This is a genomic window from Bacillus sp. ABR (assembly GCF_056172715.1).
The window spans coordinates 115,344-173,014 of record NZ_JAOYSL010000001.1 but is presented as its reverse complement, the minus strand read 5'-3'; the positions used below and the strand labels follow the sequence as shown (position 1 = coordinate 173,014).

At 41.4% G+C, this 57,671-nt stretch carries 50 protein-coding genes and 1 riboswitch (1 of these 51 only partly in view); of the genes, 26 read left to right on the top strand and 24 right to left on the bottom strand.

What is annotated here, in order from left to right:
- The first annotated feature begins 119 nt into the window (after positions 1-119).
- Positions 120-1,127 carry a helix-turn-helix transcriptional regulator gene (locus OIT90_RS00785; protein ID WP_144468139.1) on the top strand — a complete coding sequence of 336 codons (1,008 nt, stop codon included), beginning with the start codon at positions 120-122 and terminating at the stop codon, positions 1,125-1,127.
- 37 nt (positions 1,128-1,164) lie between these two features.
- On the opposite strand, the gene yidA is transcribed toward OIT90_RS00785, so the two are convergent.
- On the bottom strand, positions 1,165-1,977 hold the full coding sequence (gene yidA, locus OIT90_RS00780; protein WP_039182661.1) for a sugar-phosphatase: 813 nt from the start codon (positions 1,975-1,977) through the stop codon (positions 1,165-1,167).
- A gap of 301 nt (positions 1,978-2,278) precedes the next feature.
- Between yidA and OIT90_RS00775 the strand changes: the two genes are divergently transcribed.
- Both OIT90_RS00775 and OIT90_RS00770 read left to right on the top strand, forming a co-directional pair.
- Entirely contained in the window at positions 2,279-2,638 is a 360-nt protein-coding gene (locus OIT90_RS00775; RefSeq protein ID WP_039182663.1) for a MerR family transcriptional regulator, read from the top strand.
- A gap of 130 nt (positions 2,639-2,768) precedes the next feature.
- On the top strand, positions 2,769-3,752 hold the full coding sequence (locus OIT90_RS00770; protein WP_144493844.1) for a Gfo/Idh/MocA family protein: 984 nt from the start codon (positions 2,769-2,771) through the stop codon (positions 3,750-3,752).
- Positions 3,753-3,791: 39 nt separating this feature from the next.
- On the opposite strand, the gene OIT90_RS00765 is transcribed toward OIT90_RS00770, so the two are convergent.
- Positions 3,792-5,306 (bottom strand): methyl-accepting chemotaxis protein, encoded by a 1,515-nt coding sequence (locus OIT90_RS00765; protein ID WP_126682522.1) that lies wholly within the window; start codon positions 5,304-5,306, stop codon positions 3,792-3,794.
- 317 nt (positions 5,307-5,623) lie between these two features.
- Between OIT90_RS00765 and OIT90_RS00760 the strand changes: the two genes are divergently transcribed.
- Positions 5,624-6,961 (top strand): amino acid permease, encoded by a 1,338-nt coding sequence (locus OIT90_RS00760; RefSeq protein ID WP_024423951.1) that lies wholly within the window; start codon positions 5,624-5,626, stop codon positions 6,959-6,961.
- A 31-nt stretch (positions 6,962-6,992) separates the two neighbouring features.
- Here OIT90_RS00760 and OIT90_RS00755 read toward each other — a convergent pair whose 3' ends face one another.
- From OIT90_RS00755 to OIT90_RS00730, 6 genes are all read right to left on the bottom strand, one after another.
- Positions 6,993-8,081 carry a DNA alkylation repair protein gene (locus OIT90_RS00755; RefSeq protein ID WP_185847173.1) on the bottom strand — a complete coding sequence of 363 codons (1,089 nt, stop codon included), beginning with the start codon at positions 8,079-8,081 and terminating at the stop codon, positions 6,993-6,995.
- 110 nt (positions 8,082-8,191) lie between these two features.
- A complete protein-coding gene (locus tag OIT90_RS00750; protein WP_039182672.1) occupies positions 8,192-9,520 on the bottom strand; it encodes a GntP family permease in 1,329 nt (442 codons plus the stop codon).
- Positions 9,521-9,544: 24 nt separating this feature from the next.
- Positions 9,545-11,089 (bottom strand): gluconokinase, encoded by a 1,545-nt coding sequence (gntK, locus tag OIT90_RS00745; protein WP_251180903.1) that lies wholly within the window; start codon positions 11,087-11,089, stop codon positions 9,545-9,547.
- A 184-nt stretch (positions 11,090-11,273) separates the two neighbouring features.
- A complete protein-coding gene (locus OIT90_RS00740) occupies positions 11,274-12,131 on the bottom strand; it encodes a MurR/RpiR family transcriptional regulator (protein ID WP_039182677.1) in 858 nt (285 codons plus the stop codon).
- Positions 12,132-12,222: 91 nt separating this feature from the next.
- Positions 12,223-13,158, bottom strand: coding sequence for a nucleoside hydrolase (locus OIT90_RS00735; RefSeq protein WP_106025416.1), 936 nt, complete (start codon positions 13,156-13,158; stop codon positions 12,223-12,225).
- Positions 13,159-13,252: 94 nt separating this feature from the next.
- Complete coding sequence (locus OIT90_RS00730; protein WP_126682526.1) at positions 13,253-13,759, bottom strand: DUF1433 domain-containing protein; 507 nt, start codon at positions 13,757-13,759, stop codon at positions 13,253-13,255.
- 130 nt (positions 13,760-13,889) lie between these two features.
- On the opposite strand from OIT90_RS00730, the gene OIT90_RS00725 reads away from it, so the two are divergent.
- From OIT90_RS00725 to OIT90_RS00715, 3 genes are all read left to right on the top strand, one after another.
- Positions 13,890-15,374, top strand: a complete 1,485-nt coding sequence (locus OIT90_RS00725; RefSeq protein ID WP_144491647.1) for a lipase family protein — start codon at positions 13,890-13,892, stop codon at positions 15,372-15,374.
- A 12-nt stretch (positions 15,375-15,386) separates the two neighbouring features.
- Positions 15,387-15,797: a hypothetical protein gene (locus tag OIT90_RS00720; RefSeq protein WP_268465033.1), complete on the top strand. Its 411-nt coding sequence runs from the start codon at positions 15,387-15,389 to the stop codon at positions 15,795-15,797.
- Positions 15,798-15,879: 82 nt separating this feature from the next.
- Entirely contained in the window at positions 15,880-17,556 is a 1,677-nt protein-coding gene (locus tag OIT90_RS00715) for a hypothetical protein (RefSeq protein ID WP_039182688.1), read from the top strand.
- A 15-nt stretch (positions 17,557-17,571) separates the two neighbouring features.
- Here the strand turns inward: OIT90_RS00715 and OIT90_RS00710 are convergent, their stop codons facing one another.
- On the bottom strand, positions 17,572-18,471 hold the full coding sequence (locus OIT90_RS00710; protein ID WP_041087486.1) for a LysR family transcriptional regulator: 900 nt from the start codon (positions 18,469-18,471) through the stop codon (positions 17,572-17,574).
- A 172-nt stretch (positions 18,472-18,643) separates the two neighbouring features.
- Between OIT90_RS00710 and OIT90_RS00705 the strand changes: the two genes are divergently transcribed.
- The 7 genes from OIT90_RS00705 (at position 18,644) to OIT90_RS00675 (ending at position 28,229) form a co-directional block, all read left to right on the top strand.
- Positions 18,644-19,639, top strand: coding sequence for a LacI family DNA-binding transcriptional regulator (locus OIT90_RS00705; protein ID WP_039182692.1), 996 nt, complete (start codon positions 18,644-18,646; stop codon positions 19,637-19,639).
- Between the two features lie 172 nt (positions 19,640-19,811).
- Positions 19,812-21,077, top strand: a complete 1,266-nt coding sequence (locus OIT90_RS00700) for an extracellular solute-binding protein (protein WP_474892156.1) — start codon at positions 19,812-19,814, stop codon at positions 21,075-21,077.
- A 146-nt stretch (positions 21,078-21,223) separates the two neighbouring features.
- Positions 21,224-22,462 (top strand): carbohydrate ABC transporter permease, encoded by a 1,239-nt coding sequence (locus OIT90_RS00695; RefSeq protein ID WP_047203725.1) that lies wholly within the window; start codon positions 21,224-21,226, stop codon positions 22,460-22,462.
- Between the two features lies 1 nt (position 22,463).
- Positions 22,464-23,306, top strand: coding sequence for a sugar ABC transporter permease (locus OIT90_RS00690; RefSeq protein ID WP_039182698.1), 843 nt, complete (start codon positions 22,464-22,466; stop codon positions 23,304-23,306).
- An 11-nt stretch (positions 23,307-23,317) separates the two neighbouring features.
- Positions 23,318-24,526: a glycoside hydrolase family 53 protein gene (locus OIT90_RS00685; protein ID WP_144493831.1), complete on the top strand. Its 1,209-nt coding sequence runs from the start codon at positions 23,318-23,320 to the stop codon at positions 24,524-24,526.
- 23 nt (positions 24,527-24,549) lie between these two features.
- On the top strand, positions 24,550-26,616 hold the full coding sequence (locus OIT90_RS00680) for a beta-galactosidase (RefSeq protein ID WP_474892155.1): 2,067 nt from the start codon (positions 24,550-24,552) through the stop codon (positions 26,614-26,616).
- 284 nt (positions 26,617-26,900) lie between these two features.
- Positions 26,901-28,229 (top strand): CitMHS family transporter, encoded by a 1,329-nt coding sequence (locus tag OIT90_RS00675; RefSeq protein WP_058838401.1) that lies wholly within the window; start codon positions 26,901-26,903, stop codon positions 28,227-28,229.
- A gap of 41 nt (positions 28,230-28,270) precedes the next feature.
- Here OIT90_RS00675 and OIT90_RS00670 read toward each other — a convergent pair whose 3' ends face one another.
- The 7 genes from OIT90_RS00670 to OIT90_RS00640 form a co-directional block, all read right to left on the bottom strand.
- Positions 28,271-28,699 (bottom strand): DUF4064 domain-containing protein, encoded by a 429-nt coding sequence (locus OIT90_RS00670; RefSeq protein ID WP_039182706.1) that lies wholly within the window; start codon positions 28,697-28,699, stop codon positions 28,271-28,273.
- Positions 28,700-28,723: 24 nt separating this feature from the next.
- The gene (locus OIT90_RS00665) at positions 28,724-29,674 is read right to left on the bottom strand and encodes an ABC transporter permease (protein ID WP_268473450.1); all 951 of its coding nucleotides are present in this window, start codon (positions 29,672-29,674) and stop codon (positions 28,724-28,726) included.
- The gene (locus OIT90_RS00660) at positions 29,671-30,600 is read right to left on the bottom strand and encodes an ABC transporter ATP-binding protein (RefSeq protein ID WP_474892154.1); all 930 of its coding nucleotides are present in this window, start codon (positions 30,598-30,600) and stop codon (positions 29,671-29,673) included. The genes OIT90_RS00665 and OIT90_RS00660 overlap by 4 nt, the downstream gene beginning before the upstream one ends.
- A 319-nt stretch (positions 30,601-30,919) precedes the next feature.
- Positions 30,920-31,258: a zinc ribbon domain-containing protein YjdM gene (locus OIT90_RS00655; protein ID WP_024423969.1), complete on the bottom strand. Its 339-nt coding sequence runs from the start codon at positions 31,256-31,258 to the stop codon at positions 30,920-30,922.
- Positions 31,259-31,350: 92 nt separating this feature from the next.
- A complete protein-coding gene (locus tag OIT90_RS00650) occupies positions 31,351-32,490 on the bottom strand; it encodes a glycerate kinase (protein WP_106025409.1) in 1,140 nt (379 codons plus the stop codon).
- 31 nt (positions 32,491-32,521) lie between these two features.
- Positions 32,522-33,793: a GntP family permease gene (locus OIT90_RS00645; protein ID WP_144489755.1), complete on the bottom strand. Its 1,272-nt coding sequence runs from the start codon at positions 33,791-33,793 to the stop codon at positions 32,522-32,524.
- Between the two features lie 118 nt (positions 33,794-33,911).
- The gene (locus tag OIT90_RS00640) at positions 33,912-35,024 is read right to left on the bottom strand and encodes a CdaR family transcriptional regulator (protein ID WP_039182716.1); all 1,113 of its coding nucleotides are present in this window, start codon (positions 35,022-35,024) and stop codon (positions 33,912-33,914) included.
- A 160-nt stretch (positions 35,025-35,184) separates the two neighbouring features.
- Between OIT90_RS00640 and OIT90_RS00635 the strand changes: the two genes are divergently transcribed.
- The 5 genes from OIT90_RS00635 (at position 35,185) to OIT90_RS00615 (ending at position 42,091) form a co-directional block, all read left to right on the top strand.
- Positions 35,185-35,835 (top strand): TetR/AcrR family transcriptional regulator, encoded by a 651-nt coding sequence (locus OIT90_RS00635; protein WP_474892153.1) that lies wholly within the window; start codon positions 35,185-35,187, stop codon positions 35,833-35,835.
- Positions 35,836-35,904: 69 nt separating this feature from the next.
- Positions 35,905-37,158: an MFS transporter gene (locus OIT90_RS00630; protein ID WP_474892152.1), complete on the top strand. Its 1,254-nt coding sequence runs from the start codon at positions 35,905-35,907 to the stop codon at positions 37,156-37,158.
- Complete coding sequence (locus OIT90_RS00625) at positions 37,155-39,479, top strand: ABC transporter permease (RefSeq protein ID WP_366206498.1); 2,325 nt, start codon at positions 37,155-37,157, stop codon at positions 39,477-39,479. The genes OIT90_RS00630 and OIT90_RS00625 overlap by 4 nt, the downstream gene beginning before the upstream one ends.
- 16 nt (positions 39,480-39,495) lie before the next feature.
- Positions 39,496-40,257, top strand: coding sequence for an ABC transporter ATP-binding protein (locus tag OIT90_RS00620; protein ID WP_039182724.1), 762 nt, complete (start codon positions 39,496-39,498; stop codon positions 40,255-40,257).
- A gap of 655 nt (positions 40,258-40,912) precedes the next feature.
- Positions 40,913-42,091 carry a Rap family tetratricopeptide repeat protein gene (locus tag OIT90_RS00615; protein ID WP_144516173.1) on the top strand — a complete coding sequence of 393 codons (1,179 nt, stop codon included), beginning with the start codon at positions 40,913-40,915 and terminating at the stop codon, positions 42,089-42,091.
- 92 nt (positions 42,092-42,183) lie between these two features.
- Here OIT90_RS00615 and OIT90_RS00610 read toward each other — a convergent pair whose 3' ends face one another.
- From OIT90_RS00610 to OIT90_RS00590, 5 genes are all read right to left on the bottom strand, one after another.
- Positions 42,184-43,032: a PRD domain-containing protein gene (locus OIT90_RS00610; protein ID WP_039182729.1), complete on the bottom strand. Its 849-nt coding sequence runs from the start codon at positions 43,030-43,032 to the stop codon at positions 42,184-42,186.
- 30 nt (positions 43,033-43,062) lie between these two features.
- A complete protein-coding gene (locus tag OIT90_RS00605; protein ID WP_059377333.1) occupies positions 43,063-44,529 on the bottom strand; it encodes a glycoside hydrolase family 1 protein in 1,467 nt (488 codons plus the stop codon).
- A gap of 4 nt (positions 44,530-44,533) precedes the next feature.
- Positions 44,534-46,393: a beta-glucoside-specific PTS transporter subunit IIABC gene (locus tag OIT90_RS00600; RefSeq protein ID WP_039182734.1), complete on the bottom strand. Its 1,860-nt coding sequence runs from the start codon at positions 46,391-46,393 to the stop codon at positions 44,534-44,536.
- 341 nt (positions 46,394-46,734) lie between these two features.
- A complete protein-coding gene (locus OIT90_RS00595) occupies positions 46,735-47,688 on the bottom strand; it encodes a hypothetical protein (RefSeq protein WP_474892151.1) in 954 nt (317 codons plus the stop codon).
- Between the two features lie 210 nt (positions 47,689-47,898).
- A complete protein-coding gene (locus OIT90_RS00590; RefSeq protein WP_474892150.1) occupies positions 47,899-48,792 on the bottom strand; it encodes a hypothetical protein in 894 nt (297 codons plus the stop codon).
- Positions 48,793-48,946: 154 nt separating this feature from the next.
- On the opposite strand from OIT90_RS00590, the gene OIT90_RS00585 reads away from it, so the two are divergent.
- Together OIT90_RS00585 and OIT90_RS00580 are read left to right on the top strand one after the other, a co-directional pair.
- The gene (locus OIT90_RS00585; protein WP_047203745.1) at positions 48,947-49,498 is read left to right on the top strand and encodes a PadR family transcriptional regulator; all 552 of its coding nucleotides are present in this window, start codon (positions 48,947-48,949) and stop codon (positions 49,496-49,498) included.
- 4 nt (positions 49,499-49,502) lie between these two features.
- On the top strand, positions 49,503-49,985 hold the full coding sequence (locus OIT90_RS00580) for a DUF4188 domain-containing protein (RefSeq protein WP_039182747.1): 483 nt from the start codon (positions 49,503-49,505) through the stop codon (positions 49,983-49,985).
- 11 nt (positions 49,986-49,996) lie between these two features.
- Here the strand turns inward: OIT90_RS00580 and OIT90_RS00575 are convergent, their stop codons facing one another.
- Complete coding sequence (locus OIT90_RS00575) at positions 49,997-50,620, bottom strand: NUDIX hydrolase (RefSeq protein ID WP_144491657.1); 624 nt, start codon at positions 50,618-50,620, stop codon at positions 49,997-49,999.
- A 171-nt stretch (positions 50,621-50,791) separates the two neighbouring features.
- On the opposite strand from OIT90_RS00575, the gene OIT90_RS00570 reads away from it, so the two are divergent.
- On the top strand, positions 50,792-50,998 hold the full coding sequence (locus OIT90_RS00570) for a helix-turn-helix transcriptional regulator (RefSeq protein ID WP_003215336.1): 207 nt from the start codon (positions 50,792-50,794) through the stop codon (positions 50,996-50,998).
- Positions 50,995-51,675, top strand: coding sequence for a DUF3169 family protein (locus tag OIT90_RS00565; protein ID WP_126682546.1), 681 nt, complete (start codon positions 50,995-50,997; stop codon positions 51,673-51,675). Before OIT90_RS00570 ends, OIT90_RS00565 begins: the two co-directional genes overlap by 4 nt.
- 47 nt (positions 51,676-51,722) lie before the next feature.
- Here OIT90_RS00565 and OIT90_RS00560 read toward each other — a convergent pair whose 3' ends face one another.
- Positions 51,723-53,069: an amino acid permease gene (locus tag OIT90_RS00560; RefSeq protein WP_144491658.1), complete on the bottom strand. Its 1,347-nt coding sequence runs from the start codon at positions 53,067-53,069 to the stop codon at positions 51,723-51,725.
- Between the two features lie 163 nt (positions 53,070-53,232).
- Positions 53,233-53,312, bottom strand: a riboswitch (glycine riboswitch).
- A gap of 264 nt (positions 53,313-53,576) precedes the next feature.
- Here OIT90_RS00560 and OIT90_RS00555 point away from each other — a divergent pair.
- The 3 genes from OIT90_RS00555 to OIT90_RS00545 all read left to right on the top strand — a co-directional run bounded on the left by OIT90_RS00555 (position 53,577) and on the right by OIT90_RS00545 (position 57,138).
- On the top strand, positions 53,577-54,596 hold the full coding sequence (locus tag OIT90_RS00555) for a LacI family DNA-binding transcriptional regulator (RefSeq protein WP_151284959.1): 1,020 nt from the start codon (positions 53,577-53,579) through the stop codon (positions 54,594-54,596).
- A 439-nt stretch (positions 54,597-55,035) separates the two neighbouring features.
- Positions 55,036-56,217: an MFS transporter gene (locus tag OIT90_RS00550; RefSeq protein WP_039182759.1), complete on the top strand. Its 1,182-nt coding sequence runs from the start codon at positions 55,036-55,038 to the stop codon at positions 56,215-56,217.
- Positions 56,218-56,235: 18 nt separating this feature from the next.
- Entirely contained in the window at positions 56,236-57,138 is a 903-nt protein-coding gene (locus tag OIT90_RS00545; protein WP_024423990.1) for a shikimate dehydrogenase, read from the top strand.
- 41 nt (positions 57,139-57,179) lie between these two features.
- Here the strand turns inward: OIT90_RS00545 and OIT90_RS00540 are convergent, their stop codons facing one another.
- A protein-coding gene (locus OIT90_RS00540) for an MFS transporter (protein WP_106025397.1) crosses the window boundary here: on the bottom strand, positions 57,180-57,671 show its end. 702 nt of this gene lie beyond the right edge of the window; the window shows 492 of its 1,194 coding nt (coding positions 703-1,194); its start codon lies off the right edge, out of view; it ends in the stop codon at positions 57,180-57,182.

The following is a 57,671-nucleotide window of genomic DNA, read 5'->3' as shown; positions in this document are numbered from 1 at the left end:
TCCAGTTCCTTTCCGCTTTCCATCGTTTCCTGTACACTAATGATATAACATCTTTATTGTAAAAAGAGACACCAGAAAACACGATCCCTAAAAGTGGGGATTTTTGAGGAGGAGATCATGTGACCAATCCAGCCACTCATTTTCAGCAGCTGAGACAACACATTCGGGATGAACTTGCTGCCGTCCTTGATTTTGATGCCGCCTGTATCACGACCATTGATCCAGCCACTCTCCTCTCGACAGGTTCCTTCACAGATGAATCGATTGAAGAAATTCATGACCAGCTGTTTCAAAATGAGTTTTTAAAAAGGGACGTACATCAGCATGAGTTTCTAGCCAAAGGCCCTATTCATGCTGCGAGCCTAGTCCAAAGCGGAGAATATCTTAGCAGTGAGCGCTACCAAAATATTTTGTTACCTAAAGGATGGTCTGATGAATTGCGGGCAGCTCTTGTGATTCAGGGGGAATGCTGGGGGATTGCCAGCCTCTATCGTCTAAAGGACAAGGAACCTTTTCAAGAAAAAGATATCCAAGCGGTCATCGAACAAACGCCCAGACTCGCAGCCAAGCTAAGAGATGAACTTTTCAAGAAAAGAGATACTGAAGAAGACGCGGCGGCGGAGCAACAAGGCTTCCTTATTCTTTCGCACGATTACAACCTTCTTTATGGAAATGAGACAGGTCTTCATTGGCTTCAGACGTTTCAAGCCTTTGAACAAATCCATGACAGGGCGATCATGCCACGCCCGTTTAGAGCATTAGGGGCAAAACTTTTATACGGCGGTATTGAGCAAACACCGGCAAGCATGACGAGATTGCCTACGGGGTTGTTCCTCTCTCTTCAAGCCTTTCGATTAGCGCAGGCTGACAGGCAGGAGGAGGCTGTCATGATTCACATCAAACGAGCTCAAACAAATGATATCCTTCCTTATGCGGCGAAAACGTACAGACTGACAGAAAGAGAAATGAACGTCCTCGACTGCTTATTAAAGGGCCAGTCGACAAAGGAAATTGCGAGCACGTTATTTATTTCACCCCATACCGTTCATGATCATGTGAAAGCGATGCTGCAAAAGACGAATTTAAGTAGCAGACGTATGCTTGTTTACTTTTTCTCCAATATATAAAAAAGCGGCTACCGCACTGGTAGACCGCTCTCTCTTTTTATTTTCCTAAAACCAGCTCATGCAGCACATGTGCTACTCCGGCTTCATTATTAGATTTTGTTACAACATCTGCTACAGCTTTGACATCATCAATGGCATTTCCCATAGCGACGCCGCAGCCTGCAAACTCTACCATTGATATGTCGTTCCCGTTGTCACCAATGGCCATGACTTCTTCACGAGGAATTCCCAGCTCCTTCGCTAGAAGCTTCACAGCATTTCCCTTACTCACATCAGGATGCAAGATTTCAAGGAAGAAATCTGTACTTTTCACCATCATATACTTTTCCTTCACTTCAGACGGGATGGCTTGTATCGTTTTTTCCAAACGTTCTGGCTGATCAATATACATCATTTTCGGAAGTCTCATCGATGAATCTGCCTCTTCAACAGGCATATATTTCAGCGGCAGCTTTGTTAAATAGGCTTCATGCACTGTGTATTCACTAATATCGCGATTCGGTGTGTATAAATTGGCCGAATCGAAATAATGCATCGGTGTATCCAGCTGACGGCTCAATTCATATAAAGAAGTTAAGTCATCATAGGATAATGTCAGCTCTGACACCACTTCATTTGTATGGCTGTTTTGAACAAGCGCTCCATTATAGGCGATCACATAATCTCCCTCTTGATCAAGCTGAAGATCAGTTAAATAGCGATTTACCCCGCCAATTGGCCGGCCTGTACATAAAACAATTTTAATTCCTTCTGCCTTTGCCTGTTGAATGGCTTCAAACACTTCATCCGGCACCATATGTTGATCATTTAATAACGTACCATCCATATCAATTGCGACTAATTTATACATTCACTGGTCCCCTTTTCTCAGCAAAAACGTGCTGTCACTATTTTGAGCCACCACTCCCATGATGACAGGTTATTTCATTACTATTTACCTATTTTAGCCTATCGTTTTTTCTTCACGCTGTCTACTTGTTCATATCTGTAACAAATATCACATGAGTCTACTCTATTATAACGTATTCTTTTCATCGTGCTGATCCCCCATTTACAACAAGTAAAATAGACCAATTGTTCACCACTATAGAATGTTTTGAAACTAGCAAATCTAATTGTATGATGGATAGCAAAGAAAGGAGGTGCAGGGAATGATTACGTTTACGAGAGGTAAATTGTCAAAGATGTCTGGAGTACATATTGAAACCATTCGTTTTTACGAAAATGAAGGGGTGCTCCCAGAGCCCAAAAGAGCGCATAACGGCTATCGTCTATATGATAAAAAATATGTACTCATGCTATCATTTATCACCGAAGCGAGAAAGCTAGATTTCTCCCTTAAAGAAATTCGTGAAATTATCAAATCACTTTTCGAAAAACAGTCAAAAACAGAAGCTGAACAGCTGCTCGAGCAAAAAGTCGAAGATATTCAACACTCTATTCAAGAGTTAAAAAAAAGGAAGGCAGCTATTCAATTGTTAACAAAGCAAACATTAGCAAACATCAGCTGATTGTAAGGGCTACCAAAGGTGTGCCGGTCTTGGTCACTGGCACACCTTCGCTCAGGTATCTCATTACACGTCCAATGAGAACATCGGTTATACTAGAGACAGCTTAAACGAGTGGAAGGAGTTTTGGAGAATGAACATCGCAACCATTGGATCAGGTATCATTGTGGAAGGCTTCCTGCAAGCCATTGACCAGCTCGAAGGTGCTTCTTGCCACGCTGTCTATTCAAGAAAGGAAGAAACGGCAAAGAAGCTCGCAGACAAATTTGGGGTGCAGACAACTTATACGGATCTTACCGCTATGCTAGAAGATCCTCACGTAGAAGCCGTTTACATCGCATCACCAAATCGTTTACATAGCGAGCATGCAACGGCTGCATTGAAACACGGAAAACATGTGATATGCGAAAAGCCTTTCACCTCAAATGTTAAAGAGCTGGAAGCCTTAATCGCTCTCGCAAAGGAAAAGCAGCTTCTCCTATTTGAAGCCATTACGACCGTTCATATGCCAAACTATCATTTAATCAAAAAGCATCTTCATCAATTAGGTAAAATCAAACTGGTTCAATGCAACTATAGTCAATATTCAAGCAAATATAATCAGCTGCTAGCCGGCGAAACGCCAAATGTCTTTAACCCTGCGTTCTCTGGAGGAGCGCTGATGGATATTAATATCTATAATGTCCATTTCATCATGAACCTATTTGGATCACCAGAGCAGGTCCGATATCAGGCAAACCGCCATCCAAACGGTATTGACACATCTGGTGTTTTGACATTCACTTACAATGATTTTATTGCGACAAGTGTGGGCAGTAAGGATACAAGCAGCATGAACTTTGCATTGATTCAAGGAGAAAAAGGCTTCATTCATGTGAAAAATGGGGCGAATGGGTGCGAGGAAGTGCTGCTGCATGTTGATGATAGGGTCGTCTCACTCAATGCACAAACGAATCCAAACCGTCTGTTTTATGAGGCTGAAGCTTTCCAGCATATCATTGAAACAGAAAATCACGAACAGTGCTATGCATGGCTTGATGAAAGTCTCTCCGTGATGAAAGTCCTTGACGCTGCAAGAAAAGATGCAGGTATTGTTTTCCCAGCAGATCAATTTTAATGAAAAAACCGCCTTCGACGAGAGGGCGGTTTTTGACGATTAAATACTCTTTGAATACGCCACAAGACGCTGAGACATGTGATTCACTTCATCGACTGCAGCGTTCACCTGCTCTGTTAAAGCAGCCTGAGTTTGCGTAAGAGCTGTCATATTCGAGATATTTTCAAGAATTTCATCAATTTGTGTTTTCATATCCGTTAAACTAGATTCGATATTTTCCGTTGCATTGGCACTATGCAGCGCCAGCTTTCGCACTTCATCTGCAACGACAGAGAATCCACGTCCTTGTTCACCAGCTCTAGCTGCTTCAATCGCAGCATTTAGACCAAGCAGGTTCGTTTGGTTCGCCACTTCTTTGATTAAGTCAGAAATATTTTTCGTCTCATCTGCACTATTTTTTGCTAAGTGGGCGGCAGACGTTGACTGCTCTTGAGCAACAGCAAGCTCCTGTGCTTGATTTGTCACAGAGCTAATGCCCGATACCATCTCGCTAATAGAACTTGAAAGCTGTTCTACTTGTGAAGCCATTTCATCCGCTGTTTTCTCTTTGTTTTTTTCTAACGTGATGTCACGAATAGTTCCTGCCACACGAAGAGGAACACCTTTTTCATCACGAATGGTTTCACCACCCGCATGATACCAGCGGTACTCACCATTTTTACTCTGTAATCTGTAATCAATGTCGAATGGTGTGCGGCCTGAGTGGTCATTTAAATGATCTGCAAAAGCTTGGAGAGCCATTTCTTGATCCTCAGGATGCAGACGATCGCTCCAGCTGCTCAGAACATTCGGGAAATCTTTTTCATCCGTAAAGCCAAGAGTTGATCTGAACTGCGGAGACCACCAGAATTCGTTATTTGGATTGACTGGATCGCCGGCCTCTACCACCATGTCCCAAGGAGCTTCGACAAGCGCACGGTTGATTAAGTCATATCTTGTGACAAATGCTTGCAGCTCTTCTTCTTTCAATTTCTGATCATGAATATCAAAAAGTGCTCCCGCCACACGAAGAGGGACACCATTTCGATCACGAACGGTCGTTCCAGTTGCTTTGAACCAGCGATAATCTCCGTTTTTTAACTTTAAGCGATATTCGATATCATACGGCGTACGCCCCGAATGGTCCAATAAATGCGAAGCAAATGCATCTAATGTATATTCTTGTTCATCCGGATGTATTCGAGATGCCCAGCTGTCTAATAGATTTGGAAAATCGTGCTCATTTTGAAAGCCGAGCATTTTGCGGAAATCATCCGTCCATGTGAATTCATTCTTTGGATTAACTGGATCTCCAGCGATAACGACCATATCCCATAAGCCAACTTGAATGGCTTTTGTCACTAAATCCATCCGCATTTGAATATTTTCATTGGCATCCTGCATCTTTTGCAAAGCTTCATTAATTTGCGCTACCGCTTCTATCGTTTGGCTAGAAGAAAATGCAGCAGTATCTAATCTTGCTGAAAGGTCTCCTTTTTCGATTCTTTCTATTAATTGGCTGCTTTCACTCAGAAGGATTCCAGCCGATGAATCATTTGCTTTTCTCTTAAACATCTTTCATAACTCCTTTCAACTCTAACGTTATTGAAATATTTTACAGTTATAAACAATTCTTTATTAGGACTTTAGTAATACAAATGATATATCGACAAAAACTGAAAATTGTTTATGTCAGAATGAAGGCAAATGTTTATTTTTTTCATGGGATTTCATATGTTGGATTTGGATGAAGGAAGTGTTTTATGGAGTTATGTGGGTAAAATGATAGAATCAACCTCTGTTTTTGTCTGAAAAATCTCTTTTTTTATATTGACACTGGCGTCTTGAAAAAAGAAAATGGAACATAAGCATTTTTAAAAAAGGAGAACGTCATGAGCGCGAATCAGGAGCAACAAGAATTAAAAAAGCTTTTATCACCGCGTCACATTCGCATGATTGCGATGGGCGGGGTCATTGGTACAGGAATCTTTAAAGGAAGTGCCGATACAATTGGTTTAGCAGGTCCTGGGGTGATCTTTTCGTATGTATTTGCCGGATTGCTGCTCCTCATTGTGATGGCAGCATTAGCCGAAATGGCCATTGTGTACCCGGGAAATAATCTACGCGACCTTATACAAATTGCGCTTGGTCAACGTTTTTCATTTGTTGTCGGCTGGGTTTACTGTTTTATGTGGCTCACTGTATGTGTCATTGAGATTATTGCAGCTGGCAGTCTGCTTCAATACTGGCTGCCGAACGTACCGCTATGGTCACTATGTTTACTTTGCTCTCTCTTAGTCATCGGAATTAACTTAAATAATGTAAAATACTTTGGTGAAATTGAATTTTGGTTCGCTGGAATGAAGATTTTCGTTATTATTGTCTTTATTATTCTCGGTGCAGCATTATTATTTGGGATCATTCCAAACGAACAAAGTACACCAGCGCTTACCAACTATCAAAACTTCGTCCCGAACGGATGGGGTGCGATCTTTGCATCACTTTTAGTGGTTATTTTCTCTTATGGAGGCTCTGAATTGATCGGGCTGACCATTACTGAAACAAAGGATGCGGAGAAGGTCTTGCCTGGAGTAGTCAAAAGTATGATGTGGCGGATTATCTTATTTTACACATTGCCGATTTTGATCATCTGCGGACTCATTCCTTGGAATCAAATTGACCCAAATAACAGTCCTTTTGTCCAAGTCTTCTCTGCTGCTGGTATGCAAGGCGCCTCTCACTTCATTAATTTCGTCTTGATTACAGCCGTTCTATCTGCGGCCAATTCTGGAATTTATGGAACGACGAGAATGATTCATTCTCTTTCTAAATCAGATGGCGGTCCGAAAAAGCTGGCACAAGTCAACAAAAGAGGCGTACCCATTTTGAGTTTATGGGTCACCGTTCTATTTCTTCTCATTGGAACATTCTTTGCTTACTTATATCCGGACCAAATTTTCAGCTATATGCTGGCTATTCCTGGTTTTGCGGTTTCACTCATTTGGATCAGCATTTGTATGGCACATCTAAAGCTGCGGCCAAAATATCCACAGGAGCCGTATTTCAAAGTGTGGCTGTTTCCGTATTTGACTTTATTTGCAGGTCTTGTACTCAGCTTGAGCTTTGTTTTGTTCCTATTCAGACAAGAAAACCTGCCTAGCTCCATTATCAGCATCGGCTTCTTAGTCGCTGCCATCATCGCTTCATTCTTAATGAAAAAGAAGGCTTAAACGCCAAAACCCGCCGAAATGGCGGGTTTTTTCATGAGCTTCTATCTTCTGTTACTTCAAAATCAACCGATGCTTTTGGAATGCCGTTGATGATAATCGTTAAAGTATGGATTCCCTCATAGTGCTTTCTCGTCGTCATATTTTGAAAGGACTGTGACCTGACGAATTCTCTATGTAACGCTGCACTTGTTTCAAACTCTGTGATTTTAAATACCTTTTGGTTGCGGGTACCCCGAGCTTTGACATAGTCTATGGCATACTCTACACGCAGCTTTAGGGGCTTAGCGGCCTGAAGTGTAAATTGAAAGGTCATTTTCTCTCCAATACGAATGGGATTTTGCACTACCTTCAAATCCGTTACTTGAACAGATGGATCGTCCCCATAACCAAACAAAGCCATGATATCTGGATCGCCTTTTTTTAGTAAGGTACGGGATGCATGTTTGATGATCCAGTTCGTATGTTCATTCGTTCCATACCAGCTTTTAACCGTCTTCTTCATCAGATCAGGCTGAATTGCAGAAATATCATTTAAGTGGTTCGCTACACTTTTTTGCACATACCGCGCTGGGTCCGACTTCAACTTTTCCAAAATAGGCAGCGTAACCGAAGGGTCCTTTTTAAGTGCAGGAACAGTTAATCCCCATGGCAAACGTGGTCTGCATCCTTCACTAGCAAGCCGCCGAATATGCTCATTTTGATTCTGTGACCATACGAGCATTTGCGCCAGCATTTTGTCTTGATCCTGAATCAGAAAAGGCCGAACGGCAAATTCAGAAGTGGAAAAAGGTGTAAAGAATTCGAGCGCCTTGATCGAGATATCCCAATGTGCTAGACCGTACGTCTCGACGTAGTCTGGAAATACAAGCGCACTAAGTCCTGAAAAATGCGGGGCTGTCTGACGCAACACCTCAATTGCCTGCTCATAATCCTTAGGTAGACAGGCATGCATTGATTCAGTGACTCTTCTCATTCTGCCTTTTAACTCCAGCTGCTCCCAATCCTTTTGGAGCACAAGCCGTTGGAATTCTTCAGCATCAAATCCAGTCGACGCTTGTGCAAGTTTCTCGGCTAATTCTGCAATAAATAATTCATGATAAACGTGTTTTAATGGTTCGATCTTGTCCGCCTCCCACTTCTCAATATCTTCATTTTACCCCAATCTGAAAAAGGTGGTATGGCTAAAAGCAAAAACAGCCCCATTCCGAAGAATCAGGCTGTTGCGTTTCGCTATATAAACATATTAATGATCATAATAAATGCAATAGCACTAACAGAAATGATCGTCTCCATAGCCGTCCATGTCAAAAACGTTTCTTTAATGGTCATACCAAAATACTCTTTAATCAGCCAAAAACCAGAATCATTGACGTGAGACAAAATCAACGAACCCGCCCCTGTAGCTAACACTAGAAGCTCTCTGCTCACATCCGGCATAGATGCAGCAATCGGTGCGACAATCCCAGCTGCGGTCATCATGGAGACCGTAGCAGATCCTGTTGCCACACGAATAACCGCAGCAATCAGCCAGCTAAGTAAAATTGGCGAGATCGGCGAGTGTTTGGCTAAATCTGCAATATAATCACCGACACCTGAATCGATAAGCACATTATTGAAAGCCCCGCCTGCTCCAATGACAAGCAGAATGGAAGCGATCGGACCTAAACACTCATTACTAAAGGAAAGCACCCGGTCACGGCTCATCCCTTGCACAAAGCCAAGACTGAAGAAAGAATACACGGTTGCAATCAACAGTGCTGTAATTGGATCTCCAATGTACTTGAATATCTGAAACCATAAACTGTCCTCTGGTAAAATAATATCTGCCAGTGTGGCAAGAAGCATTAGAATCACTGGCACCAAAATCGTAAACATCGTATTTGCAAAGCCGGGAAGTTTTCGATCTTCATTGCGTTCAGTAAATTGCTTTCTCAGCAGCTCCGGAACTGGTTTATGAATCCGTTTTCCAATCCACTTTCCATACAGCGGCCCAGCAATAATAGCTGTCGGTAAACCGACAATAATGGAAAAGAAAATGGTTTTCCCCACGTTGGCATGATAGATGCCGACAGCCGCCATGGCAGCTGGATGAGGCGGTACAAGACCATGAACGACAGACAAGCCAGCAATGAGCGAAATCCCAATTGTCACGAGCGAGATGCCCGTTTCAATCGCAATCGTAAACAATAAAGGAATGAGAAGAACGAATCCGACCTGGAAAAAGACAGGTATCCCCACAATAAAGGCAACAAACATCATTGCCCAATGCACATTTTTTGTCCCAAACCGGCCGATTAATGTGTGAGCGATCCGCTCAGCTCCACCTGATTCAGCCATCATTTTCCCAAGCATGGTGCCAAGCGCTAGAACTATGGCCAATAATGATAACGTATTGCCTAACCCCGTTTTAATGGATTGAATGATTTCCTGCAGGTCCATCCCTGTGGCAAAGCCGACTAACATAGAAGTAATAATTAAACTCACAAACGGATTCAACTTAGCAACTGTTATGAGGATGAGTAAAAGGACAATTGCTGCAATCACGATGAATAAAAGCATGCTCTCCCACCTTTTCCCTGATGTTTAATGATTTTGTTTTAATTGCAGCGCACTGATGACATCAAATTCATCCTTCAGTTTGTCATAGAGGCGCTCATATAAGTAAAACAATTCTATGTATGTTTCATTGTTCTCCATATTTGGTTCATGACGGGCAGAGATTCGAATCCAATCTTGAACCTCTTCTATCTCTTTCATATAACCTAAACTATGAAGTGCGAGGACAGCCGCCCCAAGTGCTGATGCCTCGTAGCTTTCTGGAACAAGTACTTCCCTGCCCATCGTATCCGCTAAAATTTGCCGCCACAGCGGAGATCGCGCAAAACCGCCCGATGCCCTGACATCCTTTGCTGAACCGGTTAAATCCCTTAAGGCAACACCGATTGAGAAAACACTCATAATGACGCCTTCTAACACAGCTCTTATAAAATGCTCCCGCTTATGCTGAAGACCGATCCCAAAGAAAGTACCTCTCGCATTTGGATTCCAATAAGGTGCACGCTCACCCGTTAAAAATGGCAGAAACAGCAGCCCCTCTGAGCCGGCTGGAACTTTTTTCGCGATATCAATCATCAGATCGTAAGGATCCACTCCAAGGCGCTTTGCTACCTCCACCTCCGAGGATCCAAATTCATCCTTCAGCCATCTCAGCATGATTCCGCCATTATTCGTCGGTCCTCCAACCACCCAATGCTTATCAGTCAGCGCATAGCAGAACGTTCTTGATTGTTCATCTGTGATTGGTTTGTCCACGACCGTACGGACTGCACCGCTTGTCCCAATCGTGACAGCCACCTCACCTTTTCCAATCGCTCCCACACCTAAATTCGCTAGAACCCCATCATTCGCACCAACCACAAATGGTGTATCTTCCGCAATACCCATTCGCAGGGCGATCTCTGGCTGAAGACCTCTCAGCTGATGCGTCGTCGGAACAAGTTCAGACAATTGATTGGCTTTAATTCCAGTAATACGAAGCGCCTCTTCATCCCATTGAAGCGTTTCCAATCGGAACAGCCCTGTTGCTGAAGCAATTGAATAATCGACCACATACTGGCCAAAGAAATGATAAAGAATATATTCTTTGATGGAAATAAATTTCGCTGCCTTCTTGAAGACATCAGGTGCCATTTCCTTGAACCACCTTATTTTTGAAAGCGGTGACATTGGATGGATCGGTGTACCGGTTCTTTTATACACTTGGAAGCCATCCATGTCCGAAATGATTTGCTTCGCTTGTTCTGCACTTCTGTTATCTGCCCAAATGATACTGTTCGTTAACGCCTTGCCATCTTTATCCATCACAATCAAGGAATGCATCGCTGTACTAATTCCGATGCCTATGAGACGTTTTGCATCAAATGCTGCTTTCGTCAACACACCTCTTACACTTGCAATGACAGCTTCTAATATATGTTCAGGGTCCTGTTCAACCCATGCTGGTTGGGGCTGAATGAGATCATAAGGAACCGAATGCTTTGCTATCACTTTCCCCTGTTGTCCAAACAGAACCGCCTTTGTACTTGTTGTTCCAATATCCAAACCAATTACCGCCTGGTTTCCCTTCATCTGTATCACGCCCAATCATTGATTTGAAATCATATTTACTGTTTTCATATACCTGTTAAATCCCATTATAGGAATAATTTTTTCGACATTCAACGACTGAAAAGAAAATTTTTTTCACTTAAAAGCTCACAATCGTTACCACAACAGCATTTTTCATTAATAGAAAAATTTATTTTTGAAACCATTACACCCTTTTTTGTGAAATGGTTTCTCTCATTTGTTTTAAATTCGATAAAGTTTCCTGCTGCCTTAAGTGAGCAAGTGCAAAGTATAGTACGTCAATGACAGTGAGCTGAGCAAGTCTTGCAGACATCGCCTCTGTTCGAAAGGCCGTTTCCTGCGTCGATGTATACAATGTAACATCAGCAAGCTGGCTTAATGGAGAGCGCTGATAGCTTGTAATACCGATGGTTTTCGCGCCTTTTTCCTTTGCTGTTTTCATCGCATCGAGTAAATCTTTATTCCGGCCAGAATGAGATATACCGATCACTGTACTGTGCTGGTCGAGAAGACCGGCAGACATCGCTTGAAAATGAGAATCGGTGTGAACAATACAGTTGATGCCTGTCCTCATAAATTTATGAAAAGCGTCTGTTGCAATGAGGCCAGACCCGCCACTCCCATAAAACTCTAAGCGCTTTGCTTCATGAATGAGTTGTATGGCTTTTTCTACATCTTCTGGATTCAACAATTGAAAGCTATCCTTTAATGCGGATATATTCGCCTGAAAAACCTTTTGCATAAAAACGGCCGTATCATCATCAAGACTCATTTCTTCGTCTACATAATCAGGCTTTGTTTGATCTATTTCCTGGGCAATTGCAATCTTCAAATCTTGAAAGCCCTCAAATCCAAGCCTTTTACAAAGACGAAAAATCGTTGCCTCTGAGCTCGCTGTCTTTTTGGCAAGCTCGACAATAGATAAATGAATAATGTCGCCAGGTTCACTCGTAATATGTTCTGCTATTCCTTTCAGCTTTGGCGGCAACCCTCTGCTTGCTGCTCGTATTTTTTCAATACTACTTAAACTGACAGAAGCCAATTGACTTCACTCCTTCCTTTTCATGTGAGCGCATACATTTCCTCATGTTCCCATCTTATAAAAAAGAAGCCTGTTTGCACAGACTTCTTTTTTATGAATTCATCGTTTTGATCAATAAATCAAAAAAAGCTTCAGCATCTACATCCATACACACTTGGACATTGCGCTCCTTCTGCCATTGGTGCTGAAAATCACAGATCATTTGACCGTCACAAAACTCACTCTTCGTCTCCACTTCTACATGAAAAGCCTGTGTGCTTACAAGCTCCTTGTTAATGGCAAGACTTACAGCAAGCGGATCATGCATGGCACACGCCCACACACCATTGCGCTCAAAATAGCGCTGGCGGTAAATGCTTGTACTCTCTCTGATGTAAGCTGCCAACGTTTCATTTTGAATGGCATCGATTCTCCCATCTGTTAACAAGACCTGTCTCGTGACATCCAACCCTACTTGAGTCAATGAAGGGAACCCAGCCTCCAGCACCAATTTTGCCGCTTCTGGATCTGCATATGTATTAAATTCCGCAACCGGTGTGACATTCCCCTGTCCCTGCACGACTCCCCCCATAAAAATGACCTCTTTCACGTGATGAATCAGCTCAGGGCATTTTTTTACCGCAAGGGCTAAATTCGTTAAGGGCCCTGTCAACACAATCGTGACCTGCTTCGAATACTGCAGCACTTGTTCAATGATAAAATCAGGCGCAAAACCAGCATCTGCGGTCTTCTTAGGCCAGGCATCCTTTAAAGCGCCGCCAATTCCATCCTCACCGTGTACCCGATGTTCATAATGAGGTGCTCTTAAAAGAGGGGTTGCTGAACCTTTGATGACAGGAATGTTATCTGCCTCAACCAGCTCAAGCACTTTACACGTATTCAAAGTAGCGGTATCGACAGACACATTCCCGCACACCGTTGTAATCCCCAACATATCAAACTGCTTACTTTTCACTGCCAGCAAAATCCCAATCGCATCATCGATTCCAGTATCTACATCCAAGATCAATTTCTTTGTATTTACCATGGGTGAAATCTCTCCCTTGTTTGTAAGTGTTGTTAGGTGAATGATAGCATATGCCTGTTTCAACTATTTAGGGAATATTAGCAGGTTGATCTTATTACTCTTTTTCTCCAATGTCTTTGAGATATTGCTCTCGTTCTTTTTCAGAGAGTCGTTTAAGATAGTTTTCCTTTAATTCTGGTTCATCTTTAAATTTATCCCAATCTTTAAAACGATATGACAACTCAGGATCATAACTCATTGAACCTATTTTTTTAGCTCTATATTGTAAAGAAGCTGAAAATCCGTACTTCTCCGGTTTATTATTTATATAGCCATCGATTGTAATGTCCCCCATTGGATTGATGGTCACATCTTTTTCAAACGTTATGGTTTTGATAAAGTTATGAATATCTCTTTTGTGCAAGTGCTCTTCAACCTTAGGTTTCATCTTCTCTGCAAAATCTTCTGCTATTTCTTGATCACTCTTTTCTCTTTCTTCCACGATATTTTTTCCTCCTGCATCGTTAGATTCTTTTTTCTTATCAAGTTGTAGAATAAGTAACATCACCGAGATAAATAGGACGAGAACTAGAACACATATAATTTTAATTGTGTTTTTCATTTATACAATATCCACCTTTTATTGATATAATACTTGCTCTTTTTTGTATAATAAGCCATGTATTTATAATAGATATTTATACCAATCTATAATATAATTAACATAGATAAATATAACAGGAGTGTTATTATTGACCATTAAATCAAATCAATTTAAGCTTACTGACGAAGATTATAAGGAAATATCATCAAAATCTTATGCAATTAAAAATTATAAACACTCTCAAGAGATAGAAATTAGTAATGGTCAAATAATGTATGTTATTGACTATCAAGAAACAAAAAAAGGTCTTAATTCACTAACCCTTGTATCCGAGATTGATTTCGAGCGCTCTGATGGCGGCAAAGACCTCACCAAAATCAAAAACGCCGTCATCGCCTACCGTGGCTCAGAACCGATTGGTGCAGACCAATATAAAGATACCATTAAAAAACATGGAAAAAAAGAGTCAGATGATCTTCTTTCTACCATTTTGACGAAGCTGCCTCCTTTTAGTCGGTCGAAGGGTTCACAGGAAGTGACGACTAAGTTGACAACAGGCACAACCGCCTATACAAATGAAATCGTTCAAGATTGGATGGTTTCGGATACAAAGTATCTGATTAAAAATATCCCATTTGAGCATGGTGCAGAGAATCAAATGGTCCAAGCGGATCGGTATGCGAAAGAAATCCATAAGAAAATGCCGAATGCGAAGATGTATGTGACAGGGCATTCGCTTGGCGGGTCAAATGCTTCCTATGTTCTTGTCAAAAATGATTTTATTCAAGGCGGGGTCACCTTTGAGAATCCGAATATTTACCCAAATCTATCGGATGGTCTACAAGCTAAAGCATTAAAAGGCGATTACCGCAGTAGATTAACAGAATATATCAATCTCAATGACGGGCTTTCTCTTTTAAATCGGCATACGACAGAAATCGGTCGAGTGAAAGTGATGTATGATGCCGCTCTCCCTGAAGGCGTCGATTACTCCGAGGACTCCTCAAAAGCCGTCCAATTCATAAAAGACCTCCTCAATCGGGCAATGAGTGTGAATCCTTCACTGGATGCGAATTTATTTCTTGAAGCCCTCGCTGGCAGCCATGGATTAGATCGTTATACCTTTTCGCCAGATGGCTCCGTTCAAACCATTGATGATATGTTGAAAAAAAATCCTTCTCTTACTACGGCCATGTTACAACAGTTGGGTCAATCTAATGTTGATCCGCATAGTGTAGTGGCGATTTTAATTAAGTCCCACGTTCTCATGAACACAGGGCGTAAATTCTCGACATATGCTGATCACCATATGCAGCAAATCATTCGCAAAATTGAGAAACTCGATGACAAAGTAGATCAATCGGTAGAACGAGTTCGTTCGAGATACAAACAAATTGTCGGTTTCGGTTCGTATGATCAGCTGACGGCTTCAGATGTAGATGCCGTGATTCGCCACTTAAAAACAGAAGGTCTTGAAAATGAGTTCTATTCGGTCAAAAAGTATGATACAGCGATAGATAGCGCTATGAATATGAAAAGGTGGATGGACTCAATATCAGATGATATGAGCGATCTTGGAAAACAATACCACAATGCAGATACAGCCCTGGCAAAGAACATGGGTATTTCTTAAGGAGTACGATAAATGGAATTTTCAAAGAAACAACCAACTGATGCAGATCGTTTTTTGCAAAGAATGACAGATACGCATACATCAAGCTCCATCTTCTCAAACGCAAACTTTGACACGGAAGACATGACACCAGCAGAGCTGGCAGCTTTGAAAGCAAAGATTAAAGAAGAACAGAAAACAGCACTTATCAGAGCCATCCGGTATCAGCTTCAAAATGAGTTTGCAGATGACCGTCAAGAAGCGGAAAAAATTTTAGATCTAATCGATGAACTTCAGATCAAAGTGTATACACATCAAAATCGCATCCAAACACATATGTCAGGTCAAGCCATTGATGCCTTAATAGAAAAAATTGAACAAAGACTCAAGTTCTACGAAATGAAAGAAGATGTTCGTTCCGCCATCAACTCGATTGGCATTTAGATGAACCTTCCATCCGATGAATCTTTTCCCCGCCTCACTCGTATATACTAAAAGAGTGATTGATTTGAAAGGAGATCTGTTTGTGGGATATATTCTGTTATTTTCGGTTGTGATCGGTCTTGTCCTGACCCTTTTGCTCACACCAATTAGGTTGATTATAAGAAAGAAAGGAACAGAACAGCAGGTGCCGTTCATGTGGATTGCTGGCCTTGCTTTACTGTTTATGATCGGTATTTTTGTTTTCTATTACATCACCAATTTAGATCGGAACCCTTCCTCCCTATGGCTGATTGGTCTTGTTGTGACAGCAGCAGGCGCCTTTTTGTCAGTTGGATTGGAGCGTAAAATCAAAGGCGTGCTGTTCCTTATTCTATTACTGCTCGGTGTTTACATGGCGACAGCTTTTCTATTCAATGCGAATGAGAAATTCGATGTCTCCAAAATGGAGCAAAAAGTAGAAATCAAAGCGTTTGAAGAGACAGAAACACCTGCGAGTGTACCGCCTCAATTTGCTCGTAATAAAATGAAGAAATCGTTCGGACAGGTTCCAAATACAAGCTACTATGAGCTTGGCAGCTTGCAAATTCAGAAGGTCAACGGTGAGTATGTTTACATCGCTCCGGTGGAATTCTCGGACTTCTTTAAATGGATTCGTGCAGGCAGCACGCCGGGTTACTTTACATTAAGCGCGACTGACTCATCTGCTAATCCAAAGTTCGTGAAGACGGAGATGGTTTATACGCCTTCCTCCTATTTCAACAAAGAAATTGAGCGGCATATCCGTCTCCAGTACCCAGATTTGATTTTCTACGGCGATACACAGCTGGAAATCAATGATGACGGCAAGCCTTATTACATTCAAACGTATGGCGATTTCATCTCTGCACGAAACGGCTTTAAAGCTTCCGGTGTGGTCGTTGTTGATGCCAAAACGGGTGCCACGAAGAAATATGCTCTAGATCAAGTACCTGCCTTTATCGACGGTGCTGTTTCACCAGAGGCGGTCAGCCTGCAAAACAGCTATTTCGGAAACTATATTCACGGGTTCTGGAACAGTATGTTTGGGAAGTCAGATGTAAAGCTGCCTTCCGATGAAGGAACGGAAGCCAATGTGAGCCCAGTGTTTGATTCAAAAGGAGATATGTATTACTTCACAGATTTCACAAGTCCGAAAGAGGGCGTTGATTCCATGCTCGGATATGCCCTCACAAATGCCCGGACAGGAAAAGCGACTTATTATACCGGAAATCTTGAAGAATCCTATATGGATTCTCAGGGCGCTCTGCAAATTATTGAGAAACGATTCATCGAGAAGAAATGGAAAGGGCGCATGCCGATTCTCTATAATTTCTATGGTGAAGCCAGCTGGCTCACACCGGTTCTCGATTCAAATGGATTCCTGCAAAACTACTTTATCGTTTCTGCAGCCAATCCAGAAATCGCTGCGTACGCTTCTACACCAAACGAAGCACTGAGAGCCTATAAAACAGCTCTGCAAAAAGGCGGCGGTACCGTTAACAGTTCCTCTAAGCAAGAAAAGAAAGAAGCAGCAGGGAAGGTCAAACGAGTCTACAAAGAAAAGACCGGTGATTATACAACCGTCACCTTCCTGCTAGACGATGGAAAAAGCTACACTATGTCATCTGAAAAAGAACCTCTCGTCATCTATTTAAAAGAGGGCGATCAGGTCACCATGAAATATACAGATACAGGTGAAATCTTCCTTCCAGTCGATGAAATTAAAATCAAAGGGTTATAAAAAAAGAAGCTTCTCCTATTGTGGAGAAGCTCCTTTTTTCTCTTTCCTTAACAATTCAACGAGCAATTCCTTATTTTTATTTCCCCCAGTCATCGGTGACTCGACATAGGAGAATTTTCGTTTGAAATCCATGCCTCTCACAGAAATAACAGCCAATTCACCGCCAATGCTGCCTCGCTGGAGGACATATTTAGATAAAACAGAAAGACCCATTCCGTGGATCACAGCTTCTTTAATGGCTTGATTGCTGCTAAAGGTCACAAAGGTTCGTGCTTTCAGTCCATTTGATTTCAGGACATGCTGTAAATATTCTCCTGTCCCTGATCCCTCTTCTCTCGTGATCCATGTTTCGTTTTGTAATTGATCAATGGTGACATCTTTCTTCTTGGCAAAAGGATGATCTAATGGCGCCACAATATACAGCTCGTCCTCTAGAAAAGTTTCTACAGAAAGCTCTTTGTCATTGGTTTGTCCTTCGATCAAACCGATATCGACATGGAATAAACGGACGTGTCCGGCGATCGCCTCTGTATTATCAATGACCACCTCAATATCAACATGCGGATAGAGCTGATGAAACTCCGCCAATATTTGCGGCAGCACATACTCACCAATTGTGAAGCTCGCCCCGATGGTCAGCTTTCCTCTTGCCAAATGATGATGCTCATAAATGTCCTGCTTCGCCTGTTCATAGAGACGAATGATTTGTTTTGATCGATGGTACAGCATATCCCCAGTTGGTGTAACGGTTAATTGCTTTGGCGAACGATTCAGCAGAACGGTCTGGAATTCCTGCTCCAAGTTCTTAATATGAAGACTGACACTCGGCTGAGAAATCCGCAGCTTTTGGGCTGCTTTTGTAAAGTTCTTCTCCTCCACCACTGTTACAAATGTCTTCAGTGCATCGTAATACATCGGTCCCTCTCCTATCAGAAATCTTAATCCAACACCTTACATATATATATCTTACTAATTCCTTTCCAGCACGTAAAGAACCGCCTAAACGAAAACAATTTAATAAAAATATTTACTAATTTTTTTAAAGACTCTATACTAAGAGGAGATATTTTCTATAGGAGGTGCTGATTTGGCAGCTAAAATAAAGGACATTGCAGAAAAAGCAGGTTTATCCATTGCAACGGTATCTCGCGTACTGAACCAAGATCCCAACCTATCTGTCACCGATCAAACACGCGAAAAAGTATATGCCGCCGCAGAAGCTTTGTCCTACCAAAAGAAGACATTCAAACATTCATTAAAAAAAATCGCCTTTCTCTATTGGATGACCGAAAAGGAAGAGCTTGAAGATATTTATTTTAAATCCATTCGACTCGGCATTGAGGAACTCACCAATACTCGGAGCTTAAATGTCACCGCTTACAATCCTTCTGATGGGCTTCATTCCATTGATCCTGCTACAGAAGGGATCATCGCCATCGGCCGATTTAAAACGTCAGAGCTTGACCAATTATATGCGGTCACTCCGCACATTGTCTTTATTGATACGACACCGGATGAAGATCGTTTTGATTCTGTAAAGCCGAACCTGAAACGAATTGTTGAAAAGATCGTCGATTCTTTTATCGAAAAAGAACACTCATCCATTGGATTCATTGGCGGCACAGATCTTGATCTCAATACGAATGTGCACATTCCAGATATTCGTGAAACGACTTTCCGTGAATACATGCTTGCCCGCCATATGCTTGATGAGCGATTGGTCTATATCGGCCACCATTTCTCAGTCGATGAAGGCTATGCGCTCATGATGAAGGCGATTGATGAGCTTGGTGATGATCTGCCCACCGCTTTTTGTGTCGCTAGTGACCCTCTTGCCATTGGCTGCTTACAAGCATTAAATGAGCGCGGATTTTCTCTGCCGAATCGCGTCAGCGTTTTTAGTATCAACGATATTCATGTATCTCAATATGTGTCGCCGCCGCTCACCACGTATCATATCCATACGTCATTACTTTGTGAGACAGCGATCGATTTACTTTTAGAAAGACTTGTGGACGGCAGAACATTGCCTAAAACTGTTCTGATTGCCTCAGAGCCTGTTTTTCGAAAAAGCACCATATAATCAACTGGAAGCCCCTCCTAATATGGAGGGCTTCTTTTCTCTCTATATGAGTAAAAAATTTTACTTAATAAATTTAATAAAATATGTTTACTTTTTTTACTTAAGTTGATATTCTCACATTAAGAAAGCGTTTTCTTATCATCTGTGAAAAAAGAACGAGAGGGGATTACCAATGAAAAAGGGAAAATGGGCGACATTATCAGCAGTCGTTGGTACTGCTGTGCTTCTGCTTTCAGCATGCGGGCCAGGAGATGACAATTCAAGCGGGAGTCAGCCAGCATCTACAGGTACAAAGACCTTGCTAGTATGGGAGGATGTCAAAAAGTCTGATGGGATTCAAGACGCTGTAAAAGAATTCGAAAAACAAAACGATGTGAAAATCAAAGTGGTCGAAAAAGCGTATGCTGACCAAATCGAAGCTCTCCGCCTTGATGGAGCAGCCGGGACAGGCCCAGACGTCATCACAATGCCTCACGATCAAATTGGATCAGCTGTCACTGAGGGGATATTACAGGAAATCAAGCCTGATCAAAAAGTAATCGATTCCTTTACAGACGAATCCATTCAATCACAAACGGTAGACGGCAAGCTGTATGGCCTTCCGAAATCCGTTGAAACGACTGTGCTTTTCTATAACAAAGACCTTGTCAAAAAGGCACCAACTACACTTGATGACTGGTATGACCTTTCGAAAAAGCTGACAAAAGACGGGAAATACGGTTTTGTTGCGAAATGGGATGAAATTTACTATGCACAAAGTGTGTTAGGCGGATCAGGGGGCTATATTTTCAAACAGAAAAGCGATGGCTCCTATGATGTGAATGATATTGGCCTGAACAACAATGGCGCCATCGAAGGCGGAAAATACATTCAAAAATTCTTTAGCGAAGGACTTTTCCCGAAAGGTATCATCGGTGAACAAGGAATCAATGTCCTCAACTCCTTATTCACAGAGAAAAAGGCGGCAGCTGTCATTTCTGGTCCATGGTCATTTGGTCCATATAAAGAAGCTGGAATTGACTATGGCGTAACAGAGCTGCCAACACTCCCTAATGGAAAGCATATGAGCTCATTCTTAGGTGTAAAGAGCTACAACGTCTCCTCTTATTCTAAAAATAAAGACCTTGCTGAGAAATTTGTTGAGTTTATCACGAATGAAAAAAATTCGAAGAAGCGATTTGAAGTAACAGAGGAAATTCCACCAGTGAAAAAGCTGATGAAGGATCCAATTATTACTGAAAACGTCAATGCGGATGCTGTTTCAAAACAAACGAAATATGCCACGCTGACACCGAATACCCCTGAAATGGCAGAGGTGTGGAAGCCGATTGACAGCGCATTAGGCCTCATTGCAACCGGACGAACAGATGTGAAAAAGGCATTTGATGATGCGGTCAATCAAATCGACTCTCAAATTAAAGCAAATCACTCCAAATAATTATCAAACACGGGTAGCCTTTAAGTCTATCAAGCTGCCCGTATTTGATCTAATTTCATATGAAGTAGGTGTTAGACGTGACGGGTAACCTTGAACTAGACCGCACACACATAGTGGAATCAAAGACACACCGGAGACGGGCGCTAATGTTCTCCCTTATACCCGGGATGGGGCAGATATACAATAAACAGTACGGCAAAGGGGCACTTTTTTTCCTATTCGGCGTCTCTTTTATCATCGTATTTTATGATTTATTTAATATTGGCTTCTGGGGGCTGTTCACACTAGGTACGATGCTGCCTCGTGACAACTCTGTTTTCCTTTTGGCAAAAGGGATTATTGCACTGTTAACAGCTGGTTTTGGTATCGGCTTTTACGTACTCATGATGCGTGACGCTTTTATAAACGGAAAAAAACGTGATCAAGGGGTTCCGCTCCATTCCATTCGAGCTCAATATCATCAGCTTATCGACCAAGGCTTTCCTTACTTAATGAGCACTCCTGCTTTCTTTTTACTTCTATTCTCTGTTGTCTTTCCTATTATGTTCAGCTTTGCGCTGGCTTTTACGAACTACGATCTATACCACTCGCCTCCTGCCAATCTGATTGATTGGGTAGGGATCAAGAACTTTCAAAATATCTTTTCAATTGATATTTGGAGAGACACTTTCATTGATGTACTTGGCTGGACCGTCGTATGGACGTTGGCTGCGTCGACCCTTCAATGTGCCATTGGCATCTTTCTAGCGGTTCTGCTCAACCAGAAGGATTTAAAGGGAAAACGGTTTTTTAGAACGATTTTGATTCTTCCTTGGGCTGTTCCAGGTTTTGTGACCATTTTGGTGTTTGCCGGACTGTTCAACGATACATTTGGAGCCATTAACAACACACTTTTTGCATCGATTGGGATTGATCCAAAACCATGGCTGACAGATCCATTTTGGAGCAAAATCGCCCTCATCGCGATGCAGACTTGGCTTGGATTCCCTTTTGTTTTCATTATGACAACCGGTGTTTTACAGGCGATTCCAGAGGATCTATACGAAGCTGCGACCATTGATGGGGCAAACTTCTTTCAGAAATTCCGGTCCATCACGTTACCGCTTGTCCTTTATTCCATTGCGCCTATATTAATCACGCAATATACGTTTAACTTTAACAACTTTAATATCATCTATTTATTTAATGGCGGAGGACCACCTGTGGCTGGCTCAACTGCCGGGGGAACGGACATCTTGGTTTCTTGGATTTACAAACTCACGATGCAGTCTTCTCAATATGCACTTGCTGCCGCAGTCACGATCTTACTTTCAATCTTTGTCATCGCCATTGCACTCTGGCAGTTTAAGAGAACGAATTCATTCAAAGAGGAGGACATGATGTGATATGGGATCAAAACAAAATAAGCTCATTCGCCTGAGCATCACTTATTTTATCCTTTTCATTGCCTCCATTTGTATTCTATATCCACTGCTTTGGACGATCGGTGCTTCCTTTAATCCTGGGAACAGCCTGATGAGTACCAGTATGTTTCCGAAGGATCCAACGTTCAGCCATTTCACCGAGCTGTTCTTCGGTCAGGGGGCACTTTATGCAAAATGGTATTGGAACTCAATGAAGATCAGTATTGCCACTATGGTTTTAACGCTGATTCTTGTTAGTTTTACAGGCTATGCCTTTTCCAGATTCCGCTTCAAAGGACGTAAAAATGGGCTGATGCTCTTTTTGCTGCTGCAAATGATTCCTCAATTTTCAGCGCTGATTGCGATTTTTGTTCTTGCTCAAATGCTTGGACTCATTAATAGCCACCTTGCCCTGATTTTGATTTATGCAGGTGGACAAATTCCGATGAATACGTATTTAATGAAAGGCTATCTTGATGCGATTCCGAAGGATCTCGATGAATCAGCCAGAATGGATGGCGCAGGGCATTTCCGGATTTTCATCCAAATTATTATGCCGCTCGCTAAGCCCATCTTAGCCGTTGTCGCGATCAACTCATTTACAGGTCCACTGGGTGATTTCATCATTTCCAGTGTCATTGTCCGCTCACCCGAAATGTATACGCTCCCAATCGGTCTGTACAATCTTGTGTCAGATAAAATGGGTGCCAGCTACACGACCTTTGCAGCCGGGGCTTTACTCATTGCGATTCCAGTCGCTTTATTGTTCCTTGTTTTACAAAAACAATTTGTGTCCGGCCTCACACAAGGCGGGACAAAAGGATAAGGGGAGATTTGATGAAGAAATGGTTGCTTGTCACTGTTGCCTTTTTCTTTCTGATAGGGTTAGGTGTTTTGCCTGAAGCTAAGGCAGATGCGATTTCTGTTCAGCCGATCAATGGATTGCAAGGTGATTTCATCAAAGGAGCCGATATCTCTATGCTTGCAGAAGTAGAGAAAAGCGGTGGCAGATACTACAACCAGAACGGACAGCAGGTTGATCCGCTCAAGCTATTAAAGGATAAAGGCGTCAACTATGTGCGTATCAGACTGTGGAACCATCCATATGACAATCAAGGCCGTGCTTATAACGGCGGGACAAATGATCTCAATACAGCCATCGCTTTATCGAAACGTGCAAAAGCACAAAATATGAAAGTGCTGCTTGATTTTCACTACAGTGATTTCTGGACGGATCCGGGTAAACAATTCAAACCGAAAGCGTGGGCGTCCCTCTCACAAAGTGATTTAGAAAAAGCAGTCGGCACTTACACAGGCGATGTGCTCAAAGCGATGAGAGCGCAAAATGCCTTGCCGAATATGGTTCAGGTCGGGAATGAGTTGAACTCAGGTATGCTGTGGCCAAACGGAAAAAGCTGGGGTGAAGGCGGTGGTGAATTTGATCGGCTCGCTGCTTTGCTAAAAGCTGGCACAAATGCCGTCCGCTCTGTCGATTCAAACATCAAAATCATGCTTCACCTTGCACATGGCGGAGACAATGGTGCATCCCGCTGGTGGTTTGATGAAATCACAAAACGAGGCGTCTCCTTCGATACGATCGGTTTATCTTATTACCCGTATTGGGACGGCGGCTTTAGCGGTCTGACCTCCAATATGAGTGATATTAGCGCCCGCTATAACAAAGACGTCATCGTGGTAGAAACTGCTTACGGCTTTACGACAGCAAACGGTGACAACCTAGATAACTCATTTAATCAAGACTCTGTCAACACAGCCGGCTATCCAGCCTCACCTCAAGGCCAGGCATCTTTTATACGAGATCTATCCGAAAAGATTTCAAAAGTAAACAACAACCGCGGAAAAGGGTTCTTTTATTGGGAGCCGCTTTGGATTCCAGCGAAAGGTGCTCCGTGGTCTAGTCAATACGGGCTCGCTTATATTCAAACCACCGGTACTGTCGGAAATGCGTGGGAAAATCAAGCGATGTTTGATTTCAACGGAAAAGCACTGCCTTCTCTTGATGTATTTAAACAAATGACACCGTAACTAAAAGGATAGGACGTGACAAAATGGGAAAGCGTTACCCACTCGTTCACCCAAATGTGAAAGGCTTTTTGCATGGTGGCGATTACAATCCAGATCAATGGCTCCATATGCCAGAGATCATTGACGAAGATTTTCGATTAATGAAGCTTGCACACTGTCAAACATTCTCCATCAACATATTCGCATGGAGTAAGCTAGAGCCAAAAGAAGGTCAATATGACTTTGCTTGGCTGGATGACATTATGGACCGCTTGGCAGCGCAGGGGGCACACGCCATTCTCGCTACGCCAAGCGGGGCAAGACCTGCTTGGCTGTCGCAAACATATCCAGAAGTATTGCGCGTCGAAGCGAATCGTCAGCGTAACTTACATGGACTGCGCCATAATCATTGCTTCACCTCTCCGGTTTATCGAGAGAAAACGAACACACTCAACCGGCTGCTTGCGGAACGCTACAAGGATCATCCAGCACTGATCATGTGGCACATTTCAAATGAGTACGGCGGCGAGTGTCATTGCGATCTTTGCCAGGAAGCATTTCGAGACTATTTGAAGGACAAATACAATCATGATCTTGAGGCTTTGAATCAAGCATGGTGGACAGGATTTTGGAGCCACACGTATAGTGATTGGTCACAAATCGAGTCTCCCGCACCACACGGGGAGCACATGATTCACGGCATGAACCTGGATTGGAAACGCTTTGTCACAGCGCAAACGATTAATTTTTATCAAAATGAAATTGAACCGCTGCGGGAATTGACGCCTCATATCCCAGTAACCACGAACTTTATGGGTGACTATCCACATATGCGTCCATTCCTTGGGCTGGATTATCATCAATTTGCTAAAGAGGTCGATGTGATCTCATGGGATAGCTATCCTGCTTGGCATACCGGCAGAGAAACAACGGCCGAATTAGCATCAAACGTCGCCTTTGTACATGATTTGTATCGTTCATTAAAGGACGGACAGCCGTTTCTCGTCATGGAGAGTACGCCGAGCCTTGTGAACTGGCATGAAGTCAACAAGGTCAAACATAAAGGCATGGCACACCTTTCTGCCATGCAGGCCATTGCCCACGGATCAGACTCCGTGCTTTATTTCCAGTGGCGGCAAGGCCGAGGCGCCTCTGAAAAATTCCACGGTGCCGTTGTTGATCATTCCGGTCATGAACATACGCGCGTGTTTCAAGAGGTAGCTGATCTAGGAAAACAACTGGAGCAGTTGCAGCCAATTGCGGGCACATCTGTTCAGCCAGAGGTTGCCATCATTTACGATTGGGAAAACCACTGGGCCATTGATGATGCGCAAGGCTTAAATAATACAAACAAACGCTATGTAGAGGCTTGTCAAACTCACTATCGAAGCTTTTGGAAAAAGGGCATTCCTGTTGACATTGTCGGAATGGAAAAGGATTTCTCATCCTATCGTGTGCTCATTGGGCCAATGCTCTACATGATCAAACCAGGCGTTGCAGAAAAAATTGAAGCCTTTGTCAAAGCGGGCGGCATTTTTATTGCGACTTACTGGAGCGGCATGGTCGATGAAAATGATCTCTGTTTCCTCGGCGGTTTCCCTGGTCCTCTCCGCCATGTACTTGGCATTTGGGCAGAGGAAATCAACACATTGATGCCAGATGAACATGTGTTAATGACGACAGGAAATGGACGCACCTATCATGTCGGACAATATTGCGAATCCATACATCCTGAAACGGCCTCTGTGCTAGGGCATTTTGAGAATGGCTGCTACGAAGGACAGCCAGCCCTGACTGTCCGTTCATTAGAAAAAGGGAAGGCATACTATATGGCCTCAGAAAATGAACAGGCTTTTTATGATGAGTTTTACGAAGACCTTATCGCAGGCATTGGCATACAGCCCGTCCTATCCACTGCAATTCCAGAAGGAGTCAGTGTACAAAAACGAACAGACGGTACGCAGGACTATGTGTTTTTGATGAATTTTTCAGAAGAGCAGCAGAACATGTCACTAGATTCAGAGGCAAGCTATGAGAATATACTGACTGGCCAGCAAGTGCCTGAGCAGCTTCAACTTGATCCTTACGAGTACGTCATCCTGAAAAAATAATTGAAAGAAGCGTCCATTTATTGGGCGCTTTTTGATTTCAATGAGTATATATACCCATATTTATCGCTGTGAATTTATTAGTTATTTTTTATCTAAATTTTTTTGCAATATTTGATGCCGCATTACGACTGGTCTCTCCATCCTTTTTTACCATTGTATAGGTATGAAAGCGGTTGCTTCATACTCATAAATTTGATAATCTTTTTTTTCAATGCACCTATGGGAGTGCATTGGATGAAAAGAATAGATAAATGTAAACGGTTTATTTGCAGGGGGAGGGGCTTATGTTAACGTTTGTTGGATTGTTGATTATTTTAACGATTGTTGTGCTGCTGATTTGGGGGAAAGCAAGTCCAATTGTCGCCATGGTCATGGTGCCTTTAATAGGGGCACTCATCGCGGGATTTGGGATCAATGACATTCAAACCTTCTTTGAGGAAGGGATTATCAAAGTATTACCGGTGGCGACCATGTTTATCTTCGCCATTTTATTTTTTGGCATTTTGCAAGATACAGGGTTCTTTGAACCTGTAATTAAAGCTTTAATCAAGCTGACAAAAGGAAATGTTGTCACAGTTGCAATGGGAACTGCTTTGATTGGGGTTATCGCACACTTAGACGGAGCAGGGGCTACGACCTTTTTATTAACTGTACCTGCACTGCTTCCGCTTTATAAAAAATTACATATGAGTCCTTATTTGCTGCTGTTATTAATCGGGACGAGTGCCGGATTAACCAATATGATTCCATGGGCCGGACCGACTGGACGGGCAGCAAGTGTCCTAAATATGGATCCCTCTGAACTGTGGGTGCCACTCATTCCAATTCAGCTCATTGGCGTTGTGCTCGTATTAGGGATGGCATTCATTTTAGGAAAAAGGGAAGAAAAACGAATTCGGGTGAAAATTGCTGCAAATGAAATAGCTGCGGTTCAACTAGAAGGTGCAGATTGGGATCGTGCCATTCAGTCTATTAGTGAAACGGGAGACGCCTCTTTAAAGCGTTATCATCTCATCTGGGTCAACCTCATCCTATTTGTATCTGTTGTCGTGCTTCTCGTGTTGAACGTGATTCCTGCTAGTTTTATGTTTATGATTGGCCTGTCACTGGCACTATTGATTAACTTTCCGAATGTGAATCTGCAAATGGAAAGGATTAAGGCACACGCACCTAGTGCGCTGATGATGGCGGCTGTCATTTTCTCCGCAGGGTCATTTTTAGGAATTCTTGAAGGCACGGGGATGCTGAAAGCCATTGCTGTGGACAGTATTCACATTTTACCAGCCTTCTTGCTGCCATTTTTACATATCATTGTTGGGCTGCTTGGGGTGCCTCTGGATATGCTGACAAGTACAGATGCCTATTATTACGCCCTTCTGCCAATTGTTGAATCCATTACATCTGAAGTTGGCGTACCAGGCACTTCTGCGGCATATGCCATGATGATTGGGAACATCATCGGAACCTTTGTCAGCCCGCTTGCTCCCGCTGTTTGGCTCGCTGTAGGTCTTGCAGGGGTTGATATGGGGAAACACATCCGCTACTCTTTCTTTTGGATGTGGGGATTCAGTATTATCCTTCTGTTCGTGGCGATGCTGATTGGCATCATTTAAAAAGAAAGACATGCGCGGATATGCGCATGTCTTTTCTATCATTATGAAGGATATTCACTTGTGTGAATGTCTGTATTCGGCTTTCTAATAAGAGACATTAATCCAATGATAAACAATAGAACCATTGGAACGAATGCAAGGCCAACTGTTCCAATTAAAAGAGTCACAGCAGAAACCAAGAAAAGAATACCTGATAGCACGGCACGGCGGTCAGTTTTCAAGAAAATCACACCAACAATCGACAGCACAGCCGCAATTGCGGAAACGACCATGAACTGAGTACCAAATGCATGAACCGAAGCCTGAAGCGTTTCGATCGGCAATGTTTCTCCTTCCTCTTTTAACACTTCATTGATTTCATCATAAAAAGATGGACCCACAGAAAGGATTAATGCCCCAAACCCAACACCAATGGCATTGAGGACAATACTAATAATCCCCATAATTTTTTCACCTTTACGTTTCATCATGTGTAAACCTCCTAAAAAGTTAAATTAACCTGTTTTCACTTCACGCTTTTGGAAGACAATTAAGGCAATGGCTAAGAAAATAGCCCAATAGATGACTAGGACGATTAATGAGAATCCTAGAGACATACCTTCGATAAGAGTAACCTGTTCCATAAAGTATTGGGATGGATCGTTTGCAAATAACAGATATTTTGACCAATCAAAGAAGAGCATTAAAATACCTGTGACTGATCCACCCACAATATACGCTAACACACTAATGGCAATGGAGATAGCTTCACTTCTAAATACTGTAGAAATGGCGAACGAAAGGGTTCCCAAAACGACAAACATTGCACAATGAGCAAGATAATAATAGACCATATTGGCAAACTGCGAACGTTCAATCACTTCACCATTTTGATACACCAAATTCACATAATCAGTGTTAAGTCCAAAGAAAATAGCACCCAATACGAATGACAAGATAAATAGCACCACAACAAGTAAAAGAGCATACAGCTGCACCGTAATATATTTAGATATTAGGATCTTTAGCCTTGATGGTGGACGAATCAATAATAATTTAATTGTACCATGCTTGTATTCAGCCGACACAATGGTGGAAGCAATAATGATCACAAACACACCGACTAGCTGAAGTAAATTGGCGTTTGTTTTCACATAGTCCCATACACTGCCGCTAAACTGATCAGCTGGCGGCAAGTTATGCTTGATTCGATAATCATTAATAGCGATCTCTTTTTCAAGCTCTCTTTTAAAGAAACCATTCTCTGTCTCTTTGAGCTCCCTCTTGTTTTCCTTATTCATCATTTCTAGCTGGGTTTTCCAATCACCTGAAGCTTGATCTTTGTCATTTGTTTTCACTACAAAGATCAGCGTGGCAATCATACCTAACACAAGAAGCCCAACCATAATCCAAGTACCAATACGATAACTGATCTTCATCCACTCGTTTTGAATGAGGCGAATCATACGTCTGCCTCCTTTTTACCTGTTAAGCTTAAGAACTTATCTTCTAAGGTTTGTTTTTCGATTTTGATTTCGTACAAATGAATAGACGCGCTGCTCAAATGACGAATTAATTCTGGCATTTTTTGTTCTGGCATAGAGAAGAATAAATACTGCTCCTCTCCTCTTACAGTGACGCCTTCCTCAAATGCACCAATGAGCTTCTGTGCTTCTTCAAGCTCACCAGCTGCTACCTTCATTCGATAATTAACCAAATCATCCTGCTTCGTCTCAGCACGCTGATCCTCAATGGCAACTAGCTTTCCCGTTTGGATAATTGCAAAGCGATCACACATCAATTCCATCTCTGACATGAGGTGACTTGAAACAATAACAGCCAGCCCTTCTTCCTTTGCAAGCCTTCTCAAGTAATCTCGTATCATTCGAATCCCCTCAGGATCAAGTCCATTGGTTGGTTCATCTAAGATTAGCAGTTTCGGTCTATGTATGAGTGCCTGCGCAATGCCCAATCGCTGTTTCATTCCTAATGAAAATGTACGCACACGTTTATGTTTCACATGCTGTAAGCTGACTAGCTCTAACAGCTCATCAATTCGCGCTTCATCCACTTTCCCATTCATTCTGGCAAAGTGAACAAGATTTTGTCTTGCCGTTAAGTGATTATACATTTCTGGGTTTTCAATAATGGCACCGACATCTTGGATGGCATGCTGATAGGAGGTTTGAATACTATGACCATTAATCAGAATGTCACCAGATGTAATGGGAGAAAGACCGACCATCATACGAATGGTTGTTGTTTTCCCTGCACCATTTGGTCCTAAGAAGCCAAAGACTTCGCCCGCTTGGACAGTAAAGCTCAAGTCTTGAACAATCTTTTTACCGCGAATATGTCTAGATACATTATGCAGTTCTAAAACGTTCGTCACGTTACCTCTCCTTCTTTGTCTAAGTTTCATCTATCATTCTATTTCCTGATAAACACCATGATCCGTCAAAAATAGAAATACACTTCCATATGGTACAGCAATGCCCAAAAGTTGTGAAGGGGATTAGCCAAAATTTAGCGAATCATCTGCCTTTTTTAAGGTGGGGTTAAGAAAACAGCGGATTTTTATGTGAAAAGAGGCTTGATTTTTTAAAAAATGAACCTTTTTCAACAGGTATATATGTATGGAATTTTGTTTGAGATTATTCCTTTCACCTATAAATAAAGAAAAGAGGCCTCTTACAGCCTCCTTTCATACATTATATCTTCTTCACAAACTCTGATTTTAATTTCATTGCGCCGAAGCTAGGAATTTTACAATCAATGTTATGATCGCCTTCCACTAAACGAATGCCTTTGACCTTCGTTCCTATTTTCAAAACGGATGAAGAACCTTTTACTTTTAGGTCTTTAATAACAGAGACCGTGTCCCCATCACTTAACAGGTTCCCATTCGCATCTTTGACAACAAGCTGTTCCTCTGCCGCTTGCTCTTGTTCAAGTGACCATTCATGCGCACACTCAGGACAAACCAGCAGACTGCCGTCCTCGTATGTATAAGGTGAGCTGCACGAAGGACAATTCGGTAGATTAGACATTTTTGTTTCCTCCAACTTTCTACATCATTTATATCGATTTTACCACATTTCTATAGAAGGAATGTGATAGAAAAGGAAACATTTTTCATCGTTTACTTTTTTATTCCAAATTCTAACACAGCCGCGATATTCCGAGCTGTTCTCTCTACATGAAGATTCGCATCGCGTATCGCCTCAGAAAGAGAGGTAATACCTGGAACAATACTAAAAAGTGCATCAATTCCATGATCATGTACGACTGCACTGTCTTTTGAAAGAGAGCCTGCGATGGCAATCACGGGCAGATTATACTGCTTCGCTGCTTTGGCTACGCCGATTGGCGTTTTTCCATAAATGGTCTGCCGGTCAATTCGGCCTTCTCCCGTAATGACAAGGTCTGCCTCCTTGATGATGTCATCAAAATGAACAGCTTTCAGCACAATATCAATTCCTCTTTGCAAATCGGCTTTTAAAAAGCCTAATAAACTCGCACCAAGTCCCCCTGCAGCTCCTGCCCCTGCTGCATCTTCAAAGGATATATTGAACTGCTTTTCAGCTACTCGTGCAAAATGAGCTAGATTCTTGTCTAACACTTGAACCATTTCTTCATCTGCTCCCTTTTGAGGGCCGAAAACGGCAGACGCTCCTCTCTCACCTGTTAAAGGATTATCCACATCACAAGCCGCCTCCAGCCGGACAGATTGCAGCCTTGGATCGAGTCCAGATAAATCAATTGAAGCTAATTGATGAAGTGCCCCGCCGCCTGACGTCAGTGCATGTCCTGTTTTATCAAGGAAAGCTGCACCTAATCCTTGCATCATTCCAACACCGCCATCATTTGTTGCACTTCCGCCAAGCCCAATGATCACATGCTTCGCTCCTTTATCCAGCGCTGCAAGTATTAATTCACCAGTTCCTCTCGATGTCGTCCATAACGGATTACGTTTTTCTCGCGGAACAAGGTGTAATCCAGAGGCTGCAGCCATCTCTATGACAGCAGTCTGACTGTCCCCTAACATGCCAAAAAAAGCATCCACAGGCTCACCAAGCGGGCCCGTGACCACTTGATAAACAATATGCCCGCCCGTCGCATCAACCAACGATTGAACAGTTCCCTCTCCGCCATCTGCCATTGGCAGTTTGATATACTCTGCGTGTGGCAAAATAGAACGAAATCCTCGTTCAATGGCACATGCTGTCTCATAAGCAGACAAACTTTCTTTAAATGAATCTGGTGCGATCACAATTTTCATCCTATCAGCCCCTCATTTCTTATCATGTCCTTTAGCCAAACAGCTGGAAAACGCCAAAAATAATGGTCGATACAACGGTTAACGTCAAACCGATTAACGATTCAAAAGGCATGAGCTTTAAACGCTCTTTAATATCCATTTGAACACTTCCTGCTGTTGCATGGAAAAAGCTCCCGTGCGGCATATGGTCAAGTACTGTTGCGCCAGCATGAATCATGGCTGCCCCTGAAAGAGCAGACACACCAAGCCCAATCAGTGTTCCGCTAAACACACCACTCGCTACCGCCGTGCCAGCTGTTGTCGAAGCAGTAGCGGCTGACATAAATATCCCTGAAGTTGGTGCAAGTAAATATGGAGGTAAACCCGATGCATCAAGTGCCTGAATAAACACATCTTTTAAGGTAGAATTCGATACGATTCCTGCTAACGTACCTGTCCCTAATAACATAATCGCGACACCTGACATTTTATGAAGCCCTGACATCGCATAATCATTGAGAAATTTCCCTTTTTTCATGAAAAGAGCGCCTACAATCCCTCCAATTGGTAAGGCGATCATTGGATCTATATTGATTTGAAAAAGCGGCCTTAAAGCCAACAATAAAATGGTAACGAGCGGACCAGCCAGTGCTTGAAAAAAAGCAGGTATTTGAACTTTACTTTGCCCGGTTTCCTCTTCAAGAACGGGTGTCCCTTTGTTTGCAAGCTTTTTAGCTAATACATATGTAACCGCCAGCCCGAACATAGCTGGAATGACACCCGCAGCCATCATTGAAGTCAGAGGTACACCAAAAGCATCTGAAGCGGCAATGGCATTCGGATTCGGTGACATGATATTTCCTGCCTTCCCGCCTCCAATCATAGCAAGAAGAATTCCCGTTTTTGAGAGCTTTGCGCGTTTGGCAATGGCAAGTGCGATGGGCGCTACCGTAATAACCGCAACATCTACAAAAACGCCCACTGTTGTTAAAATCATCGTTGCAAGTGCGAGTGCTAATAGCGCCCTCGCCTCACCAAGCCTTCTCACAATGGCCTCAGCGATCGATAACGCAGCACCCGACTCAATGAGAACACCAGCCAATACACCTGCCGCCATAATTCTAAGGACAGCTGGAATCATGTCCTTAGCACCTTCCATCATGACGTTGACGGTCTGAACAATATCTACACCGCCAACCAAGCCGCCTATAAATGCACCTGCCAGCATGCCATAAGCAGGTGATACTTTTTTTAGAATGAGAACAATCGCGATCACAAGCGCCGCCAGGGCTCCCAAAGTACTTACCGTTACATCTCCACTCATCCTCAATCCCCCTAAAAATATCTTTCTCCAATTGTAAGCGTTTACCCAAAGGGATTGTGTTGTGAATCTGGATGAACTTTTTTCATCTATCACTCTACTCAATTGTGCATTTGCACAATCAAGATAATTGATTCATTAGCTGCGCCATATAAAGCTCGATTAACTGTTTTACATGACGAGGGTCTTTTCCAGTCAATTCTTGAATTTTGTCTAAACGATAACGCAATGTATTCCGATGAATAAATAAACGATCAACAATGCTCTGCAAATCACCGCCCTCTTCAATGTAAACCCTTAATGTATGGGCGAGCTCTGCTTCTTGTGTCAGCGGCTTGTAAAAGTCAGTCCATCGACTTTTCTTTTCAGCAATTCCCGCAATCATGAATAAGCTTTCCAGCTGATAAGACTCAAAGAAATACATACTTTCTTCCGGATCAAGAGCTTTCCCTAATCTCAGGGCTTCTCTCGCATGCTGAAAAGAAATTGGCAGCTGGCTGATGTCGTCAGCGACAGTCCCTATCCCCACTAGCACTTGGCCTCCTATTGCTCTTTGCATTGTTCTTTGCAGATGACCTGCCATCTGCTTTAATTGATGTTCAGGTATTGAATGACTTAAAAGAATCAATTCATGACAAAAGGTCATACCAAGTAAATCATCCGACTTCTTATCATATTGAATCGCATGCATCAATTTATGAACAGCATCCTCTGAGGATGGAACTGGCTGAAAAACAATAGCCCTTCGGCGCTTGTCTAAATCCATTCCCAGCCAAGCAGCTCGATTTTTCAGCTGATGATCCCCAACATCAGAATATGAAATCAACTGATTGACAATTTCACTTTCTATTCGATGACGCCATTGAACCCGTTCGAGTAGAAAAGATTGCTCTAACACCAGTTCAGCTGCCATCTTCACCAGCTCGGCATGATGCCGAATGTCCTCTGGCTCACCAGTAATCCCAATTACACCAACTACTTGTTCATGAAAGCAAATAGGCAGGTTGATCCCCGGTCTCACTCCTTCTAAGCGCAAGGAGGTCTCATGGTCAATTTCCACACTGTTCCCGCTTGTCAGAACAAGTCGTGCACCATCATGTTTCTGGCCAATCCTGTTTCGTTCACCAGAACCAATAATGACACCATCTGCATTCATTACATTGATGTTTTTATGTAAAATATGCATCGTACGTTCAACCATTTCTTGAGCCAATTCACTGGTTAAAAATTGCATGAGGCATCTCTCCTGAAGGTGTTTTCATTCAATGTATCATAGTGTCTTTGAACAATAAATGCAAAGTGTTTAAAAACCAGCCATTGACAAAGACACCCTAAAAAGTGTTTAATCAAATCAAAGACCGACCGACAGTCTAGTTAAAAGAAAGGATGGCTTTATGAGAACCGTTAAACATCCTGAGGAACGTAAAAATGACATATTAAACGCAGCAGAAGCGCTTTTTTCAACCAAAGGCTATCAGAAAACAACGATTATTGACATATTAAAATCCGTTGGCATTGCAAAAGGCACCTTTTATTACTACTTTGCATCCAAAGAAGAAGTAATGGATGCCATTATTGACAGGATCATCAAAGAAGATATCATCGTGGCAAAGCGTATTGCGGCTGATCCAGACCTTCCAGTCGTTGACAAACTATTTCGTATCATCATGGCGCAATCACCTCAGCAAGGAAGCCATAAACAGGGGATGATCGATCAGTTCCATCAGCCTTCTAATGCAGAAATGCATCAAAAAAGCTTAATTAAAGCCATTAAAGAACTATCACCAGTGTTGGCAGAAGTCATTCAGCAAGGTGTAGAGGAAGGGACATTCAAAACGAAGTATCCGCAAGAGACGGTTGAATTCCTTCTCGCTTCTGCACAGGTCATATTTGATGAAGGCCTGTTTCAATGGACAGCCGAAGAAAGTATACAACGCGCTTTAGCTTTTATCGATATACTCGAATCCTCATTGCATGCAGATAAGGGGAGCTTTTCCTTCCTGCTGAAGCGATTATCTGGTGAGCAGGATGAAAATAATCAGTGATTGGTCACTTCAATACCAATCCTGCATACATTATAGACTGACGGTCGGTCTAAAAGGAGAGTGATATTTATGAATGTATTATTCAAAAGAGATTCATCTCACTTTATCTACCTCGTTCTCGGACAGATTATTTCCGTTTTCGGATCTTCTCTCATTCGATTTGTTCTATCTTTACATGTGCTTGATATGACACAACGAGTTGATTTATTTGCCTTACTTTTCGCTTTATCCAATATCCCGTTCCTTCTCTCCCCATTAGCTGGTGCAATCGCTGACCGGTTTAACAGAAGGAACTTGATGATTTTATTTGACGTCCTCGCCGGCATCATGATTCTTGCTTTTTATTTCTGTTTATTATCTGGAAATGATTCACTCTACATGATAGGAGCTGTCATGATACTTCTTGGTGTGATGAGTACGTTCTATGCACCTACTGTGATGTCCAGCATTCCACAGCTAGTGAAAGAAGATCAATTAGAACAAGCGAACGGCATCGTCAATGGCGTTCAGGCACTTTCAGGTGTTCTCGCACCTGTTATCGGTGGTGTTCTATACGGAATGATTGGAAGTCAATTCATTATAGGTGCCAGTGCCATCGTATTTTTCCTATCTGCGTGCATGCTCTTACGATTAAAAATACCCTTCTCCTCTAGTCCGCTGACAGATTCTATGGGCAAAGTGCTCATAAAAGATATGAAACAAGGATTTTCTTATATCGGCAGCCAGCCGTTTCTAAAAAGAACCATGCTGCTTGCTGCAATGTTAAATTTCATCCTTACACCATTTTTTATCGTAGGTGGCCCAATCATTTTAAGGGTTACAATGAAAACAAGTGACATCATGTATGGAGTAGGAATGGGCTTGATTGAGTTCGCTGTCATCGCAGGTGCTCTGCTAGTTGGACTCGTAGCGAAGCATTGGCGCATTCCTACTTTATATCGCTGGATGCTTGTCATCGCCATCATCCTACTGCCTGTGGCGTTCTCAACATCGACTATGGCTCTACAATTTGGCACTTATCCAGCTTATTTTCTCTTTTTAGCAGGATGTCTTCCAATTGCTATGCTGCTTACAATGATCTCGGTCGTTGTGATATCACATATTCAAAAGAAAACTCCAAATCAGCAATTAGGAAAAGTGATGGCCAATCTAACAATGGTTTCTCAATGTGCAGTTCCGCTTGGTCAAATGATGTATGGGTTCTTGTTTAATACGTTTTCAGCCAACATGTATGTGACTGTGTTAATCGTCAGTGTTTTCATGTTTGCCCTAGCCTACCTAACAAAAAATATGCTTCAACATGAAGGGGAATCAGCCTCATGAGATTCGCCTTTATAAAGAAAGACTTAACCCGCCACCGTCTTATTTCAATTGGTTTAACTATTTGCATCATGATGACTTCATTTCTCGCAGCAAGTGCCGCTCAAATGACAGTACAGCTGAATGGGTCCATTTCTGGCCTGCTCCATTCTGCTAAAGCGCCAGACTTTGTCCAAATGCATGACGGCGACCTAAATGAAAAAGACATTGAAGCATTTTCAAGTAAGCAGTCCATGGTAAAAGCTCATCAAATCGTCCCTATGATACCAATTGAACATGCAAACATCAGGTTCGGACATGAGCCTGCCCAAGCAGGTGTGATGGATCATTTATTTGTGAAGCAAAATCGCAATTTTGATTTTCTTTTAAATCAACAAAACGAGAAGCTCATTGTCAATAAAGGTGAAGTGGCTGTCCCAATTTATTTTCAACAAAAGTATCATCTCAACATAGGTGAAACATTACTGATTGAGAAAGGAGCTAATCAATTCACCTTTCGCATCAAAGCGTTCTTGCGAGATGCACAAATGAACCCCAGTCTAGTCAGTTCAAAAAGATTTCTTCTTCATAACGAGGATTGGGACGCAATAAATCAAGTGTTTCAACAAAAAGAGTACTTAATCGAATTTTTACTGCATGATGCCGCGCAGACAGATGCTTTTCAAGCAATCTATCAATCATCACAGATGCCACAACAAGGCCCAGCTGTCACACTGCCTTTGCTGCGCATGCTGAACGCATTGACAGATGGAATGGTGATTGCCATTCTTTTGCTTGTTTGCCTGCTGCTCATTAGTATAGCCCTTCTCTCACTCCATCTTGCTATGACGGCTTCTATAGAAGAAGATGAACGTGAAATTGGCATACTGAAGGTACTTGGGATTCCTTTAACAAAAATTAAGCAATTATACGTTGGAAAGTATGCCGTGCTTGCTTGTGCAGGATGTATAGCAGGCTATGTGTTAACACTTATATTTGGTGATATGTTTACGGCCAATATTCAGCAATACATGGGGAATCAGCCTTCTTTTGATCATTTGTTAATCCCGCTTTTTGTTTCTATTGTGACAGCAATGATCGTCATCTCTTGCAGCTATGCTGTCCTAAGAAAGTTTGGTCAAATATCAGCTGCTCAAGCCCTTCAAGGTGGTATCCATTCATCGAATCATAAGAAAAAAATACCTATGCACCTCAAGAAAAGCAGGTTCTTACCAATCCATATTTGGCTTGGTTTAAAAGACCTGATATCACGAAAGAAGTTGTACACAACGATTACTTGTATTATTGCACTTTGTACATTTTTAATGCTGATGCCTATTCAGCTATGGCATACCTTACAATCACCGAATTTCATCACCTACCTTGGCTCGGGTAAAAGTGACCTTCGAATTGATATACGCCAAGGAAATCAACTAACGAAAAATACAAACGAAATAGAATCAATGATTCGTGAAGATCGGAGCATTCAAACAGCAGCCATCTATGAGACTGCTTCTCTTCAGGCGAAATCAAAGGAGAATTCATTAGAAACGCTCTATTTAGAAACAGGTGAGCTCTCAGCATTTCCCCTCACCTATTTACAAGGCCGGCAGCCTTTAAAGAATGATGAAATTGCCTTATCCGTGTTAAATGCAGATTCACTTCAGAAAAAGATAGGAGAAAGAATCACTCTCGTAACTAACGGGCATGAAACCCAAAGAACGGTGACAGGTATTTATCAGGACGTCACCAATGGAGGCAAAACAGCAAAAGCAATATCACAGCCATTTCCTCAATCAGCTCTTTGGAAAACCATTCAAATCCAACTAAAACCAGGAGTAAATATTGCAGAGAAAAAGGCGATATTTGAAAAAAAGGTATCTCCTGCAAAAGTGACAGATATGAAAGAATACGTTCATCAAACGATCGGCAGCACAGCAGCTATCGTAAAAGTCGTTGCATTTTTTGCTACATTAGCTGCTTTTGGGACCGCCAGCTTAATGCTGTTCATGTTCTTGCACATGTTAAAAGCTAAAGATTCAAGCCGGAACAACATGTTAAGAACAATTGGGTTTTCTATAACAGATATAACAGCACAATATATAACAAGTTTTATTGTTGTTCTCTCTTTTGGCGCCTTTATTGGAACAATCGCGGTCAATACAATTGGTCCTGCTTTGATGAGTATAGGTGGAGCATCATTAGGGGCGTCGAGCCTCCAGTGGCTGTCATCGCAATGGGTGTCGGTTGTGTATCCACTCATACTATTTATTGTCAATTTAGCTTTGATCGCCTGGTTATTGAAGACGTTTTTTTCTAGCCAAACGACAAGGCATACACTTTAATAAGGAGTTGTTTCACATGGAACACTTGATTGAAACGAAGCGATTGTCATTGCATATCAATTCATTAAAAGGACAGAAACAAACGATTCTTAAGGATATTCATTTATCGATAAAGCGCGGGGAATTCGTGACCATTATGGGACCTTCTGGATGTGGAAAAACATCCTTACTTTATCAGCTTAGCGGCATAGAAACAGCTTCAACAGGAGAGATCAAATATAAAGGCCGAACACTATCAGAAATGACAGAAAAACAGTTAAGTGCTCTGCGCTTAACTGAGATGGGATTTGTCTTTCAGCACAGCCACTTATTAAAAAAACTTAATCTATTTGACAACATCATTGCAGCAGCTTATTTAGCAAAGAAAAAGCCAAGACAAAAAGTGAATGAACGAGCTCAATATTTAATGGAAAAACTTGAAATTGATCATTTGGCAAATAGATATTTGACAGAAGTATCGGGAGGACAGCTTCAAAGAGCCGCTATCTGCCGAGCGCTCATGAATGAACCAGATATACTTTTCGCTGATGAACCTACAGGTGCTCTTAATTCCAGTACAACAAAGGAAGTAATGAATATTTTTTCAAGAATCCACTCTGAAGGAGCAACACTGCTACTTGTTACACATGACCCCAAGGTGGCTCTTCGTTCTGAAAGAATCATGTTTATGAATGACGGAGAAATGGCAGACAGTTTACAATTAGGAAGATATGATCATTCAACTGTCGAGAAACGAGAAATGAGATTAAATCATTGGCTGCAAGATTTAGGTTTTTAATTTGAGTACAAACAGGCAGAAACTGCCTGTTCTACTTTTTCTGGCACTCAAACGAGTAATCCATAGACAAACTATTTGTTTCTAAGATGATTTTGCCGCCAGCTTGTTGACAAGATTCTATCAACAGCTCAATTTCTTTGCTATAAAAGTATCTCTTTGACATATATAGAGTCACTAAAACAAGTAACAGAGTCGTGATAATGACTGTGATTTGTCTGTTTAAGCTTTGAAATCTTTTTTTCATTTCAACATCCTTTCTTAAAGGTCGGAGTTTGTGTTTAATACTTACTTTTGTCGTCATCTATCAGTTTCTTATCTCATGATCTAGCAACATCATACCTGATTTTCTTTCCTAGATCGACCTTCCATTTCCCCTCTTAAATAGCTAAAATTTCTTTATATCAAATATATGAGCGGTATTTTCGTACATTATCTTAAAACCCGTTGTATATAACCCTTTTTTAGATTTCTAAAAAGAGATTTTATTCATTTGTGTTAACAAGCATTCTCCCTTACAATATCGTACATCACATGACCTTAGGTCCTTTTTATTACCCCTTGTCAATCGCCTCACCGAAACGATTATATTTTACCAAAAATTGTGATATCGTTTTTTATGAAACAGGTGAAAGGATCTTAAAGAGGTGAAATTTCCATGGCTATCATTTCTGCTGAACAGGTGGGGAATCGTTTAAATGATTGGAGAATTGCAATTCGCAAGCATGATGTACACAGTGCAAAAGCAATGTATACAGAAGTAAAGGAATTACTTCAAAAAATGGAAGAGAATCAGGAGGTCTTGACCTATTACTCATTGCTAGAAGGCAAGTATAAGCTCATGTTATATGAACGAAGAGGTACGAAACTGAAGGAACAGCTAGAGCCAGATTGCCCCTCTAAAACAAACGACTTAATTGAATACTATTTTTACCTATACAAAGCCCTTTACGCGTCATATAAAAGAGACTATGCATCAGCCATTGGACTGTTTAAAATTGCCGAGAAAAAACTACAACACATTCCTGATGAAATAGAAGTAGCAGAATTCCATACGAAAATTGCCAACTTATATATGCTGCTTCGTCAAAGCCTAATTTCTCTACACTACATTCAGAATGCTATTGATATTTTCAAAAGCCATGAAGGATATGAAAGAAGACTAGCTGCAGCCTTTGTCATCGCCGCTGCTAATTATATGGACATTGGCGACTTTATAAGGGCAGAAAATTACTACAAAAAAGCATTACACATCGCAGACAGTCTAAACGATCATTTTCTAACATCACAGCTTTATCATAATATCAGCATTTTGTATGCCGAAGCTGGCGAATCAAAAAAATGTATCGATGCCCTAGAAAAGGCTCTTAGTGACGAAGACTATTTCTCATCGTGTTACTTCCATCACTCCATGTACATGTTAATGAAGGAGCTACTCTCTATCGATGAAAGGACACAAGCTCTCTATTACTTCGAATTGGTTAACCAAAAACATGAATCAGAGAAATGCCCCATCTATACAGCAAAAATGAATTTGCTTTACCATCTATATTTCACTGAAGATATGGCTCAAAAAGCTCAAGCCTGTTTCGATGAAATCAGCATTCTTAAAAAATTAAAAGATGCTGAAGGAGTCTGTGAATTAAGTGCGTTAGCAGCAAAACACTTTGAAGAGCTGGGAGCAATTCATCAAGCCTATCTCTTTTTAAAGGAAGCTGATCGCATGAAACATCCTATCATTGACTGGGGGAATTCTAATGAAAAAAATGAGTTTATTGATTATCACTTTGACCATCGTTGTTTTAGGACAAACAGGGACTTTCAATTCATTAAATGATGAAAATGGTACAACAGAACGACCTATCGGAACTTAATATAAACATTTGAAATAAAGAACCACTCGCCTCATCAAGGCAAGTGGTTCCACATTTATTTTAGTTGCTGATAAGAAATAAGGCGGTGTATATGTACCGCAAGATAAGTAAGCTCATCATTAGGAATGATGATACTATGCACCTGTTTAATATAATCTTTGATCTTAAAAGCAACATCCATCGCTTGAGGATATAAATGTGCAATTTGTTCAAATAACTCATTTTCCTGATCTGATAATAATTTATCAGCATAAAATCTCTCTACAAAGAATTTCACATGTGTAATGAACCGACTGTAATGAATATTCTCTTGATCCATTTTCATATTCAACGTATAGCGCACAAGATTAACAATACTTCCGATCATCTTGGCGTATTTCATACCATCTTTGGACTCGGACTCTTCACCTAATGCATTAATCAAGTGAAAGGCGATATTGGCAGCTTCTTCTTTTGGTAATTGTATGCCCAATGTGTCATTGACTAACTCAAGTGCGTAGTTCCCTACTTCAAATTCTTCTGTATAGTAATTTTTGATTTCCCAATACACACGATTCGTAATATTAATATTCTTTTTATGACGTTCCACTGCAAAATTCAAATGATCCATTAAGGTAAAATAAACACCTGAATTTAAAGTTGAGTTTAAACGTTTTTCTGCATATTGGACGATTTGCTGAGTTAAATCGATAAACTCCTGAGCCATTGAATCTAACAATTGAAGAAATTCTTTTGCTCTCATGTTATCGACTGACATAAAGACTTGGTCCGCTTTTTTCTCTTCTATCATTTGACCTGGTTTCTGGCCATAGCCAATTCCTCGGCCGAACAAAACCATCTCCTGTTGGTTCTGATCTTCAGCCAGGACCACGCTCGAGTTTAAAACTTTTTTGATTTTAAACATCGTCATCACCTGTTTTCATGATTGTGGTGTTCAATCAAGCGATTCACCATTTGTCTCAATGACTTTTTGGTACCAATAAAATGAGTCTTTTCGAGATCGTTTTAATGTCCCGTTCCCGTCATCATCTTGATCTACGTGAATGAAGCCGTAACGTTTTGACATTTGTGATGTACCTGCACTAATAATATCAATCGAGCCCCAGCTCGTATATCCAAAGAGATCGACGCCTTCTTCAATAGCTTCTCTCATCTGACGGAAATGCTCTTTGAAATAGTTAATACGATAGTCGTCATGGATTGAGCCATCACTTTCAACTACATCCTTTGCACCCATGCCGTTCTCGACAATGATAAGAGGTTTTTGATAGCGATCATACAATTCGATCAAAGAAATTTTCAGACCAACCGGATCAATTTGCCAGCCCCAATCAGTTGAAGGAAGATAAGGGTTTTTGACTCCACGAATGGTATTCCCTTCTGTCTCTTCTAATCCTTCTTGGGCTGATTCCGTTAAAGACATATAGTAGCTAAATGAGATAAAATCTACTGTGTTTTCTTTTAAAATGGTAAGATCATCTGCTTCCATATGAATATGAATATCTTTTCTCTCAAGCATACGCTTGATCAGTGGCGGATACTCGCCAAACACCTGAACATCTGCATAGAAATAGTTTTCTAAGTTTTGTTTCAAAGCTTGTTCTACATCATTCGGGTGGCACGTATGCGGATACGTTGTCAATTTTGTCAGCATACATCCTACCTGACTGCCTGGGATGATACGATGGCAATCTGCTGTTACGAGAGCAGATGCGACAAATTGATGATGAAGTGCTTGGTACACCGTCTCTTCTACTTTTCCTTCTGGGCAGCGATCAGGAATAATTCCCGCTGTAATGAAAGAGTGGCGGTGAATACTATCAATTTCATTAAAGGTAAGCCAATATTTCACATCATCTTTATAACGTTCGAAACAAACATTGGCGAATTTCACAAAGAGGTCAATTACTTTTCTTTCAACCCAGCCGTTATATTTCACACTAAGGGCTAAAGGCATTTCATAATGAGAGAGAGTCACGATCGGTTCTATGTTGTGTTTTTTCATTTCTGCAAATACACGATCGTAAAATTGCAGCCCTTTTTCATTCGGTTCCGCTTCTTCTCCAGTAGGGAAGATACGACTCCATGCAATAGAAATTCGAAGTGTTTGAAATCCCATTTCAGCAAAGAGAGCCAAATCCTCTTTATAGTGATGATAGAAATCGACACCTCTGCGTTTTGGGTATTTTTTATCGTCTGGATCTTTCATCGCACGATCTATATTTTCAGTGGTAACTGCAAGATGGCCTTCATAATCTTCTACACTCAAGTTGGAACGGTACATTGCAATATCTGCAACAGACGGCCCCTTTCCATCTATATTCCAGGCGCCTTCTGCCTGGTTAGCAGCAATGGCGCCGCCCCATAAAAATCCTTTTGGAAAACCTTTGATTTTTGTCATATGATTAGCCTCCTAATTGTGTAACAACCATCAATGTATCTTGACGATTGACCTCTTGTAATGGCTGTACCTTAATATCATATTGATCTGTATTTGTGACTACAGCAAGTGTTACTGGATCATATCCTGCTTCCATGATTTTTTCTAGATCAAATTCAATCAATAAATCACCCGCTTGAACACGATCTCCAGCCTGTACTTTTGGATGGAAATACTGCCCTTCCAACTGAACGGTGTCAATGCCGATGTGGAATAATACTTCAACTCCATGGTCCGTTTTCATACCAAGTGCATGGTTTGTTTCGAACAGCAAGGTTACCTCTCCATCTACAGGTGCATAAAGTGCTCCTTTTGAAGGTACAATGGCAATTCCTTCTCCCATGACCTTTGAAGAGAAAATATCATCTTTCACTTCAGATAGAGAGATCATTTGGCCAATCACAGGGCTCTTGAATGTTTCGCCTGCTCCAATTTTTTCAGCAAACCCAGCTTGGTCCTTTGTCTTTTCTTCTACTGTTCGATCTTTACCTAATACAAAAGCAGCGATAAAGGCGACAATAAACGAAATGACCGCTCCAATGATAGCAAACATCAGATTTCGCGGTAGCTCATCTGATATAAACATCGACATGCTTGCTAAACCAGGGCCAACAAGCACAAAGGCTTGTATACCAACTAATCCAATGAAAATTCCGCCAACAAACGAACCAATCATGACACTTCCTAGAACTCGCTTATTTTGCAGTGTCACACCATACAACGCTGGCTCTGTGATGCCAAAAAAGGCTGATATCCCTGCCGAAATGGCTGTTGATCTAAGTACCTTGTCTTTTGTTCGAAGTGCCACAGCGAAACACGCTCCACTTTCCGCAATATTATGCGCAAGTGATGCCGGCAAATAAAGTGCTTCTTTCCCAAGGGTTCCCATCGTTGTGACTGCATAAGGAACCATTGCTTTATGCATGCCTGATGCCACCATGAATGGGAGGACCGCTGCTAAAATGGCGACAGCTACCCAGCCTACCGTATTAAACATCGAAAGAATAATAGATGAAAAACCTTGCCCCGCTGTAAAACCAATCGGTCCTAACAGAAGTAGCGTAACTGGTACAGTAATGACCAATGACATCATCGGAACGAAGAAAATCCGAATTGGTTTTGGTGAAAACCGTGTAAAGAATTTTTCCATTTGCGCGTAAAGCAATACAGAAAGGATGGCTGGAAACACTTGATACGCATAAGCTATATTTTTCACATCGAATGACAGTAATTGTGCACCTTCTGTAAGCATCGCCGTCATGTTCGGCAGAAGAAGCGCACCGACTGCTGATAGTGCGACCAGTGGGTTTACTTTTAGTTTATTCGCCGTCGTTACAGCAACTAGTAAAGGCAGAAAGTAAAGTGGTGCGTCACCTACCATGTTCAGTATTTGATAGGTTTGTCCCTTTGCATCCATCCAGCCTAATAAAGAGAAAAGGAGAAGAAATGATTTTAAAATTCCTCCGCCTGCGATAGCTGGTACAAGCGGCTGAAAGACACCGACAATGAAATCTAACAGAACTGTGCCTGCTTTTCTTTTTTCTTTTGGCTGATTGGATGGCACGTCTTGGCTTGATGAGCTGCTGCCTATTAAATTTGTTACCTTTTGATACACTTCAATGACGTCATTCCCAATGACTACTTGGCATTGTCCTGTCATTCTGACAGCTATGACACCCGGTGTTTTTTCCAGTGCTGGTACATCTGCTTTTTTCTGATCAATGAGTGTGAAGCGAAGTCTTGTTGAACAATGCTCAAGGTGCGCAATGTTTTCTTTGCCACCTACATGCTGTAAAACGTCTTTGGCAACTTGTGTGTAATTCATTTTTTCTCCCCCTTTTCTCATACACGAGACCTATATTTTGGCAATAAAAAAAGGACCTAAAACGACAAATAAAAGAAAAATTCATCGTTTTTAGATCCTGCCTGCATGACCAGTCACATGTCTAATTTATTCATATTGGATTTGTTTTTAGTATATACGCATTATATGAAAGCGTCAACATTTATTTTTCTAAAAATTATTAGGGTCTATATACCTAAAATACTTTTCTCTATTCACTTATAGGAAACCTTCTACTCTTTTGTTCCTTCTATCATCAATCAACAATATTTTTCTCCACAAAAAACCAGATAAGTTGATTCACTCATCTGGTTTAAATTCATCTATTTTTTCTTTTCTTCTGCCCTCTTTTTAAATGCTTTCGCTTGTTTTTCATACTCCTTTTTCGTGACAGCTTTTAACTCTATTGAATCGCCTGTCATGATATATGGTTTAGGGAGTTTTTTATATTCCTTCCTCGTGAAAGCTTTTAACTCTACTGTACCGTCTGTCTTTTTAATTGGCAGCTTTACTGATTTTGCATCTCGATCAGTCGAACCTATAATGACACCATCTTCAATTATAGGATCATAGCTCATTTCGAAAAATCCTGCCCCATCAGTAAAGCCCCCGACCTCTATTTTCATTTCTTTATAGGGCTTACAACCTTCTTCAGTAACAGTTTTTATTAAAAAGGAGCCGTCCCATCCATTCTCAACATGCATGCTTTCCACTTGTAAAAATAGTTGTTTATCCTCTGCCGTATATAGAAAACCATATACTTTCGCCACTTTATCCCTGAAGTGTCTCATATTTTCATAAAATCTAGTTTCTGATGAATCAACTAGATTTTGATGTCGATTTTGAATCTTTTTTTGATACGTATCTAGCTTTTTTTGATTGATTGCTTTATAAATCGTGCTTTGCTTCTCGCCTTGTTTTTTCACAGAAAGGTTTTTCCCCGAAAAATGAACTTCGTATATGATCGTTTCTTTTCCTTTTTTCATTTGAAATTCATACCCATTTTCTTTTGAATGGCCGGTTATGACATATTGTTTTTTATATAATTGAGGGTCCCACCAAATTTCTTCTATATAGCTTTCATTCAAATGACCTGTTACTTTGCCTTTATTCTCAGATATCTCGAACCAGTTCAGTCTATCCTTAGTTTTATACGCAAATGCATAGGAATGATTCAATGAATTTTTTTGTGCGATTGCTTGATATGCTGTCCAGCCGCCTCCACCCAAGATGAGTACGGCTAGGATAGACACGACCCAGATTTTCAATTTGCTCATACGTACCTCCTCTAATATTTAATTTGAGAAATCAACATCAACAATATTTTACCATATATTCAACTAAATTCTTATTTACTTAAAAATAGATACTAGAAAATTTAGATAAATATTTTAGTAATTATATCTTACATCTATGCAAATAATATCCTTTTTTTCATGGAGAATTCAGATATGTTATTAACCCATATTCACCTGATCCAATACGGTCTATTTTTTCTTTTCTTCAGCCTGCTTTTTAAATGCTTCCGTTTGTTCTTGATATTCCTCTTTCGTGACAGCTTTAAATTCTATTGTACCGCCTGCCATTTTAAAAGGAAGCTTAATTGAGGTTGCGTCTCGATCGGTTTCACCTACAATAAAATCATTTTCAATCCCAGGGTAAGTGACCAAATCAAACATCATACCGTCCGAAATACCTCTGGCCTCATATTTTGTTTCTTTATAAGTTTCACTACTATCTCCAGGAACGGTTCTCATCAGAAAAGATCCTGACCATTCAGACTCAATATGCATGCGTTTTACTTTTAGAAATAGCTGATATGAACCATCCTCTGACGTGTACAAATAACCGTAAGTACCTGTTACTTTTTTGATGAAGTTTCTTACATAATCATGAAATCTATTTTCAGTGTCCTCCATCAGTTCTTCATATCGGTCATGAATGTCCTTTTGAACAGCACGTAGTTTTGTTTGATCGACTGCTTTGTATGTGATGCTTTGTTTTTCACCTTGTTTTCTCACAGAAAGATCTTTTTCAGCAAGGTGAACTTCATATGTGACCGTCTTTTTCCCTTGCTTCACTTGAAATTCGTAACCGTTTTCAATCGTTTTGCCGGTTAATTTATATTTGTTGATAAATAGATTAGGATCAAAATGCCTTTTTGGGTTTTCCTCCAAAATGGTTTCATTCAGATGACCTGTTACTTTCCCTTTTTTCTCCGTTACTTTGAACCAGTTCACATGATTCTTGGTCTTATATGCAAAGGCGTAAGATTGATTCAATACACTCTTTTTTGCATTTGCTTGATATGCTATCCAGCTGACAGCACCCATGATTAGTACCGCTAGAATTGCCACGATCCAGATTTTCGATCTATTCATACATACCTCCACCGACAGAATTTCATTTTTTCTATCAATATATGAGTGAGTCACCTCCTTTATCGAATTTATTTTTCAACAACCCCTTGTATCTGCCACTCCCCATCATTTATTATATATCTAAATGATATATCTTTTAGATAGGTGTGCTGATATGAAAAAATACAATGATACGACGTATGCGATTTTAGGTATTTTAACGACAGATTGTAAGTCAGGGTACGAAGTGAAGCAATTAATTGATAGGAGCTTGCATCATTTTTGGAAAATCAGTTATGGACAAATTTATCCAGCTTTAAAGCTAATAGTCGAGGAAGGCCTTGCGGAGGTTTCACCTGCTGCTAGCTCTGGTCGCTCAGACAAGCGGGAATATCATTTGACTGAAAAAGGACTGGACACGTTAAGAGAATGGCTGGCGCAGCCGCTCGATCAGTTACCAACAGAGCGGAATGAGGTGTTATTAAAATTATTCTTCGGTCAATATCTTTCGTTTGAGAAAAAACTAGCGCTTTTACAGGATTATGAGAGGCAGCTCCGTATTCGTTATGAGACATATGTTGCGATTGAACAAAACATTCAAGAGCTGTACCCAGATGAAGCGGATGCGAAGTATTGGCTGTTTACTTTAGATTATGGGAAAAGAGTGGCTCAAGCTGGAATTGATTGGTGCGTGGAGACATTCCATTCGATGAAGAAGGAAGGGTAAATGAATGAAAAAAGACATACGTGCTGGCAGATTTACAACGGACAATTCTGATTCGATTGTGGTGTTCATTATCGGAATGAGGATCAACAAACGCTGGGCCATTCATCAATGGATGCCTGTGTTCATGGCGATGCCTGGCATGATCAAGGAGCTGTATACCCATCAAGAGGAGCTAGGGTTTCTTGGAACAGAGAATTACTTTGGATTACGCACGACAGCGATGATTCAATATTGGAAATCAACAGATGACCTCCTTGCCTATGCCAAGATGGAGAAGCATTTGGCTGCTTGGAAAAGATTTAACCAAATGGCACGAAATAATGATGCGGTCGGCATTTATCATGAAACATATCAAATTCAAGCCGGCTCGTATGAATCCATCTACGTGAACATGCCTTCCTACGGACTGAGCCAAGCGAGAGCGCCTATTCCAATTGATAAAGGAAAACAAACAGCGAAGGAACGGCTGAATACAACAAATTCCTAGAGAGCGATTCTCTAGGAATTTCTTTTTGCAACAGATACAAAATGCTTTAATATGCGGGCTGTTAATCCCCATATGGTGTAGTTTTCATAATCATAAAACCATTCCTCAATCGACCGGCTCCCCCAGCTGTATTTTTCACCATTCATGATTTTTTCATAAGGGAAGTCCTCTCCTGGTGTTGGCTGAACGGATACATGATGTAGGTACGGCTCATATTGGCTGAGCCATGATAGAGGCACGGTAAAGGTCTCTTCTACTTCTTCTTGATTATAGGAGTGTTTCACTTTTTGCTCATCAATGATACCGACATATGGGTATACGACGAAGGATGGAGAAGCGATATAAGGACTGAGCTGTCCAAGGACATCGACCGATTCTGGCGGAATGCCCAACTCTTCATGTGTTTCTCGCAGTGCAGCCTCCTGTGCTGTTTCGCTGCCGTCGAGCTTGCCCCCAGGAAAACTAATATCACCCGGCTGTTTTCTCATGGTGAGCGATCGTACCTCAAATAATATATACCATTCTCCATTTACTTGTACTAAAGGGATCAGGACTGCTGCTTTGAACGCTGTCTCTTCTCCAATGAACAACGGTTGTGATTGATGTAAGTCATTTTTTAATTGATCAATGAACACGGCCATCACCTGTTTTCTGTTTCTCTTTCCTTTAGCGTATCATGGTTCACCTTTTCAATAAAGATGATCTTTCTGACAATTATTTTTATCAATTTGACAACTTTACTTGTCAAATTGAATATAATGCTTTACAATCAAGGAAAGATTTCAATTAAAACTTGAGGTGACAGAATGAAAAATCGGTTAAAAGAGCTTCGTGCGCGTGATGGTTTAAACCAAACTGAGCTTGCGAAACGTGCAAAGGTCTCTCGTCAAACCATCAGCTTAATGGAACGTGATGAATTAATGCCGTCTCTCTTGCTCGCTGTTAAGCTTTCACGAATTTTTCAGGAACCCATTGAACGTATTTTTCTATTCGAGGAGGATGAACTATCATGAAAACTGTATACAAAATGCTCTTAGGTGCTCTCCTTGGCTTTCTCGGTGCTTACTGTCTGCTGGCAGCCGAATTTGAGATGACACTTATTGATATTGCATTTGAAGCGACTCTTGTCATCAGTGGAGTGACAATTTTATTGATTATTTATTGTTTTTCAGGGATTTCACGTATGAAAAAAAGAGTGTCTCTTTCGGTCTCTGGAGATGAGGAAGATGAACTGGAGGCTAAGCAATATCGGACCTTTACTGATTCGACATTAGCCAATACGGTGAGTACGATTTTGTCCATTATTGCCATCGGTATAACCATCGTCACCGAGCAGCCACTCTGGTTGATTCTGGTCAATGCTGCTTTATTTATCGTCACCATTATTAGTTCTTATGCAGCGATATCCGTCCTCAAACTTGTCTATCCTAATCGCAATCTACCAAATCCGTCCGACAAAGACTATAGTAAAAAGCTGCTCGCCATTTCAGACGAAGGGGAAAAGCATGTCATGCTTGGCGGACTGTTTCACACGTATCAAATGATGAATATTCTATTGACTAGTGCCATGTTTATTTTGATTGTGTATTCGCTTGGAGCCAATCACTCTCAACTGTTCTCGATCGTGGTCATTGGGATTGTTTTGATCATTTTGAATGCAAATTATGTGTTGAAGATTAGAAATCGTTAAATGATAAAAAGCACAGCTCTGTCAAAAGGCTGTGCTTTTTCCGTCCGTTACGATGCACGGCGTTTCTTTCGTGCATAAATCAAAAATAAGAAACCAAACCATACCGGTGTCAATAGCAACGCAGGACGTGTTGCATCTGCGAAGAGCATGATCACGAGAATGGCTGCAAAGAGCGCAAGAACGCAAATATTCACAAAAGGTGTGAACGGTGCTTTAAAGGTAGATGCTGCATGCAGTTCAGGCCGTGTTTTTTTATATTTCAAATGACAAATTAAAATAATACTCCATACCCAAATGAAACAAATGGCACTGATCGTGGTAACAATCCCAAAGGCTTGTTCGGGAATCAGCTTGCTTAAAAGTGCACCGACCGATACTACAATCGTTGACACGAATAGCGCATTACTCGGGACAGCGTGCTTGTTCAAACGCCCAAAGGAAGCTGGCCCTTGCTTTTGATGACTGAGATTATACAGAATACGGCTTGTCGAGAACATGCCGCTATTACAAGCTGATGCCGCAGACGTCAACACAACAAAATTGATAAGCCCCGCTGCTACTGGTATCCCAATGAGCCCAAAGGTTTTCACAAAAGGACTTTCTGATGCACTGAGCTCAGACCATGGGTTGATACATAGTAAAACAAAGATCGCACCCACATAGAAAAATAGAATTCTTAATGGAATTTTATTAATCGCAGAGGGAATGTTTTTTTGCGGATTGGCTGTTTCTGCTGCGGATACGCCAACCAGTTCAACTCCCACATACGCAAAAATCACCATCTGGAATGACAGCAAGAAGCCTGTGACACCATTCGGGAATAACCCGCCATGAGACCATAAATTCGTTACTGTCACCGGTCCGGCATCGGTTTGAAAACCAATGATTAAAAGAATAATTCCAACACCGATCAGTAATAGAATCGTAATCACTTTAATGAGTGCAAACCAAAATTCCATTTCTCCGAAAAGCTTCACCGTTAATAGATTCAATCCTAGTAAAATCAACAAACAAATGATAGCAGGAATCCATTGCGGGATATCAAACCAATACTGCACATACACTCCGACCGCAATGACATCCGCCATCGCTGTCATAATCCAGCAAAACCAATAGGTCCACCCTGTCACAAAAGATGCCCACGGGCCGAGATAGTCCTCTGCAATATCGGTTAATGACTGATAGCCCGCCTTCGATAAAAGCAATTCTCCAAGTGCCCTCATGACAAAAAAGATGGCCATTCCGACAATTAAATAAGCAAAAATGATTGATGGACCTGCCAATTGAATGGCTTTTCCAGAGCCTAAAAACAGCCCTGTTCCAATGGTTCCGCCAATAGCAATCAATTGTACATGACGGTTTGATAAATCTCGTTTTAATTCTTGTTGTGCCAATGCTAACACCCTCCTACGACACGATCTTATACTGAAATAATGAACTCTTTAAAAAGTCCATAAAAAAAGAGATTGGATGCGCTCCAATCTCACGGTCATAAAAGAATAGCAAAATAGAGAAAAGTAATACACGGCATCATCCATGCATCACAAATACAATATTTCGTACTCTTCTGTCCTTTTGCCTGAGATTGTGAACCCTTCGGCGCCGCACACACATGCGGTCTCTCCAGAAGCTGCTCCTGCTATAGTGTGACCCACAGCAATCATAGCCTTCGTTATTTAATTAAAATGTTGCTATTTCTGAATAATTTTATATTTTACGCCTCAATCAGAAAGCTGTCAATGGTAATCTTTTATGATTTACAGTGATACCCATATGTCTTCACTTCATCAATCCCCCCTAATTCATGTATAATAAACCAAAAGATGTTCGGCTCGTCTGATGGAGAAATCCCTCTTGATCATGAACAAAGTTAGGCAATCCATTGAAGTTGGTGAAGACAAATGAAAAAAATGAACAAACAGCGTGTCACATTACAGGAAGTCGCCAAGCATGCCGGTGTCTCGACTTCAACGGCATCACTCGTTGTTCGAAATAATCCTAGAATCTCTGAAGCCACTCGAAACAAAGTGCTTCAATCCATGGAAGACTTAGGGTACGTATATGACCGCGTAGCTGCCAACATGCGGTCAAAAAGCTCAAATATCGTTGGTGTGATTGTCACAGATATTTCTAACACCTTTATTTCGGAATTTTTAATCGGCGTGCAAACCACGCTTGAATCACTAGGCTATACTGTTTTACTTGGTACAACCTTTGACAGTGTCGATAAACAGGAGCGGCTCATTTCCACTATGGTAGAGCACCGAGTGGGCGGAATCATTTTAAACCTAGCTTCGAAAAGCTCGGCTCGGACAGCCAAACAGTTAAATCAAATTCGCACCCCAAAAGTACTTGCAAATCGTGAATTATCAGATGTGCAATGTGATTATGTCGGTGTTGATTATGAACAAGGCACTTGGATGGCCATTCATCATCTTCTTCAGAAGGGGCATCGACGTATCGCCTTCTTAGGCGGCATCAAGACCTCATCGACTTGGATTGAGCGGATGAAAGGTTTCAAAAGAGCTCATGACGATGAAAACCTGACGATTGATGATTCCCTTATTATTGATATCGTACCTACTCGTGAAGGCGGGAAAGAAGCACTCGCTCAAGTGATGGATCAACCCGAGCCTCCTACCGCTATTTTTTGTTTTAGTGACTTAGTTGCATTTGGAGTCATGCAAGCACTGTCAGCACGGGGCATCCAGCCAGGTGAAGATATTGATGTGGTTGGATTCGATAATGTTCCTGAAGCGGAGATGTACCATCCGCCGCTCACCACTGTTTCTTCATTCCCCCGATCCATCGGGGCAAAAGCAGCGAACCTTTTATATCATAAAATGAACGATCAGGATGAAGAGCTGCAGAGATTGATTTTAAAACCTCAACTTCATATTAGAGAAACCTCTCCATCATGATGAAAAGAGAATTGTGTGCAGCAATTCTCTTTTTTTATTGAACAAGTCAACTATTTCTTTGTTTCATTTTTCTTTTTTTAAATCACAAAGTCATAAACTTGACACATTTAAAATGCAGGAGTATATTTATCTCGTTGCTTCTTTTAGTATATCGTTATACCTATTTAGTCCTATCGTTATTTCTATCAAAAAACAGTTAAAAGTGATTTTTTATGATTCTGATCAAATCATGAAGTTTCACTTCCTAATCAAGGCTGTTATTATTTTTTACATTTTAGTAGAACGATGTACTTGATTGAAGAACAGATGAATATTCATTATTTTTTCATCAATAAGGGGTGTTGTGATGGGCTTCATATTATTCATTTTGAAGGAAACAATAACAAAGGGTATACAAAGAATTTGACCTTAAAGGGGTTTCAAATATAGGAGTGGGAACATGAAAAATCCTTATATTAAATCGTCACTTGGCATGTATTTAAACTACTTCATGCTTGGCATGATCAATATTATTGTAGCTTCCAACATGGACAGCTTATCTGAGCGCTACCATGTAGATATTCCGAAAATCAGCTTGCTTGTATCGGCGATCGGAATTGGTAAACTCATTGCTCTCTTTTTCTCAGGTCGGTTAGCCGATAGCTGGGGACGTAAGCCTGTCATTATTACAGGAAATTTTCTTTACTTATTATTCTTAATCGGTATTCCAACGACAACGAGTTATACACTGGCATTTATCTTTGCGATTTCAGCAGGTATTGCCAACTCACTGCTTGATTCAGGAACCTACCCTGCTTTGACAGAGTCATTTCCGAAAAAAGCAAGTTCGGCTTCTGTTTTAGTAAAAGCGTCTGTATCCATTGGGGCGACTGTTCTTCCATTTATCTTGGCGTACCTAGTGGCACATGACATCTTCTGGGGCTGGGCGTTCTTTGGACTAGGGCTTCTTTATTTACTTGTAGGAATTTACTTAATCTTTATGCCATTCCCGAACCATAAGCAAGTTTCTTCACAAGACGCTCTTCCAGTACAAGACCAGCTGAAGGAAGAACCAAAAATGCTTGGCGAAGGCTTAGCTGTTGTACTGATGGGATTCACGTCGACTGCATTGTTTGTCGTATGGCAGACATGGCTTCCGCAGCTCGGGTTAAAATTAATCGGACTTGGCACAGGACAAGCCACACAGCTTCTATCTTATTTTAGTATTGGTGCACTCGTATCTGTTCTCTTGCTTTCGATCGTCTTAGATAAATTCATTTCACCGATTATGGTGGCAATCATTTATCCAATTGGGGCGTTCCTTGCAATGCTTTCACTTTTCCAAATCGAAACGTACAGCATTGTCATTGTCAGCACCTTCTTCTTAGGGCTATTTACAGCAGGAATCTTCCAGCTGGCGATGAGTATTATGATGAAATTGTTCCCGACAAACAAAGCAACGGCTTCATCCTACGTTAATATTGCGGCAAGCTCAGCGTTTATTCTCGTGCCGCTCATTACAAGTGGATTGGTCAGCACGTACGATATTAAAATGACGTTATTTTTCGATATGATCATTGCGGTTATTAGCGTATTACTAGCGGTCTTTGTTCTTGGACGCATGAAAAAATTATTTAGATAATTAAAGGAGATGTCAATCATGACAAACATACATGAACGAAATATTGATGGAAAAACAAAATTAGTCGGTCTTCTTGCTACACCAATCGGACACAGCCTTTCACCACGTATGCATAACCTTGGCTATACACTAACAGGTATCAACTATGCTTACCTCGCATTTGAAGTAGGGAATGATGAACTAGAAGCAGCCGTAAACGGTATGAAAGCAATGGGTGCAGCTGGATTTAACGTCTCTATGCCGAACAAAATGAAAGTACTAGATTACTTAGACGAACTAGATGATTCTGCAAGATATACACGTGCAAGTAACACTGTAGTAAACAAAGATGGTAAACTCATCGGCTACAACACAGATGGTCTTGGATATGTGAGAAACTTGATTGAGCATGGCGTTGAATTAGCCGGCAAAAAAGTCACACTCGTTGGCTCTGGCGGCGCGGCAACTCCGATTGCGATTCAGCTTGCACAGTCCGGCATTCGTGAAATTAGTATATTTGCTCGTAATGACCAATACTTTGTTCAAGCAGAAGAAAATGTAAATTACATCAACAACGAAATGAAATCTTTCGGTGTCAAAGCAAACATTTTCCCACTTGAAGACAAAGACGCGTTCCGCCGTGAAGTAGCAGAAAGTGCGATCCTGGCAAACGGGACAAGCCTTGGCATGAAACCACTAGATCAGCTCAGCATTATCGATGATACACTTGATGTACTTCGTGAAGATTTGATCGTGACAGATGTCGTATACAACCCGCAAAAAACAAAGCTTCTTGCACAAGCACAGGAAGCTGGCGCCAAAACGATTAACGGTCTTGGAATGATGTTATGGCAAGGAGCACTTGCTTACAAACTCTTTACTGGTGAAGATATGCCAGTTGATCAAGTAAAACAAATTCTTTTTGAAAATGACCGTTTCTAAAACAAAAGAAAGACGACTTCCTAAGTGGAGGTCGTCTTTTTTTAATCATGTACCATAACTTGACGGTAGCGATACAGGATATACAGTGCGCCGATAATGGCTGCAACAGCCACCACTGCATCGAACATAAAGATTTGTAAAATGGACGCGTGACTCTGAATTAACCCTGTTACGACCGGGATGACGATAGCCGACACGCCGCCTGCTGTGGAGATAATCCCTGTCATCGTCCCTTTGTTTTTCCAGAAGAATTCAGCCATCACAGTTAACGTCAGCTGAAAAACTCCTGCTGTTGAAAACCCTAATACAAAAGCATTGACGGTTCCTATGACTGGCGATTTCACGACCAAGAGTACACAAATAGAAATAAGTGTAATGATTGGATAGATCAGCAGCACAGTGACCGGACGGACAAAGCGGCGCAAAAGAAACGCGAGCAACACAACAGACAGCAGCCCGCCCATGCTATAGTAACTGAGCAGTTTCACAGCACTGCCCGATGCCATCCCCAAGATGGCCTCACCGTACGTAGG

Coding starts and splice junctions, on each gene's coding strand:
- OIT90_RS00640 (WP_039182716.1), bottom strand. CDS start 35,024: ATGCAATTTTTAACCAGTGAATTGGCTCAAGAAATGGTTGAACGTACG.
- OIT90_RS00570 (WP_003215336.1), top strand. CDS start 50,792: ATGAAAAATCGGTTAAAAGAGCTTCGTGCGCGTGATGGTTTAAACCAA.
- yidA (WP_039182661.1), bottom strand. CDS start 1,977: ATGTATAAATTAGTCGCAATTGATATGGATGGTACGTTATTAAATGAT.
- OIT90_RS00720 (WP_268465033.1), top strand. CDS start 15,387: ATGGAATTTTCAAAGAAACAACCAACTGATGCAGATCGTTTTTTGCAA.
- OIT90_RS00680 (WP_474892155.1), top strand. CDS start 24,550: ATGGGAAAGCGTTACCCACTCGTTCACCCAAATGTGAAAGGCTTTTTG.
- OIT90_RS00605 (WP_059377333.1), bottom strand. CDS start 44,529: ATGACAAAAATCAAAGGTTTTCCAAAAGGATTTTTATGGGGCGGCGCC.
- OIT90_RS00700 (WP_474892156.1), top strand. CDS start 19,812: ATGAAAAAGGGAAAATGGGCGACATTATCAGCAGTCGTTGGTACTGCT.
- gntK (WP_251180903.1), bottom strand. CDS start 11,089: ATGAAGGGAAACCAGGCGGTAATTGGTTTGGATATTGGAACAACAAGT.
- OIT90_RS00675 (WP_058838401.1), top strand. CDS start 26,901: ATGTTAACGTTTGTTGGATTGTTGATTATTTTAACGATTGTTGTGCTG.
- OIT90_RS00765 (WP_126682522.1), bottom strand. CDS start 5,306: ATGTTTAAGAGAAAAGCAAATGATTCATCGGCTGGAATCCTTCTGAGT.
- OIT90_RS00770 (WP_144493844.1), top strand. CDS start 2,769: ATGAACATCGCAACCATTGGATCAGGTATCATTGTGGAAGGCTTCCTG.
- OIT90_RS00655 (WP_024423969.1), bottom strand. CDS start 31,258: ATGTCTAATCTACCGAATTGTCCTTCGTGCAGCTCACCTTATACATAC.
- OIT90_RS00695 (WP_047203725.1), top strand. CDS start 21,224: ATGTTCTCCCTTATACCCGGGATGGGGCAGATATACAATAAACAGTAC.
- OIT90_RS00600 (WP_039182734.1), bottom strand. CDS start 46,393: ATGAATTACACACAAGTTGCCAAAGACGTTTTACAGCATGTAGGTGGC.
- OIT90_RS00565 (WP_126682546.1), top strand. CDS start 50,995: ATGAAAACTGTATACAAAATGCTCTTAGGTGCTCTCCTTGGCTTTCTC.
- OIT90_RS00615 (WP_144516173.1), top strand. CDS start 40,913: ATGGCTATCATTTCTGCTGAACAGGTGGGGAATCGTTTAAATGATTGG.
- OIT90_RS00670 (WP_039182706.1), bottom strand. CDS start 28,699: ATGATGAAACGTAAAGGTGAAAAAATTATGGGGATTATTAGTATTGTC.
- OIT90_RS00550 (WP_039182759.1), top strand. CDS start 55,036: ATGAAAAATCCTTATATTAAATCGTCACTTGGCATGTATTTAAACTAC.
- OIT90_RS00650 (WP_106025409.1), bottom strand. CDS start 32,490: ATGAAAATTGTGATCGCACCAGATTCATTTAAAGAAAGTTTGTCTGCT.
- OIT90_RS00625 (WP_366206498.1), top strand. CDS start 37,155: ATGAGATTCGCCTTTATAAAGAAAGACTTAACCCGCCACCGTCTTATT.
- OIT90_RS00620 (WP_039182724.1), top strand. CDS start 39,496: ATGGAACACTTGATTGAAACGAAGCGATTGTCATTGCATATCAATTCA.
- OIT90_RS00630 (WP_474892152.1), top strand. CDS start 35,905: ATGAATGTATTATTCAAAAGAGATTCATCTCACTTTATCTACCTCGTT.
- OIT90_RS00775 (WP_039182663.1), top strand. CDS start 2,279: ATGATTACGTTTACGAGAGGTAAATTGTCAAAGATGTCTGGAGTACAT.
- OIT90_RS00610 (WP_039182729.1), bottom strand. CDS start 43,032: ATGTTTAAAATCAAAAAAGTTTTAAACTCGAGCGTGGTCCTGGCTGAA.
- OIT90_RS00580 (WP_039182747.1), top strand. CDS start 49,503: ATGAAAAAAGACATACGTGCTGGCAGATTTACAACGGACAATTCTGAT.
- OIT90_RS00710 (WP_041087486.1), bottom strand. CDS start 18,471: ATGTATTACGATGCACTGAAGACATTTGTAACAGTGGTGGAGGAGAAG.
- OIT90_RS00645 (WP_144489755.1), bottom strand. CDS start 33,793: ATGAGTGGAGATGTAACGGTAAGTACTTTGGGAGCCCTGGCGGCGCTT.
- OIT90_RS00585 (WP_047203745.1), top strand. CDS start 48,947: ATGAAAAAATACAATGATACGACGTATGCGATTTTAGGTATTTTAACG.
- OIT90_RS00635 (WP_474892153.1), top strand. CDS start 35,185: ATGAGAACCGTTAAACATCCTGAGGAACGTAAAAATGACATATTAAAC.
- OIT90_RS00730 (WP_126682526.1), bottom strand. CDS start 13,759: ATGAAAAACACAATTAAAATTATATGTGTTCTAGTTCTCGTCCTATTT.
- OIT90_RS00590 (WP_474892150.1), bottom strand. CDS start 48,792: ATGAATAGATCGAAAATCTGGATCGTGGCAATTCTAGCGGTACTAATC.
- OIT90_RS00760 (WP_024423951.1), top strand. CDS start 5,624: ATGAGCGCGAATCAGGAGCAACAAGAATTAAAAAAGCTTTTATCACCG.
- OIT90_RS00735 (WP_106025416.1), bottom strand. CDS start 13,158: ATGGTAAATACAAAGAAATTGATCTTGGATGTAGATACTGGAATCGAT.
- OIT90_RS00750 (WP_039182672.1), bottom strand. CDS start 9,520: ATGCTTTTATTCATCGTGATTGCAGCAATTGTCCTTTTACTCATCCTC.
- OIT90_RS00555 (WP_151284959.1), top strand. CDS start 53,577: ATGAAAAAAATGAACAAACAGCGTGTCACATTACAGGAAGTCGCCAAG.
- OIT90_RS00545 (WP_024423990.1), top strand. CDS start 56,236: ATGACAAACATACATGAACGAAATATTGATGGAAAAACAAAATTAGTC.
- OIT90_RS00690 (WP_039182698.1), top strand. CDS start 22,464: ATGGGATCAAAACAAAATAAGCTCATTCGCCTGAGCATCACTTATTTT.
- OIT90_RS00665 (WP_268473450.1), bottom strand. CDS start 29,674: ATGATTCGCCTCATTCAAAACGAGTGGATGAAGATCAGTTATCGTATT.
- OIT90_RS00685 (WP_144493831.1), top strand. CDS start 23,318: ATGAAGAAATGGTTGCTTGTCACTGTTGCCTTTTTCTTTCTGATAGGG.
- OIT90_RS00595 (WP_474892151.1), bottom strand. CDS start 47,688: ATGAGCAAATTGAAAATCTGGGTCGTGTCTATCCTAGCCGTACTCATC.